Annotated in this window: 59 protein-coding genes and 1 tRNA gene; 41 read left to right on the forward strand and 19 right to left on the reverse strand. The window is 60.7% G+C overall.

From position 1 onward, the window contains the following. Together AACU78_RS10835 and AACU78_RS10840 are read right to left on the reverse strand one after the other, a co-directional pair. A partial coding sequence (locus tag AACU78_RS10835; protein WP_106580560.1) for an ROK family protein occupies positions 1-898 on the reverse strand: 898 nt, incomplete at its 3' end. 8 nt (positions 899-906) lie between these two features. Beyond that, positions 907-2,310: an APC family permease gene (locus AACU78_RS10840; RefSeq protein WP_106580510.1), complete on the reverse strand. Its 1,404-nt coding sequence runs from the start codon at positions 2,308-2,310 to the stop codon at positions 907-909. Positions 2,311-2,519: 209 nt separating this feature from the next. Between AACU78_RS10840 and AACU78_RS10845 the strand changes: the two genes are divergently transcribed. The 5 genes from AACU78_RS10845 to pcp all read left to right on the forward strand — a co-directional run bounded on the left by AACU78_RS10845 (position 2,520) and on the right by pcp (position 6,751). Next, the gene (locus tag AACU78_RS10845) at positions 2,520-3,722 is read left to right on the forward strand and encodes an ROK family transcriptional regulator (RefSeq protein ID WP_106580511.1); all 1,203 of its coding nucleotides are present in this window, start codon (positions 2,520-2,522) and stop codon (positions 3,720-3,722) included. A gap of 45 nt (positions 3,723-3,767) precedes the next feature. Continuing rightward, positions 3,768-4,193: a GNAT family N-acetyltransferase gene (locus tag AACU78_RS10850; RefSeq protein WP_106580512.1), complete on the forward strand. Its 426-nt coding sequence runs from the start codon at positions 3,768-3,770 to the stop codon at positions 4,191-4,193. Positions 4,194-4,434: 241 nt separating this feature from the next. Then, positions 4,435-5,151 carry a DUF969 domain-containing protein gene (locus AACU78_RS10855; RefSeq protein WP_106580513.1) on the forward strand — a complete coding sequence of 239 codons (717 nt, stop codon included), beginning with the start codon at positions 4,435-4,437 and terminating at the stop codon, positions 5,149-5,151. Next, on the forward strand, positions 5,148-6,098 hold the full coding sequence (locus tag AACU78_RS10860) for a DUF979 domain-containing protein (RefSeq protein ID WP_106580514.1): 951 nt from the start codon (positions 5,148-5,150) through the stop codon (positions 6,096-6,098). The genes AACU78_RS10855 and AACU78_RS10860 overlap by 4 nt, the downstream gene beginning before the upstream one ends. Positions 6,099-6,106: 8 nt before the next feature. Continuing rightward, complete coding sequence (gene pcp, locus AACU78_RS10865) at positions 6,107-6,751, forward strand: pyroglutamyl-peptidase I (RefSeq protein ID WP_106580515.1); 645 nt, start codon at positions 6,107-6,109, stop codon at positions 6,749-6,751. 284 nt (positions 6,752-7,035) lie between these two features. Here the strand turns inward: pcp and AACU78_RS10870 are convergent, their stop codons facing one another. From AACU78_RS10870 to AACU78_RS10885, 4 genes are all read right to left on the reverse strand, one after another. Then, entirely contained in the window at positions 7,036-8,436 is a 1,401-nt protein-coding gene (locus AACU78_RS10870; RefSeq protein WP_106580516.1) for a heavy metal sensor histidine kinase, read from the reverse strand. Continuing rightward, positions 8,433-9,104 carry a heavy metal response regulator transcription factor gene (locus AACU78_RS10875; RefSeq protein WP_106580517.1) on the reverse strand — a complete coding sequence of 224 codons (672 nt, stop codon included), beginning with the start codon at positions 9,102-9,104 and terminating at the stop codon, positions 8,433-8,435. Before AACU78_RS10875 ends, AACU78_RS10870 begins: the two co-directional genes overlap by 4 nt. Before the next feature lie 42 nt (positions 9,105-9,146). Continuing rightward, the gene (locus AACU78_RS10880) at positions 9,147-9,407 is read right to left on the reverse strand and encodes a DUF2790 domain-containing protein (protein ID WP_106580518.1); all 261 of its coding nucleotides are present in this window, start codon (positions 9,405-9,407) and stop codon (positions 9,147-9,149) included. Between the two features lie 111 nt (positions 9,408-9,518). Further along, on the reverse strand, positions 9,519-10,289 hold the full coding sequence (locus AACU78_RS10885; protein WP_106580519.1) for an alpha/beta fold hydrolase: 771 nt from the start codon (positions 10,287-10,289) through the stop codon (positions 9,519-9,521). A gap of 215 nt (positions 10,290-10,504) precedes the next feature. Between AACU78_RS10885 and AACU78_RS10890 the strand changes: the two genes are divergently transcribed. Beyond that, on the forward strand, positions 10,505-11,182 hold the full coding sequence (locus tag AACU78_RS10890; RefSeq protein ID WP_106580520.1) for an HAD family hydrolase: 678 nt from the start codon (positions 10,505-10,507) through the stop codon (positions 11,180-11,182). Between the two features lie 35 nt (positions 11,183-11,217). Here AACU78_RS10890 and AACU78_RS10895 read toward each other — a convergent pair whose 3' ends face one another. From AACU78_RS10895 to csrA, 3 genes are all read right to left on the reverse strand, one after another. Continuing rightward, complete coding sequence (locus AACU78_RS10895; RefSeq protein ID WP_106580521.1) at positions 11,218-11,514, reverse strand: hypothetical protein; 297 nt, start codon at positions 11,512-11,514, stop codon at positions 11,218-11,220. A gap of 94 nt (positions 11,515-11,608) precedes the next feature. Continuing rightward, positions 11,609-11,872 (reverse strand): hypothetical protein, encoded by a 264-nt coding sequence (locus AACU78_RS10900; RefSeq protein ID WP_106580522.1) that lies wholly within the window; start codon positions 11,870-11,872, stop codon positions 11,609-11,611. 209 nt (positions 11,873-12,081) lie between these two features. Then, positions 12,082-12,276 carry a carbon storage regulator CsrA gene (gene csrA, locus AACU78_RS10905; RefSeq protein ID WP_003192511.1) on the reverse strand — a complete coding sequence of 65 codons (195 nt, stop codon included), beginning with the start codon at positions 12,274-12,276 and terminating at the stop codon, positions 12,082-12,084. A 247-nt stretch (positions 12,277-12,523) separates the two neighbouring features. Here csrA and AACU78_RS10910 point away from each other — a divergent pair, with 247 nt between their 5' ends. Next, positions 12,524-12,904, forward strand: a complete 381-nt coding sequence (locus AACU78_RS10910) for an SPOR domain-containing protein (RefSeq protein WP_106580523.1) — start codon at positions 12,524-12,526, stop codon at positions 12,902-12,904. Between the two features lie 29 nt (positions 12,905-12,933). Here the strand turns inward: AACU78_RS10910 and AACU78_RS10915 are convergent, their stop codons facing one another. The 3 genes from AACU78_RS10915 to AACU78_RS10925 all read right to left on the reverse strand — a co-directional run bounded on the left by AACU78_RS10915 (position 12,934) and on the right by AACU78_RS10925 (position 15,124). Then, positions 12,934-13,623 carry an endonuclease gene (locus tag AACU78_RS10915; RefSeq protein WP_106580524.1) on the reverse strand — a complete coding sequence of 230 codons (690 nt, stop codon included), beginning with the start codon at positions 13,621-13,623 and terminating at the stop codon, positions 12,934-12,936. A 4-nt stretch (positions 13,624-13,627) separates the two neighbouring features. Continuing rightward, entirely contained in the window at positions 13,628-13,879 is a 252-nt protein-coding gene (locus tag AACU78_RS10920; protein ID WP_106580525.1) for a DUF1654 domain-containing protein, read from the reverse strand. A gap of 156 nt (positions 13,880-14,035) precedes the next feature. Further along, complete coding sequence (locus tag AACU78_RS10925) at positions 14,036-15,124, reverse strand: asparaginase (RefSeq protein WP_106580526.1); 1,089 nt, start codon at positions 15,122-15,124, stop codon at positions 14,036-14,038. 495 nt (positions 15,125-15,619) lie between these two features. Here AACU78_RS10925 and AACU78_RS10930 point away from each other — a divergent pair, with 495 nt between their 5' ends. From AACU78_RS10930 to AACU78_RS10960, 7 genes are read left to right on the forward strand one after another with little or no spacing between them, the layout of a single operon-like run. After that, positions 15,620-16,579, forward strand: a complete 960-nt coding sequence (locus AACU78_RS10930) for a sugar ABC transporter substrate-binding protein (protein ID WP_106580527.1) — start codon at positions 15,620-15,622, stop codon at positions 16,577-16,579. A 57-nt stretch (positions 16,580-16,636) separates the two neighbouring features. Continuing rightward, on the forward strand, positions 16,637-18,190 hold the full coding sequence (locus AACU78_RS10935) for a sugar ABC transporter ATP-binding protein (RefSeq protein WP_106580528.1): 1,554 nt from the start codon (positions 16,637-16,639) through the stop codon (positions 18,188-18,190). Further along, the gene (locus tag AACU78_RS10940; RefSeq protein WP_106580529.1) at positions 18,187-19,164 is read left to right on the forward strand and encodes an ABC transporter permease; all 978 of its coding nucleotides are present in this window, start codon (positions 18,187-18,189) and stop codon (positions 19,162-19,164) included. The genes AACU78_RS10935 and AACU78_RS10940 overlap by 4 nt, the downstream gene beginning before the upstream one ends. Before the next feature lie 3 nt (positions 19,165-19,167). Beyond that, positions 19,168-20,190 carry a LacI family DNA-binding transcriptional regulator gene (locus tag AACU78_RS10945; RefSeq protein WP_106580530.1) on the forward strand — a complete coding sequence of 341 codons (1,023 nt, stop codon included), beginning with the start codon at positions 19,168-19,170 and terminating at the stop codon, positions 20,188-20,190. Positions 20,191-20,213: 23 nt separating this feature from the next. Then, positions 20,214-21,131, forward strand: coding sequence for a ribokinase (gene rbsK / locus AACU78_RS10950; RefSeq protein WP_106580531.1), 918 nt, complete (start codon positions 20,214-20,216; stop codon positions 21,129-21,131). Continuing rightward, positions 21,128-21,532, forward strand: a complete 405-nt coding sequence (gene rbsD, locus AACU78_RS10955; RefSeq protein ID WP_106580532.1) for a D-ribose pyranase — start codon at positions 21,128-21,130, stop codon at positions 21,530-21,532. Before rbsK ends, rbsD begins: the two co-directional genes overlap by 4 nt. Positions 21,533-21,558: 26 nt before the next feature. After that, positions 21,559-22,587 carry a nucleoside hydrolase gene (locus AACU78_RS10960; RefSeq protein ID WP_106580533.1) on the forward strand — a complete coding sequence of 343 codons (1,029 nt, stop codon included), beginning with the start codon at positions 21,559-21,561 and terminating at the stop codon, positions 22,585-22,587. A gap of 33 nt (positions 22,588-22,620) precedes the next feature. Here AACU78_RS10960 and AACU78_RS10965 read toward each other — a convergent pair whose 3' ends face one another. After that, entirely contained in the window at positions 22,621-22,833 is a 213-nt protein-coding gene (locus tag AACU78_RS10965; protein ID WP_106580534.1) for a hypothetical protein, read from the reverse strand. 156 nt (positions 22,834-22,989) lie between these two features. Here AACU78_RS10965 and AACU78_RS10970 point away from each other — a divergent pair, with 156 nt between their 5' ends. Both AACU78_RS10970 and AACU78_RS10975 read left to right on the forward strand, forming a co-directional pair. After that, a complete protein-coding gene (locus AACU78_RS10970; RefSeq protein WP_106580535.1) occupies positions 22,990-23,295 on the forward strand; it encodes a hypothetical protein in 306 nt (101 codons plus the stop codon). A gap of 143 nt (positions 23,296-23,438) precedes the next feature. After that, on the forward strand, positions 23,439-23,759 hold the full coding sequence (locus AACU78_RS10975; RefSeq protein ID WP_106580536.1) for an I78 family peptidase inhibitor: 321 nt from the start codon (positions 23,439-23,441) through the stop codon (positions 23,757-23,759). 74 nt (positions 23,760-23,833) lie between these two features. Here the strand turns inward: AACU78_RS10975 and AACU78_RS10980 are convergent, their stop codons facing one another. Both AACU78_RS10980 and AACU78_RS10985 read right to left on the reverse strand, forming a co-directional pair. Continuing rightward, positions 23,834-24,046 (reverse strand): cold-shock protein, encoded by a 213-nt coding sequence (locus tag AACU78_RS10980; protein WP_003234260.1) that lies wholly within the window; start codon positions 24,044-24,046, stop codon positions 23,834-23,836. Positions 24,047-24,338: 292 nt separating this feature from the next. After that, the gene (locus tag AACU78_RS10985) at positions 24,339-24,650 is read right to left on the reverse strand and encodes a hypothetical protein (protein ID WP_106580537.1); all 312 of its coding nucleotides are present in this window, start codon (positions 24,648-24,650) and stop codon (positions 24,339-24,341) included. A gap of 369 nt (positions 24,651-25,019) precedes the next feature. Here AACU78_RS10985 and thrS point away from each other — a divergent pair, with 369 nt between their 5' ends. The 9 genes from thrS (at position 25,020) to AACU78_RS11030 (ending at position 32,476) form a co-directional block, all read left to right on the forward strand. After that, positions 25,020-26,942 (forward strand): threonine--tRNA ligase, encoded by a 1,923-nt coding sequence (thrS, locus tag AACU78_RS10990; RefSeq protein ID WP_106580538.1) that lies wholly within the window; start codon positions 25,020-25,022, stop codon positions 26,940-26,942. Beyond that, positions 26,942-27,493 carry a translation initiation factor IF-3 gene (gene infC / locus AACU78_RS10995; RefSeq protein WP_015884933.1) on the forward strand — a complete coding sequence of 184 codons (552 nt, stop codon included), beginning with the start codon at positions 26,942-26,944 and terminating at the stop codon, positions 27,491-27,493. Before thrS ends, infC begins: the two co-directional genes overlap by 1 nt. Before the next feature lie 60 nt (positions 27,494-27,553). After that, positions 27,554-27,748: a 50S ribosomal protein L35 gene (gene rpmI / locus AACU78_RS11000; protein WP_002553160.1), complete on the forward strand. Its 195-nt coding sequence runs from the start codon at positions 27,554-27,556 to the stop codon at positions 27,746-27,748. A gap of 30 nt (positions 27,749-27,778) precedes the next feature. Further along, positions 27,779-28,135 carry a 50S ribosomal protein L20 gene (gene rplT / locus AACU78_RS11005; protein WP_053257052.1) on the forward strand — a complete coding sequence of 119 codons (357 nt, stop codon included), beginning with the start codon at positions 27,779-27,781 and terminating at the stop codon, positions 28,133-28,135. 109 nt (positions 28,136-28,244) lie between these two features. Continuing rightward, complete coding sequence (pheS, locus tag AACU78_RS11010) at positions 28,245-29,261, forward strand: phenylalanine--tRNA ligase subunit alpha (protein ID WP_003192486.1); 1,017 nt, start codon at positions 28,245-28,247, stop codon at positions 29,259-29,261. 26 nt (positions 29,262-29,287) lie between these two features. Then, positions 29,288-31,666 (forward strand): phenylalanine--tRNA ligase subunit beta, encoded by a 2,379-nt coding sequence (gene pheT, locus AACU78_RS11015; protein ID WP_106580539.1) that lies wholly within the window; start codon positions 29,288-29,290, stop codon positions 31,664-31,666. A gap of 3 nt (positions 31,667-31,669) precedes the next feature. Further along, positions 31,670-31,972: an integration host factor subunit alpha gene (ihfA, locus tag AACU78_RS11020; RefSeq protein WP_002553164.1), complete on the forward strand. Its 303-nt coding sequence runs from the start codon at positions 31,670-31,672 to the stop codon at positions 31,970-31,972. Beyond that, positions 31,953-32,309: a MerR family transcriptional regulator gene (locus AACU78_RS11025; protein WP_003174972.1), complete on the forward strand. Its 357-nt coding sequence runs from the start codon at positions 31,953-31,955 to the stop codon at positions 32,307-32,309. Before ihfA ends, AACU78_RS11025 begins: the two co-directional genes overlap by 20 nt. Before the next feature lie 90 nt (positions 32,310-32,399). Next, a tRNA-Pro gene (locus tag AACU78_RS11030) sits at positions 32,400-32,476 on the forward strand. Positions 32,477-32,555: 79 nt separating this feature from the next. On the opposite strand, the gene AACU78_RS11035 is transcribed toward AACU78_RS11030, so the two are convergent. Beyond that, positions 32,556-33,182 carry a CatB-related O-acetyltransferase gene (locus AACU78_RS11035; RefSeq protein WP_106580540.1) on the reverse strand — a complete coding sequence of 209 codons (627 nt, stop codon included), beginning with the start codon at positions 33,180-33,182 and terminating at the stop codon, positions 32,556-32,558. Between the two features lie 418 nt (positions 33,183-33,600). Here AACU78_RS11035 and AACU78_RS11040 point away from each other — a divergent pair, with 418 nt between their 5' ends. The 5 genes from AACU78_RS11040 (at position 33,601) to fecE (ending at position 39,996) form a co-directional block, all read left to right on the forward strand. Further along, the gene (locus tag AACU78_RS11040) at positions 33,601-36,006 is read left to right on the forward strand and encodes a TonB-dependent receptor (protein WP_106580541.1); all 2,406 of its coding nucleotides are present in this window, start codon (positions 33,601-33,603) and stop codon (positions 36,004-36,006) included. Positions 36,007-36,328: 322 nt separating this feature from the next. After that, complete coding sequence (locus tag AACU78_RS11045; protein WP_371924210.1) at positions 36,329-37,243, forward strand: Fe(3+) dicitrate ABC transporter substrate-binding protein FecB; 915 nt, start codon at positions 36,329-36,331, stop codon at positions 37,241-37,243. Between the two features lie 2 nt (positions 37,244-37,245). After that, positions 37,246-38,235 (forward strand): iron-dicitrate ABC transporter permease FecC, encoded by a 990-nt coding sequence (gene fecC / locus AACU78_RS11050; protein ID WP_106580543.1) that lies wholly within the window; start codon positions 37,246-37,248, stop codon positions 38,233-38,235. Beyond that, positions 38,232-39,200 (forward strand): FecCD family ABC transporter permease, encoded by a 969-nt coding sequence (locus AACU78_RS11055; RefSeq protein WP_106580544.1) that lies wholly within the window; start codon positions 38,232-38,234, stop codon positions 39,198-39,200. Before fecC ends, AACU78_RS11055 begins: the two co-directional genes overlap by 4 nt. 4 nt (positions 39,201-39,204) lie before the next feature. Further along, positions 39,205-39,996 (forward strand): Fe(3+) dicitrate ABC transporter ATP-binding protein FecE, encoded by a 792-nt coding sequence (gene fecE / locus AACU78_RS11060; protein ID WP_106580545.1) that lies wholly within the window; start codon positions 39,205-39,207, stop codon positions 39,994-39,996. A 271-nt stretch (positions 39,997-40,267) separates the two neighbouring features. On the opposite strand, the gene AACU78_RS11065 is transcribed toward fecE, so the two are convergent. Genes AACU78_RS11065 through AACU78_RS11075 form a run of 3 tightly spaced genes read right to left on the reverse strand, consistent with a single transcriptional unit; the run spans position 40,268 to position 44,723 of the window. Then, complete coding sequence (locus tag AACU78_RS11065) at positions 40,268-41,200, reverse strand: sulfonate ABC transporter substrate-binding protein (protein WP_106580546.1); 933 nt, start codon at positions 41,198-41,200, stop codon at positions 40,268-40,270. Beyond that, the gene (locus AACU78_RS11070; RefSeq protein ID WP_106580547.1) at positions 41,197-42,528 is read right to left on the reverse strand and encodes an LLM class flavin-dependent oxidoreductase; all 1,332 of its coding nucleotides are present in this window, start codon (positions 42,526-42,528) and stop codon (positions 41,197-41,199) included. Before AACU78_RS11070 ends, AACU78_RS11065 begins: the two co-directional genes overlap by 4 nt. Before the next feature lie 2 nt (positions 42,529-42,530). Beyond that, the gene (locus AACU78_RS11075) at positions 42,531-44,723 is read right to left on the reverse strand and encodes a TonB-dependent receptor (RefSeq protein WP_106580548.1); all 2,193 of its coding nucleotides are present in this window, start codon (positions 44,721-44,723) and stop codon (positions 42,531-42,533) included. A 205-nt stretch (positions 44,724-44,928) separates the two neighbouring features. On the opposite strand from AACU78_RS11075, the gene AACU78_RS11080 reads away from it, so the two are divergent. The 11 genes from AACU78_RS11080 to AACU78_RS11130 form a co-directional block, all read left to right on the forward strand. Beyond that, on the forward strand, positions 44,929-45,969 hold the full coding sequence (locus tag AACU78_RS11080) for a LacI family DNA-binding transcriptional regulator (protein WP_106580549.1): 1,041 nt from the start codon (positions 44,929-44,931) through the stop codon (positions 45,967-45,969). A 263-nt stretch (positions 45,970-46,232) separates the two neighbouring features. After that, positions 46,233-47,930: a type II secretion system ATPase GspE gene (gene gspE / locus AACU78_RS11085; RefSeq protein WP_106580550.1), complete on the forward strand. Its 1,698-nt coding sequence runs from the start codon at positions 46,233-46,235 to the stop codon at positions 47,928-47,930. Next, positions 47,927-49,123 carry a type II secretion system inner membrane protein GspF gene (gene gspF / locus AACU78_RS11090; protein ID WP_106580551.1) on the forward strand — a complete coding sequence of 399 codons (1,197 nt, stop codon included), beginning with the start codon at positions 47,927-47,929 and terminating at the stop codon, positions 49,121-49,123. The genes gspE and gspF overlap by 4 nt, the downstream gene beginning before the upstream one ends. A 20-nt stretch (positions 49,124-49,143) precedes the next feature. Next, entirely contained in the window at positions 49,144-49,569 is a 426-nt protein-coding gene (gene gspG, locus AACU78_RS11095) for a type II secretion system major pseudopilin GspG (protein WP_106580552.1), read from the forward strand. Positions 49,570-49,576: 7 nt separating this feature from the next. Beyond that, a complete protein-coding gene (locus AACU78_RS11100) occupies positions 49,577-50,002 on the forward strand; it encodes a prepilin-type N-terminal cleavage/methylation domain-containing protein (RefSeq protein ID WP_106580553.1) in 426 nt (141 codons plus the stop codon). Then, the gene (locus AACU78_RS11105) at positions 49,999-50,331 is read left to right on the forward strand and encodes a type II secretion system protein (protein ID WP_106580554.1); all 333 of its coding nucleotides are present in this window, start codon (positions 49,999-50,001) and stop codon (positions 50,329-50,331) included. Before AACU78_RS11100 ends, AACU78_RS11105 begins: the two co-directional genes overlap by 4 nt. After that, positions 50,328-50,936 carry a prepilin-type N-terminal cleavage/methylation domain-containing protein gene (locus AACU78_RS11110; RefSeq protein ID WP_106580555.1) on the forward strand — a complete coding sequence of 203 codons (609 nt, stop codon included), beginning with the start codon at positions 50,328-50,330 and terminating at the stop codon, positions 50,934-50,936. Before AACU78_RS11105 ends, AACU78_RS11110 begins: the two co-directional genes overlap by 4 nt. Then, complete coding sequence (locus AACU78_RS11115) at positions 50,933-51,634, forward strand: general secretion pathway protein GspK (RefSeq protein ID WP_106580556.1); 702 nt, start codon at positions 50,933-50,935, stop codon at positions 51,632-51,634. The genes AACU78_RS11110 and AACU78_RS11115 overlap by 4 nt, the downstream gene beginning before the upstream one ends. After that, positions 51,631-52,623 carry a type II secretion system protein GspL gene (locus tag AACU78_RS11120; RefSeq protein WP_106580557.1) on the forward strand — a complete coding sequence of 331 codons (993 nt, stop codon included), beginning with the start codon at positions 51,631-51,633 and terminating at the stop codon, positions 52,621-52,623. Before AACU78_RS11115 ends, AACU78_RS11120 begins: the two co-directional genes overlap by 4 nt. Beyond that, on the forward strand, positions 52,598-53,197 hold the full coding sequence (gene gspM / locus AACU78_RS11125; protein WP_106580558.1) for a type II secretion system protein GspM: 600 nt from the start codon (positions 52,598-52,600) through the stop codon (positions 53,195-53,197). The genes AACU78_RS11120 and gspM overlap by 26 nt, the downstream gene beginning before the upstream one ends. Next, the coding region (locus AACU78_RS11130) for a general secretion pathway protein GspN (RefSeq protein WP_106580559.1) at positions 53,194-53,689 on the forward strand (496 nt) is incomplete at its 3' end. The genes gspM and AACU78_RS11130, both read left to right, overlap by 4 nt.

The raw sequence follows: 53,689 nt of genomic DNA on the forward strand, positions 1-53,689 counted from the left end.
GGGCGAAGTGCGCAGCGGCGAGGGTGGGTGGGAAGGGCACCGCGCGCTGGATCAGCGTTTCGATCAACGGCGCCAACAGCGCCGCCTGGCGGTAGAGGCCGCCGCCAATCACGATACGCTCGACGTCCAGCGCCACGGCGAGGTTGGCGATGTGCACCGTACAAGCGGCGATGCGCAGCGCCAAGGCCTTGCGCACGGCGGGGTCAGCGCTGGTAAACAGGTCCTGGGCGTGATGCCCGTGTCCCAGCATTTCACCCGCCAGCTGGCTGAGGGCATTGCCGGAGAACAGCTCCTCCAGCGGTGCGTTGCCGCTCTGATAGGTCGCCCATTGATCAGGGTGCTCAGGGTTCAGAAACGGCGACAGCAGGTAGCCGATTTCCATGGCTGCGCCGTTATGCCCACGGATCAACCTGCCATTGGCGATGGCTGCAGCGGAGAGCCCGGTACCGAGGTTCAGGTAGATCGCGTTATCAATACCCGCCAGCGAACCCCAGCGCACTTCGGCCAGGGCGCCGGCCTTGACGTCGTTATCGAGGCGCACGGGGACGTTGCCGAATGCTTGGGCAATCGACGATTGCAGGTCGAGCCCTTCGAACCCCGGTGTGTTGGGCGCCATCAGCAACGTCGGGCCGCGCACCACACCGGGGAATACCGCCGCCACGCTCAACACCGGGGCGTTGCCCCATTCGGTCACACAATCGCGCGCGGCCGCGAGGATGCGATGCAGGGCGGGCGTGCCGGACAAACCGTCGGCATGGGTGGCGAGAATCCGCGTGTTCATGCGCTGGCGGGCGGTGTCGTAGCAGGCGACCTGAGTCTTGGTGCCGCCCACGTCAATCGCCAGCAGCAAGCCTTGCCGGGGCGCCGTAGCGCCCGTTGATCTGACTGATTCATGCATTGCGTTAATCACTTGTTAAAGGGCCATAGTCGCTGAACACGCGCCCAGAACAGATAAGCCACGCTGCCGGCCAGCACCCAGACCAGCGACCATTGGATCGGGTAGGCGCCGGGCGCGTTGTGGTTGGACGCCATGTAGATATACACCCAGCCCAGCAGCGCGATGAGCGCAGGCACCGGGTAGAGCCACATTTTGTAAGGCCGGGCCAGGTGCGGTTTGGTTTTGCGCAGCACCAGCAACGAGACGATCTGCGCCACTGACTGCACCAGGATCATCACCGTGGTCAGCAGTTGAATCAGGGTATTCAAATCGGTCAGTCGCCCGATCATGAAGCCCACGGAAGTCAGCGCGCCCATGCTCAAGATGCCCCAGGTAGGAAACTCATGCTTGGGATGGGTCTTGCTGAAGGCGTTGAAGAACACGTTGTCCTTGGCGGCTTCGAAGGGCACGCGGGAGCCGCCGAGCAAACCGGCAAATACCGAGGCGACTGCGGTGATCAGTATCAGCACGGTGACGATCCCGGCGGCCGTACTGCCCCAGGTTTCGCTGAGTACCACCGAGGCTACCGACTTGTAGGCGGCGGATTCGGGGTCGAGCATGCGGTGCCAGTCGACCACGCCCAATACGCCGACTTGCATCACCAGGTAGATGACCAGGATGCCGACGATCGACAGAATGATCGACTTGGGAATCACCCGGCCCGGTTGTTCGACTTCACCGGCCAGGTACGCCGAGGTGTTGTAACCCAGGTAGTCATAGATGCCGATGGTCAACCCGCCGGCCATGCCAAACCAGAAACCGCTGTCGGCCAGATTGAACGCGCCTTCGGGGAAGGTGAACGCCAGGTCGGCGTGGAAATTGGACAGTGCGGCGGCAATCAGCGCGCCGATGCTGATCAGCATGATCACCCACAACACGATGCTTAACTTGGCAATGGACTCGATCTTGCGCCACAGCATCACGATGATTAGCCAGATCACCACCAGGCCGATCAGGTTGCCGGCGGTCTGGCTCATGTCGGGCCAAAACCAGGTCAGGTATTGCACAAATCCGATGATGCCGGTGGACATGATCAGCGGAATGAACAGCATCGCCGTCCAGACGAACAGAAACGGCAGCAGCTTGCCGGTTCGTTTGCCGAACGCCTCACGCAGATAAACATAAGTGCCGCCGGCACCTGGCAATGACGCACCGAGTTCGGCCCAGACCAGCCCGTCACACAGGGCCAGCAGGGCGCCAAGGATCCAGCCCAGGTAGGCCTGGGGGCCACCCATGATTACGATCATCGCCGGGATGGTGATAAAGGGGCCCACGCCGCACATCTGGCTCATGTTCAGGGTGATGGCGGGGAATAGACCGATTTTGCGTTTGCTGTTGGGTAAATCCGGGTCAACGGGTGTCAGCGTGCTCATGGGGACGACCTCTTGTTCGAGTGACAGGCGCGTGAGGGCAGAGTGCAAAGGGGGCTGCTTGCCATCGAGGGTGCTGTCGACCCGTCATTATTGTTATGGGGCGTAACCGGCATTCGCAGTGGGTGCGAGAGACCGAGGCGCTTAGAAAACCACAGCAAGAGTATTAATTCAACTTGATTTAATTAATCGGCTGCGCGGATTATCCGCCCATGAAAACGCCTCAGAACAAACGCACGCTCACCACCGGCACGAATGCCGAACACGCCCGGTTGCACAACCGTCGGGTGATTCTCGAGGCCATCCGCCAGAACGGCCGGCTGACCCGCGCCGACCTCACGCGGCTCACCTCGCTGACCGCGCAGACCATTTCCAATATCGTCACCGAGTTGCACGAAGAAGGCGTCCTGCTGGCTCATGCGGCCGAGAAGGGTGGGCGAGGCCAACCGCCGGTGCCGTTGTCGCTGAACCCCGACGGTGGTTATTCCATCGGCTTTCATATCGAACAGCACCGCATCATCGGCGTGCTGCTTGATCTGCTTGGGCAGACGGTGGCTCAAGTCACGCTGACCGTCAGCTACCCAACGTTCGAGCAGGCATTGCCGTTGGTGCTGGACGCGGTGAAAGGTTTTCGGCAGCAGAGGCCGGCCGGGCGCTTCCTGGGTGTGGGCATTGCCCTGCCGGGCCCTTTCAGTGTCGAAGGCATGACGGCGGTCGGGCCGACGGCGATGTCCGGCTGGGACGAGCCGGATATCGCTGAGCGCTTGCAGGGGGAAACCGGCCTGGCGGTACTGATAGAAAACGATGCCACGGCGGCGACCATGGGTGAGCGCCTGTATGGCATCGCCAGCGAGCTGACGAATTTTGTGCACCTGTTTATCGGCAGCGGTCTTGGTGCCGGTTTGTACCTGGATAACCGCCTGTATTCCGGCCACTGGCACAATGCTGGTGAGATCGGGCACATGACGGTGATTCCAGGTGGCAAGGCGTGTTCCTGCGGTAACCAAGGGTGCCTGGAGCGCTACATCTCGATTGCCGCACTGTTGGAACACCTGGGCCTGCCGGCCGAGCACGACCTTTGCGCGTGGGACGCCAACGATCAGGCGCTGGACGCAAACGTAGAGGTCTGGCTGGCGGAAGCGGCGCCGGCATTGCGCCAGGCGATCAACATCCTGGAGTCGGTGCTTGACCCGCAGACCATCCTGATCAGCGGCTTTTTGCCTGAGGCCATCCTTGCCCGCCTGATAGCCCGCCTTGAGCCATTGAGCCGTTCCGTCAGTAGCCGTGCTGATCGCCGGTACCCGCGCATTCAAATGGGGGCCGCAGGGCAGGACGCAGTGGCATTGGGGGCGGCAGCCTTGATGATCCTGGCGGAGATCAGCCCGGATTACGAGGCGCTGCTCAAGCCGCAGTAAGGCTGCATACTGGCCGCCGACTCAATTCATACCAGGGAGCACGTTATGGAAGTGGCAATGGAAGTGTCGTTCGACGTAACGGCGCAGGAGCGTGAGGCCATCCTCAAACCGCTGAGGGCTTACAACCTTGGTCACACGGGCAACATGGCGTTCGAAACCGTCGGGATTTTGTTGCGAGACCCCGCCACGCAAGACGTTGTCGGTGGCCTTTATGGAAAAATTTCCTACGGGTGGTTGTTCATTGAGCTGTTGAGCATCCCGGATCAGATGCGTACCCAAGGTACCGGCACGCGTTTGATGCGCGCCGCCGAAGACCTAGCCCGTGAACGGCAATGTGTTGGCATTTGGCTGGACACCTTCAGCTTTCAGGCACCGGGGTTTTATCGAAAGCTGGGCTTCAGTGAATTTGGCCATATCGCTGATTACCCGGCGGGTCACCAGCGGCATTTTTTCCAGAAGCGCCTGGGCTGAATCTTCGTACGGCGCCGGCTCGCCCGGCGCCAATCACCCACAAAATTTATTGGTTTGCAGCAACAATTTTTCTTGTTGGACACCTCCCGCCCCCAGGCAGCAAAGTTGCCGCCACTGACGCTCGACCTATCGGGTCAACAATAAAAACCGCGCCGGGCTGCATGCCACTTTCATGCTGTGAACCCTTGGTTCACATCCTGCTGTAATGGCGCCGCAGCGCGCATTCAAGGACCTCTCCGTCATGCAAACTGTTGTGAACCTATGGCCGTTGATCGGCGTACTTGTCATCGTGGTTGGCTTCGTCTTGCGCTTCAATCCGCTGTTGGTGGTTACCGCCGCCGCCATCGCCACCGGGCTGGCAGCCCACTTCCCGCTGGAAAAAATCCTCGCCAGCATGGGCGAAGGTTTCCTTCAGACCCGCGCGCTGCAACTGATCCTGTTATTGCCCCTGGCTGTCATTGGCCTGCTGGAGCGCCATGGCCTGCGCTTGCATGCACAAAACTGGATCGCGCGTTTCGAGCGAGCCACAGTCGGGCGCCTGTTGATCATCTACCTGTTTGTGCGCGAGTCCACCGCCGCCATGGGCCTGACCAGCCTGGGCGGGCATCCGCAAATGGTGCGGCCGCTGCTGGCGCCCATGGCCGAAGGGGCGGCGGAGAAACGCTACGGCAAGCTGCCGGACAGGTTGCGCCACAAAGTGCTGGCCATGTGTGCGGCAACCGATAACGTCGGGCTGTTTTTCGGTGAAGACATCTTTGTCGCCTTTGGTGCGATCGCGCTGATGCACACCTTCCTGTTGGGTTCGGGGATTGATGTGGAGCCACTGCACATTGCCGTGTGGGGCATCCCGACGGCGATTTGCGCCTTTATCATCCATGCGATTCGCCTGCACCGGTTTGATCGCAGGCTTACGCGCGACATGACGCCCGCCGCCACGCCGGTGGAGGCTGCACAATGATCATCTCCATTGAGTACCTGTACTGGCTTGCCGGTGTGCTATTGCTGATAACTGCGGGAATGATCCTGCTGGATCGCACCCATCCCAAACGCTGGTCAACCGCGCTGTTCTGGCTCTTGTTTGCTGTGCCGTTCCTGGTGGGGGAGCGCTTGCCGTCGGTAGTCATTGGTGTTGGCGTGGTGGTGATGGCGCTGATCGCAGGCTTGGGTGGCGTCGGCCGCGGCAAGCCCGCCGAACTGCATGACAAGGCCTCCCGCGCGAGTGCCGGGCGCCTGGGGCATAAACTGTTTATTCCCGCGCTGGCCATTCCCCTGACCACCGTGATTGGCTCGGTGTTGCTCAAACACACCGAGATCGGCGGCGTACCGCTGCTGGACCCGAAAAACACCACCTTTGTATCCTTGGGTATCGGCTGCCTGATCGCCCTCGGTCTGGCTTGCTGGCTGACCCGCGACACACCGGTGCAAGCCTTGCGTGAATCCCGACGCCTGACCGAGGCCCTCGGCTGGGCCATGGTGTTGCCGCAGATGCTTGCAATGCTGGGGCTATTGTTTAATGAAGCCGGGGTGGGCACGGCCGTTGCGCATGTCACCACTACCTACATCAACCTCGATTTCAAGTGGGTGGCGGTGATGGTCTACGTGTTGGGCATGGCGCTGTTCACGGTGATCATGGGGAATGGCTTTGCGGCGTTTCCGGTGATGACCGGCGGTGTCGGCGTACCGGTGTTGGTGGGCGTGTATGGCGGCAACCCGGCGGTGATGGCGGCGATCGGCATGTTCTCCGGTTATTGCGGTACGTTGATGACGCCCATGGCTGCCAACTTCAATATCGTCCCGGCGGCGTTGCTGGAGTTGCCAGACAAAAACGCGGTGATCAAGGCTCAACTGCCGACTGCGTTGATGATGCTGGTGGTCAATATCGTGCTGCTCTACCTGTTGATGTGAGGCCGAAAATGCAAACTGTGTTGCTGACGGGCTTCGAGCCCTTTGACCAGGACCGGATCAACCCGTCCTGGGAGGCGTCGCGCCAGTTGGACGGCGTGCGACTGAGCGAAGACGTGCACATTGTCGCGCGTCGACTGCCCTGTGCGTTTGCCACGGCGGGGGCGTGCCTGACGCGATTGATCGCTGAATTTGACCCGGTGATGGTGATTGCCACGGGACTCGCCCCCGGTCGTAGCGATTTCTCCATGGAGCGGGTGGCGATCAACGTGAACGACGCACGCATCCCTGACAATTTGGGCGCACAACCGGTCGATACCCCAGTGGTGATTGGAGGGCCGGCCGCCTACTTCACGACCTTGCCGATCAAAGCGATGGTCAAGGCAGTGCGCGAGGCCGGGATCGCGGCGTCGGTTTCACAGACGGCGGGGACCTTTGTGTGTAATCAGGTGTTTTACCTGTTGCAGCATGCCTTAGCCGGCACGGCGATACGCAGTGGCTTTATCCACGTACCCCCCAGCCTGCCGGAGCAGGTTTCTGGTGCGGCGCAGCCTTCGATGGCGCTGGTGACAATGGTTGAAGGTTTGCGGGTTGCGCTACAGACGGCGTGGGACACGCCGGTGGATATCGTGCAAACCGGTGGGCAGGTCAGCTGACCTGCCCTGTTTGAAATGGCGATCAGCTTCTCTTTCATGTCAGCCAGCCCTTTTTTCCAGTAAACCCAAGCGTTTTTCCAAACCAGAATCTCCGTTATTACCTGCACCGGCTCTGCCCTGAGTCAGCGTGCTCGCGCCGCCTGATTGATGCGGTTTGTTCACCAAAGCGTGACACCTGTTTTGAATGATCCGAGAGTGCGCTCCGGGCGAGAGTAGAGGCAGATGGGGATGGCTGCGACCTACAAAACTGTGCAAAATAACAGCAGCCTTCTGGCACGCACTGCTCAGTGTTCCCGCCTCGGAAAAATCAGCTCAAAACATGTCAATGCGCCTTCACTGGTGACGCTGTAGCGGCCGTTATGCAGCTGCATGATGGTGGCGACGATCGATAAACCCAGCCCGTTGGACTGGGTCGAGCGCTCCCGCGATTCGTCCACCCGATAAAACCGTTCGAACAGCCTGGGCAGGTGTTCGGCAGGGATGGTCTCTCCCTGATTGATGACGCTCAGCCGGATGCCTTCGGCGTTTGGCGTGGCTTGAATCACCAGCTCCGAACCGGGTGCACCGTATTTGATGGCATTGGCACACAGATTTGCCAGCGCCCGGCGCAGCAGCATCGGTTCAGCCCAGATCACGCCTTCGCCCTGCGCGAGGATGCTGATATTCACATCGCTCGCCAATCCTTCGAAGTAATCAGCCATGCGTTGCACCTCATCCGCCGCATTGAGCTCCTGGCGCTGGCGCAAGGCGCTGGCCGGATCGGTGCGGGCGAGAAACAGCATGTTGTCGAGCATCCGTGCCAGGCGTTCGAGCTCTTCGACATTGGAGGCCAGCAATTGCTGATAGCTTTCGATGCTGCGGCTCTGCTGGAGCGCGACCTGGGTTTCGCCCAGCAGGTTGTTGATCGGCGTGCGCAGTTCGTGGGCCATGTCGGTGGACACCTGGCCCAGTTGCACAAAGCCCTTGGCCAGTCGCTCGAGCATGGTGTTGAAAGAGTCGATCATCGGCAGAAGTTCTTTCGGTGCACCGTGGCTGTCGAGTCGTTCGGCAAGGTTGCCCACGCCGATGCCTTGGGCGTGTTTGGCCAGGCGCCTCAGCGGCAGCAGGCCTCGGTACACCAGCAGGTAACCGACCAGGGCGAGGATGATTGCCGCGATGCTGGCCAGGATAAATACGCTCAGGCGATAGCTGGCAAGCATGGCGGTGCGTTCGGTCATCAAACGTCCCGTGGTGACTTGCAGGCTTCCCAAGTCTCCGGAATCAATCGAGGCGGCCACGGTGGCGAAGGGTACGCCGTTCACACCAGGTAAGTGGTGCACGTCGGAAAAGCCCAGCTCATGGTCCTTTGGCACGGGCGTGACGTTCGGCATTTCGATGTTGCCCGGGTTGACCAGCAGTAGCGGCTTCTGCCCCGGCGCCGCGATACTCAGCACCGACTCGCTGTTGCCCAGCATGTTCTGGAACAGTTCCGGCTTGGTCTTGATCAGGTCCAGGGTGTTGCTGTCATTGAGCAGGTTGCGCAACTGGTCGGCGCGATAGATCAGCGCGGCATCGTCACGCTTGATCAGTTCACGCTCAAGCTCGCGGTACAGCGCTACGCCCAGGGTGGCCAGCAGGGCAAAAGCGAGCAGGGCGAAGATCAGCGCCAGGCGCAGGGTCAGCGAGTAGTGGCGGCGGCTGTTCATGGCTGGGTGTCGAAGCGGTAGCCAATGCCCCGCACGCTGTGGATTAACTTGAGCTGGAACGGGTCGTCGATTTTCAGGCGCAGGCGCCTCACGGCGACGTCGACCACATTGGTGTCGCTGTCGAAGTTCATGTCCCAGACGCGCGAGGCGATCATTGAACGTGACAGCACCTGGTCCTGATGGGTCGCGAACAGGTGCAACAGGGCGAACTCTTTATTGGTCAGGGTAATGCGCGTGCCGGCGCGGGTGACACGGCGTTTGAGCACGTCGATTTGCAGGTCGGCGATGTGCAGCTGTTCTTCTTCGCGGCTCGGGCCACGGCGGGTCAAGGTGCGCAAACGCGCGACCAGTTCGGCGAAGGAGAACGGTTTGATCAAGTAATCGTCGGCACCCAGTTCCAGGCCCTTGATGCGGTCGGCAATGTCATCGCGGGCGGTGAGAAACAGTACCGGCGTGTCGGCCTCCTTGCGCAGGCGGCGCAGCACTTCCCAACCGTCCATTTTCGGCATCATCACATCCAGCACGATCACGTCGAATGACGTTTCCAGCGCCTGGTGCAACCCGTCCACACCGTCACGGGCGAGGCTCACGGAGTAACCCAGTTCCTGCAGCCCATTGAGCAGGTAGTTGCCGGCCTTGGGTTCGTCTTCGACTACGAGGATATGCATGGGAAGTGCCCTGGTTCTGTGCGTGGCGCAAGTGTAGCCCGATCAATTGTCACTGGCGCAACCGATGCCCTGTACTTGGTAGTCCAGCACATGTTCGCGACCCTGGTGGTCGAGGTAATCGAGGCGAGCGGGGACGATGCCGCACTGCCCGTAGGTGTCGGTGCTCGACAGCACTTTGTCGACGTCCAGGTGCACGAAGAAGCCGGTCTTGTCGTGGATCACGTTGGGGGCGGAAGGGGTGGCGGCAGCAAATGCAGAACCGGTGGCAAGGAGTGCGGCGAAGCCCAGAATAAACAGTTTCATGGCAGTAGTTCTCTTAAAGGGTCGGCTGCCGGGATTGGCAGTGAGTTCACAGTAACCAGGCGCCCCAAACAGCCAACCAACAGGATCATGACAAGTTCGTAATCAACGGATTCAAGGCTGGCGACCGGACGCTTCGAGGATCAGGTCAGTGATTTCCTTGGCGTGGGACACCAGCGACAAGTGGCTCGAAGGCAGCTCGATGGTGGTGGCGTTCATGCGCTTGGCGAGGAAGCGCTCCAGGTCCGGGTTGATGGTCTGGTCATTGCTCGACACGGCGTACCAGGACGGTTTGGTGTGCCAGGCGGCATTCACGGTGCGACCACTGAACAGCGTTTTGGTGATCGGTTGTTGTACGGCGTACAGCTCCAGTGCCTTGGCGCGGGGCACGTCGGCGGCAAAATACTTGAGGAAAGCGTCCTGGTTCAGGGTCAGGTAACCGTCGTGCTCTTCAACGCCGGCTCGCACCGGCATGCTCGGGTATTTGGCAGAGAGCGCGACGAAGTCTTCATTGGCGTCCGGCGCGCGGGCTGCCACATACACCAGGGAGCTGACCTTGGAGTTCGCGCCGGCGTCGCTGACCACGGTGCCTGCGTAGGAATGGCCGACCAGTACGGTAGGACCGTCCTGTTGATCGAGTACGCGGTTGGTGGCGGCGACGTCATCGGCCACCGAGGTCAGCGGGTTCTGTACGGCGGTGACATGCAGGCCGGCGGCCTGAAGACGGGTGATCACCTCGGACCAGCTTGAGCCGTCCGCCCAGGAGCCGTGCACCAGGACCACGTTGTTGGCTTTGATCGGTGCGACGGTGCCGGCCATGGCGGTAGCGGTGCCCAGCATCAACAAGCTGGCGGCGATCAGGCAGAGTGTGCTTGCAGGTTTCATCGTGCGGCCCTTCATCAGTGTGCAGGTGTGTCACCCGGTGTGGGTGACTGACGACTCCACTGTATGAAGTGAGGGTGCTGACAAGACTTACAGCTTCATTACAAGCTTGTAATGCAAAGGGGGAGGGCAGTGCTCTGCAGCGTTTACAAGTGTTGACGTGATCCGTAGATTGCATCGGGGTCAGCATTTGTTACCGATAAAAAGGAAATCCCACAGTGTCTATTCAAGGTCCAGCCGCCTTTACCCAGCGTTACCGCGCCTTTTTATTCGACATGGATGGCACCTTGCTCAACTCCATCGCCGCCGCCGAACGGGTGTGGAGTATCTGGGCTGAACGCCACGGCCTGGACGTGGCGGCCTTTCTGAGCACCATTCACGGTGCACGAGCCATTGATACGATTACCCGGCAGGCATTGCCAGGCGTGGACGCTGAAGTTGAAGCGCAGTGGATAACCGAGGCGGAAATCAACGATGTCGAGGGTGTCGTCGCGATTCCGGGCGCGGTCGAGTTTCTGAACAGTTTGCCCGGCGATCAGTGGGCGCTGGTCACGTCTGCACCCAGGGAGTTGGCGATGCGCCGCCTGCAAGCGGCGGGCATTGCGCCGCCGGCAGTGCTGGTGACGGCTGAGGATGTCGCCAGCGGCAAGCCGGATCCAGCTTGTTATGTGCTGGGTGCGCAACGTCTGGGCGTACCGGTGCAGGACTGCCTGGTGTTCGAGGATGCGACGGTGGGGATTCGCGCCGCGGAGGCGGCGGGGGCTGACGTGGTAGTCGTGACTTCGACGCACTTGCAGCCGATGGCCACGGTACATACGTCGATTGAGGGGTATGAGCAGGTGCGCGTGCATCGTAACGATGACGGTTTGCTGCGTTTATCGATCGCCGTGGCTTGATACGCGAAAGCCAACCGCGTTATGGCCAAGGTTTATCAGCTGTCAGGTCTGTTCGGCCTTACGCTGTTTTCCGGTAGGGCGTGCAGTCGGCTGCTGCGAAGGCCCTGCCGGGACATCACCATTTCCCTGAGGATTTCGTTCGCCAGCCGGGCTATCGCTTCTGCGCCGCGATAGTGCGCGCGGACGATGCCGGTGATTGCAAAGTGGTCGGTTTCAGGGCCGCTGAGAACAGCCGACAATGTGCCGTCAGCGTGCAGTGTGCAGGCGATTGTGTAACTGGGCAGGCGGGCGGCCAGCGCAGTTTCGATTTCGGATTTACTCAGGGTATCCATCTGTTTCAGCCCTTAATACTGACCTTGCAAGCCCAAGCATAGGTCTTGACACGACACTGTAAATACCGGTGATCTGATTGCCCGCAAGGAGGCGTCATCGTGCAGTTTTGTGGTGCGTTCGTTGGGCCGCGCGTTGGCATAACTTGCGCAGAATTGCCTTCTGAATAGGCTTGAGGCAGAACGCAAACAGGTAAGCGCATAGAAACAGCGCCAGATCAGGCCAGGAGCTGCCACTGGAGGCGCTGGTACTTTCAATTTCGTATCTCAGGCCATAACCCACCGTCACGAAGACCAGCCCTATCAGCAGGACGATCCACCAGGACTTGGAAACTAGGGGCTTGGGGGCGGTAGGCCTCATCGACGTGCTCCTGAATGCACTCGGACGGCAGGATAATAGTCAGAAGATTCGGCTGTGGATTACGCAACAAGTTCCAGTCGTCAAGACAGTTTCATCTTGGGGCGAAGCGCGAGGCGCAAAGCGAGCTGTTCACGCAAGAGAGGCGAGCAGGCTTGAAGGGTCTTCGCCAGCCGTTACAGTGAACGAAAGGGCTGGCTACTGAGAGTGCGTCAAGGAGTCTGGTTTTTGTCCGGAGCCGTCAGGCCAGCCTGGATGCGCTGGTAAATCTCCTCGCGATGCACGGCAACGTCCTTGGGTGCGTTGATGCCGATTCGTACTTGCTGGCCGCTGACGCCCAGAATGGTGATCGTGATGTCATCACCGATGTTTATGCTTTCACCGACTTTGCGGGTGAGTATAAGCATGGACTTCTCCTTGATTACTTTTAAGGACACATGTTTCAGACAGGGCAGATGTCGGATGTGTGTAGCTTACTGCTAAGCGCTTCCCTGTGACTGCCTCTTTTAGGACGCATAGAGGCGACATTAATTCCCATGGCGGCATCATACAGGTCTGCGATACATCATTCGCATTGTTTAAGCCAACGTTTATGACGGCCAGAATAGACAGTGAATGATAAAGTTGCCTCTTTATCCTCAAAGGAGCAGGGCAGTGCGTAAAGTAGCGATGGCAATTGCGGTGTTGGCATTGGCCGGTTGCGGTGAAGGCAAACCTGTCGAAGCGCCCAAGGCCAAGCCTGCCGTGATTGAAAGCCAGCCAGACACCGGCGCGATTGCCGCTCAGGAATGGGACGTGCGGGTTGGCCCGCCAGACCATAAGCTCCAGGCAATCACTGACTTGACCGCCTGGTTGCTGGAACATGGGTTTAGCTTTTATATCGTGAAAACAGACGGCAAGGACGATGTCTTGCTGGGGCCGTTCGCCAGTAAGGCCGAAGCCGAAGCCAAGCAAGCGCAGCTGACCGAAAAACTGGCGCGCGCCAAGAAAAATGACACCGAGTCGCAGGTGATTGAACACAAGGTTGCGCAGTAACCAAAAGCGGGCGGGAGCCTCTCCCGCCTTCAACCACAGGCTTTGAGGTTAACCGGGCCGACAAATTCGTTGCCCCGACCCATCACGCAGGCCACGGTCTGGTTGCGCTGGCGTTCCCAGGTTTGTACCGGGTAAGTCTTGTTCCAGGCTTCATACAGTTGGCGGTCCTGTTTCGACAGGCGCAAGCCATATTGTTTGCTCATGTAAAAGTAGGTTCGGGCAATCATTCCGCGAATGGACGGGCGTGGCATGACCTTTTCTGCCTTGAAGTCCACTTGGGTCAAACAGGAACCGTACTGTCCGGTCTGCACCGGCAGCCAACCGAAACTGAAGTTATTGCGGTCACCATTGACCTCCCCGATGCTCGGCACCAGGTTGTGCAAGTCGGCTTCTGCACGCTTGAACACATCATCGCGGCGCGTACAGTTCTTGCGTCCACCGTTCTGCCAGCATTGGCGCTGATGTCCAATCTGCCAGGCTGGAACGATATGCTCCCACTCGATGCGTGCGGCACGGTTGGCATTTTTGCGTGGGATGTACCCGCAGGCTTTCAAATCCACCCGATTGCCGGTGTATTTACAGCCGCAGTAAAACTCTGTGGATTGTGGGGCATAGAGCTTCCAGGCGACTTTCTTGGCCTCGCTGAAGGTTCGAGGCGCCTGGGCGTTGGCGGTAATGGCAAAAAACAGACAACACAAAGCAGTAAAGCGAACACTCATTGAATCAATCTTCCTTCGGCACAACCCAGAAAATCTGCACGCCACCGTCGTCCCGATAAGCGAGGGTGACGTTGTCGTTCTCAGCAATTTCTTCCAGCAAGCGCGCCCATTCATCTTCCGGCTCTTCCGGTAAACGGAAGATCAAGGCTGCCTTGGCTTTCTGAGCATTGGTCGAATTGATGATTTTTTGCACGCGAACGGCCAAGCGTGCGTAAGCATCAGGCGGAGTTGGGGCTGCGGAAGAAGACTTTGCCACGGAGCATTCCTTAGTTTGCTGTATGTGCATACAGTATTTAACTATAAGGAATTTCGCAACTGCTTAAAACTCAGGACATTCGCGGGGAAGTTGTAGCGGGGAAGTCTCAAGGGAAAGTGGAGGCGAGTAAACCCGCCTCCACAGTGTTACCAGATATCAATATTCCCAGAACATCCGTTGCAGCTCTTTGCTGTCCTGGGTCTTGGTCAACGCAACCATCGCCAGGATCCGCGCTTTCTGCGGGTTCAGGTCATGGGCAACCACCCAGTCGTACTTGTCGTCAGGCTGTTCGGCGTTACGCAGCACGAAACCGCCAGCATTCACGTGGGACGAGCGAATGATTTGTACGCCTTGTTTGCGCAGTTCCTGCAGGGCAGGGACGACCTTGGAAGACACCGAACCATTGCCAGTGCCGGCATGGATGATGGCTTTGGCGCCAGCCTGAGCCAGGGCCTTGACGGCGGTGTCGCTCACATTGCCGTAGCCATAAGCGATTTCAACGTCCGGCAGGCTTTTGATGGTCTTGATATCGAATTCAGAATCCAGGGTGTGGCGCTTGGCCGGCAGGCGGAACCAGTAGGATTTGCCTTCGACCACCATGCCCAACGGGCCCCATGGGCTCTTGAACGCTTCGGTCTTGATATTGATCATCTTGCTGACGTCACGACCCGACTGAATTTCATCGTTCATGGTGACCAGCACGCCCTTGCCGCGTGCATCCTTGCTGCCGGCGACGGCGACGGCGTTGTACAGGTTGAGCATGCCGTCCGCCGACATGGCGGTGCCTGGACGCATCGAGCCGACCACCACGATTGGCTTGTCGGTTTTTTCCACCAGGTTCAGGAAGTAGGCGGTTTCTTCGAGGGTGTCGGTACCGTGCGTAATCACGATGCCGTCGACGTCCTTGCTGTCGGCCAGTTCGGCAACACGGCGACCCAGTTGCAGCAGGTTTTCATTGTTGATGCTTTCGGACGCAATTTGCATCACTTGCTCGCCGCGCACATTGGCAATCTGGCTAAGCTCAGGAACACCAGCGATCAATTGCTCGATGCCCACCTTGGCCGCCTGATAAGTGGCGCTGTTGGCAGCGCTGGCGCCAGCGCCGGCAATAGTGCCGCCGGTGGCAAGAATCACCACATTGGACAGTTTGGTCTTGGTTTCAACTTCCTTTGCCTGAGCGGCAACGGGGAACAGCAGCAGAAGGGCGAGTGCGCCCGGAACAAAAGACTTCAGTGCAGATTTCATTATTTTTCTCTCTGGTTTTTGATGAGTGCGGTCGCAGGTTCATCTAGAACACCCGGGCGGTTCTGAACGCCGCGAGGTGCCAGGAAAGAGCAGGATTTGTACCAAGCTGATTGTGTTCGTGTTTATAAATTAAGGCATTGATTTAAAACAGTATTCATAGATATTTCAGATGACGTGAAAGCTCGTTCGTCCGGCTTTCCGAACGGGAAGGCAGTACCGTGTTCGGTTGCCCGAAAGCCATGAGGGTTTATCGACGGGTTGCGTATGACATTAGAGTCACAGGCTGTCGTTTTTAGAGAACGGCCGGGCGAGGGCGATGTTTAATCGTATCCACCCAATAGCGTAATGGCAGGTAGCAGTGGGCTTGGATGAAAGGCGTTTTTCACCCGTTGACAAATCTCGACAAGGTTCTCATAGTTTGGCTAACGCAAACGTTTGCGAGACGGTCTGCCGTGCAAGCGTTGCTCACAATAATCATAAGATCGGAGTGAACCCATGAAGCTGCCATTTGCTGGACGTCTTCTTGCTGTCGCTGTGCTTGCCGCTGCATCCGCTGCGCTACCTCTTTCCTCTGCCTTTGCTGATGACGCCGCCACCAAACCCAAGGTCGGCCTGGTGATGAAATCCCTCGCCAATGAATTCTTCGTCACCATGCAGGATGGCGCCAAGTCCTATCAGAAAGACCATGCTGCCGACTTCGACATGATCACCAACGGTATCAAGAACGAAACCGATACCAGCGCGCAGATCGATATCGTCAACCAAATGATTCTCGCCAAAGTCAACGCCATCGTAATCGCCCCGGCTGACTCCAAGGCGTTGGTCACCGTGTTGAAGAAAGCTTCCGATGCGGGCATCAAGGTCGTCAACATCGACAACCGCCTTGATCCGGAGGTATTGAAAAGCAAAAACCTCGATATTCCGTTCGTAGGCCCGGATAACCGTAAAGGCTCCAAGCTGGTTGGTGACTACCTGGCCAAGCAACTGGCCGCGGGTGATAAGGTCGGCATCATCGAAGGTGTCCCGACCACCACCAACGCGCAGCAGCGCACCGCAGGCTACAAGGACGCGATGGACGCTGCCGGCATGAAGATTGTCTCCACTCAGTCGGGCAACTGGGAAATCGACCAGGGTCAGAAAGTCGCCTCCGCCATGTTGAGCGAATACCCGGACCTCAAGGCACTGTTGGCGGGTAACGACAACATGGCCTTGGGCGCTGTCTCTGCCGTACGCGCTGCGGGCAAAGCCGGCAAAGTGCTGGTCGTAGGCTACGACAACATCGAAGCCATCAAACCAATGCTGCAAGATGGCCGTGTGCTCGCGACCGCTGACCAGGCTGCCGCCCAGCAAGCCGTGTTCGGTATCCAGAACGCGCTCAAGCTGGTCAAGGGTGAGAAAGTCGATGCCAAAGACGGCGTGATCGAAACCCCGGTCGAACTCGTCCTCAAGAAGTAATCCTGGCAGCACCCAACAGCGCCCGCTCGTCCTGAGTGGGCGCCTGGAGATTTTCCTATGTCATCTTCCGCCCCGAACGCTGTCCTCTCGGTCAGCGGTATCGGCAAGACCTATGCCCAACCGGTTCTGTCCGACATCACCCTGACGCTCAACCGCGGGGAAGTGCTGGCGCTGACCGGTGAGAACGGCGCGGGTAAAAGTACCCTGTCGAAAATTATCGGCGGGCTGGTCACGCCGACCACCGGGCACATGCAGTTCAATGGTCAGGACTACCGTCCCGGCAGCCGCACCCAGGCTGAAGAGCTGGGCGTGCGCATGGTCATGCAGGAGCTCAACCTGCTGCCCACACTGACCGTGGCCGAAAACCTGTTCTTGGATAACCTGCCCAGCAAGTGTGGATGGATCAGCCGCAAACAGCTGCGCAAAGCCGCGATCGAAGCCATGGCTCAGGTCGGCCTGGATGCGATCGACCCGGATACCCTGGTTGGCACCCTGGGCATTGGCCATCAACAGATGGTCGAAATCGCCCGCAACCTGATCGGCGACTGCCACGTACTGATCCTTGATGAACCCACGGCGATGCTGACCGCGCGTGAAGTCGAAATGCTCTTTGAACAAATCACCCGCCTGCAGGCTCGGGGCGTGGCGATCATTTATATTTCACACCGGCTCGAAGAGCTGGCCCGTGTTGCCCAGCGTATTGCGGTATTGCGCGACGGCAAACTGGTCTGCGTCGAGCCGATGGCCAACTACAACAGTGAGCAACTGGTCACCCTGATGGTCGGTCGCGAGCTGGGTGAAAAAATTGACCTGGGCCCGCGCACTATCGGCGGCCCGGCCTTGACCGTGAAAGGGCTGACCCGCTCGGACAAGGTGCGTGATGTGTCTTTTGAAGTGCGCGCCGGTGAGATCTATGGCATCTCCGGCCTGATCGGCGCCGGCCGCACTGAGCTGCTGCGCCTGATCTTCGGCGCGGACCTGGCGGACAGCGGCACCGTCGCTCTGGGATCGCCGGCCAACGTGGTGAGCATTCGCTCCCCGGTAGATGCGGTCGGCCATGGCATTGCCCTGATCACCGAAGACCGCAAGGGTGAAGGCCTGCTGTTGACCCAGTCGATCAGCGCCAACATCGCCTTGGGCAACATGCCGGAAATTTCCGGCGGCGGCGTGGTGAACAGCCGCGATGAAACCGCCTTGGCCAAGCGCCAGATCGACGCCATGCGCATCCGCAGCTCCAGTCCGGCGCAGTTGGTGTCCGAGCTATCGGGCGGTAACCAGCAGAAAGTCGTGATCGGCCGTTGGCTGGAGCGCGATTGCGCGGTGATGCTGTTCGATGAGCCGACCCGAGGCATCGACGTCGGTGCCAAGTTCGACATTTATGCCTTGCTCGGCGAATTGACGCGCCAGGGCAAAGCGCTGGTGGTGGTGTCCAGCGACCTGCGGGAGCTGATGCTGATCTGTGACCGCATCGGTGTGCTGTCCGCCGGGCGCCTGATCGAAACCTTCGAGCGCGACAGCTGGACCCAGGACGAATTGCTCGCCGCCGCCTTTGCCGGCTATCAAAAACGTGACGCGCTGCTCAACGACGCAGTGCTTAGGGATACCCCATGAAAACCACACATTCCCCGGGTAAAACCGGCGGCAACTTCTACGGCCTGGGCACTTACCTGGGCCTGGCCGGTGCCTTGCTGGCGATGATTGCGCTGTTCTCAGTGTTGAGCGATCACTTCCTGTCCTACGACACCTTCAGCACCCTGGCCAACCAGATACCGGACTTGATGGTACTGGCGGTGGGCATGACCTTCATCCTGATTATCGGTGGCATCGACCTGTCGGTTGGCTCGGTGCTGGCATTGGCCGCGTCGGCGGTCAGCGTGGCGATTCTCGGCTGGGGCTGGAGCGTGCTGCCGGCAGCGTTGCTGGGCATGGGCTGTGCGGCAGTGGCTGGCACCATCACCGGCTCGATCACCGTGGCCTGGCGAATCCCATCGTTTATTGTGTCCCTCGGCGTGCTGGAAATGGCGCGTGGCGTGGCGTACCAAATGACCGGCTCGCGTACCGCGTATATCGGTGATTCGTTTGCCTGGCTGTCGAACCCGGTTGCCTTCGGGATTTCGCCGTCGTTCATCATTGCCTTGCTGGTGATCATTGCCGCTCAGTTGGTGTTGACGCGCACGGTATTTGGTCGCTACCTGATCGGCATCGGCACCAACGAAGAGGCCGTGCGCCTGGCCGGGATTAATCCCAAACCCTACAAAATCCTGGTGTTCAGCCTGATGGGGCTGTTGGCCGGTGTGGCGGCACTGTTCCAGATTTCGCGCCTGGAAGCGGCGGACCCGAATGCCGGCTCCGGCCTGGAGCTGCAGGTGATCGCCGCTGTGGTGATCGGCGGCACCAGTTTGATGGGCGGGCGCGGTTCGGTTATCAGCACCTTTTTCGGTGTGTTGATCATTTCGGTACTGGCCGCAGGCCTCGCGCAGATCGGCGCTACGGAGCCCACCAAACGCATCATCACCGGTGCGGTGATCGTGATTGCCGTGGTCCTCGACACTTACCGCAGCCAGCGCGCCAGTCGGCGAGGCTGAGCCATGGCAACGATCAAGGATGTGGCAGCGCTTGCGGGTATTTCCTACACCACTGTGTCACACGTGGTGAACAAGACGCGGCCGGTGAGTGAGCCTGTGCGGATCAAGGTCGAAGCGGCGATCAAGCAGCTCGACTATGTGCCCAGTGCGGTCGCGCGATCGCTTAAGGCCAAGACCACCGCCACCATCGGCCTGTTGGTGCCGAACAGCCTCAACCCGTATTTTGCCGAGTTGGCCCGCGGGATCGAGGATTACTGCGAGCGTAATGGTTATTGCGTGATCCTCTGTAACTCCGACGACAACGCTGAAAAACAGCGCAGCTACTTGCGCGTTTTGCTCGAAAAGCGCGTCGACGGCTTGATCGTGACCTCGGTGGGAGGCGACGACAGTGGCCTCGCCGCTGGCTTGAGCGCGGTGCGCACACCTATGGTGATCGTCGACCGTGCGCTGGATGGTATCGATGTCGATCTGGTGCGCATCGACCACGAGGAGGGCGCCTACCTGGCGACCCGGCACTTGCTTGAACTGGGTCATCGCGACATCGCCTGCATTGGCGGCCCCGGCCACACCCGCGTGGCGCAAATGCGTCTGGCGGGGTATCACCGGGCGCTGCGTGAGGCGGGTGTGCAAGTGGCGGTCAATCGCACTCAAGAGAGCGACTTCACCAGCACCGGCGGGTATGCCGCAGCCGTGCAGTTGCTGGCGGACAATCCACCGAGCGCGATCTTCGCCAGTAACGATATGATCGGTTTCGGCGTGTTGCGTGCTGCGGCAGAGCGCAATATTCGCGTGCCCGGCGATTTGTCGGTGATTGGTTTCGATGACATTCAAATGGGCCGTTACGTTTACCCGGCGCTGACCACGGTCGGGCAGTCGATCGTGCAACTGGGCGAAACGGCGGCCGAGCTTTTGCTGCTAAGAATTGCAACCCCCCAACTGCCGATCGATCAACGTATCGTGACGCCGAGTATTGTTTTGCGTGAGTCAACGGCGCCGGTCGCCGGTGTGTTCGCCCAATACCGCTGAACCGAATTGATGAGTACTGATGTATGCCAGCAAAAGTAGTGGTAATAGGCAGCTTGAACATGGACCTGGTCACCCGCGCCAGTCGGTTGCCGCGTGCCGGTGAAACCCTGATCGGCCAAACGTTCTCTACCGTCCCCGGCGGCAAGGGCGCCAACCAGGCGGTGGCTGCTGCGCGTCTGGGCGCTGATGTGGCGATGATTGGCTGTGTCGGCACTGATGCCTACGGCGCTCAATTGCGTGATGCGCTGGTGGTGGAAGGCATTGATTGCCAGGCCGTAAGCACGGTAGACGGTTCCAGTGGCGTGGCCTTGATTGTGGTGGATGACAGTAGCCAGAACGCAATTGTAATCGTGGCCGGCGGTAACGGTGCGCTGACGCCAGCCTCGTTACAACAGGCTGACGCAGTGTTGCAGGCCGCCGACGTCATCGTCTGCCAGCTGGAATCGCCGATGGACACGGTGGGCCAGGCGCTCAAGCGCGGACGTGAGCTGGGCAAGACGGTGATCCTCAATCCGGCACCCGCCAGCGGCCCTTTGCCGGCCGAATGGTACGCCTCGATTGACTACCTGATTCCCAATGAAAGTGAAGCCGCCGCCTTAAGCGGCGTAACGGTCGACTCTCTTGACAGTGCCAAAGTCGCTGCGACGCAGTTGATCAAGGCAGGCGCGGGCAAGGTCATCATCACCCTCGGTGCCCAGGGCGCATTGTTTGCCGATGGCCACGGCTTTGAGCATCTGGTGGCGCCCAAGGTCAAGGCGGTGGACACCACGGCGGCGGGCGACACCTTTGTCGGTGGGTTTGCCGCCGCGCTCGCCAATGGCAAGAGCGAAGCCGAGGCCATCCGCTTTGGTCAGGTGGCCGCAGCACTGTCTGTGACTCGCGCCGGTGCGCAACCCTCTATTCCCAAGCTGCATGACGTTCAAGGTTTTGTGCCCTCATGAAAAAGACACCGCTGCTCAATATTGCCCTGTCGCGTGTGATTGCGTCTCTCGGTCACGGTGACGTCCTGGTGATCGGCGATGCCGGCTTGCCCGTGCCGCCGGGTGTCGAGCTGATCGACCTGGCGCTGACCCAAGGTATTCCTGACTTCATCAGCACCCTGCGCATTGTGCTCAGCGAGATGCAGGTGGAAAGCCACGTGCTGGCCGAAGAAATCCTGCTCAAGCAACCGCCTGCACTCACAGAGCTCAACACCCTGACCGAGCAGGCAGCCCTGGGCGAGCGACGCCTGGTCAGCCACGAAGAGTTCAAGCAACTGAGCCGCAAGGCTCGCGCCGTCGTGCGCACCGGCGAGTGCCAGCCTTATTGCAATATCGCGCTGGTCTCCGGCGTAACCTTCTAGAGTTTTCCTACGACAAGGAGTGTTTCATGCAACGTGGTCTTCCATCCCTGAAAAACCTGTTTCGGAGTGTCCTGCTTTTGTCCGCGCTCACAGCAGCCAGCGCCCACGCGGCGGAAAAAATCGACCTGATCATCGATACCGACCCGGGTGCTGATGATGTAGTGGCCTTGCTGTTTGCAATGGCCTCTCCACAGGAATTGAATATTCGTGCGCTGACCACCGTCGCCGGTAACGTGCGCCTCGACAAAACCTCCCGCAATGCGCGCCTGGCCCGCGAATGGGCAGGGCGCGAGGATATCCCGGTGTACGCAGGGGCGCCAAAACCGATGCTGCGCACACCGATCTACGCCGAGAATATTCACGGTAAAGAGGGTATTTCGGGCGTCACCGTGCACGAGCCGAAAAAAGGCCTGGCCGAAGGCAACGCCGTTGATTACCTGATCAAGACCCTGAGCACCGCCAAGCCCCACAGCATTACCATCGCCATGCTCGGCCCTCAGACCAACCTGGCGCTGGCGTTGACCCAGGCTCCGGAAATCACCCAAGGCATCAAGGAAGTGGTGGTGATGGGCGGTGCACATTTCAATGGCGGCAATATCACGCCGGTGGCCGAATTCAACCTGTTTGCCGACCCTATTGCGGCTGAGGTGGTGCTCAAAAGCGGCGTCAAGTTGACTTACCTGCCACTGGACGTAACCCACAAGGTTTTGACCAGTGAGGCACGCCTCAAGCAAATCGCCGATATCAACAACAACGCGAGCAAGGTTGTCGGCGATATTCTGAATGAATACGTCAAAGGCGATATGGAGCACTACGGCATTCCAGGCGGCCCGGTTCACGATGCTACCGTTATTGCCTACCTGCTCAAACCTGAGCTGTTCAGCGGCCGTGAAGTCAATGTGGTGGTAGACAGCCGTGAAGGCCCGACCTTCGGCCAGACCATCGTCGATTGGTACGACGGCCTGAAGCAGCCGAAAAATGCCTTTTGGGTCGAGAACGGCGATGCTCAGGGCTTCTTCGATCTGCTGACCGAGCGTCTGGCGCGTCTGAAGTAATGTGTATGCCGGTCGGCGTTCGCCGGCCGGTTCTTATTCGCGCTCGGGGTTGTGTGCGCCCATGTGATCGGCCGGGTATTTTTCGAATACTTGACCGATGAAGGCCTGTGCAGCCCGAGTGCCGAGTTCCTTGACCAGCAGGTCGATTCCGATGATTGCCAACTCCTCCGGGCTTCCGGGGCTGTAGGAACTTTGTCCTTGGGGCCACTTGGCTTTGATGTCGGCTTGGAGGGTAACAGTGGTCATGGGGGTCTCGCGGAGTTGAAGTACTGGGCAGTGCGCTAAAACGCGGCTCTTACCGGCGCAGTTAACCATTTTTGGGCAGCGTTTGGCACTGCTACTTAGGCATGAGGCATGTGCTGTGCGACACTGTGCCTCTGTTTAATTGCCGGGGAACGCCAGGTGCAGATCGATTTGAACAACCCCGAGAACCTGACGCTGGAAGCTGTTCGTCAGTTGCTGGCCAGCGCCAGCGATGACGAGCATACCCAGTTGCGTGTGACCAAGGCCGGGATTGCCTACATTTCGTCAGGCGTGGTGGGCGGTACTGATATCGCCGGCTTGCTGTTTCGCCTTGAGACCTGGGCCAAAGGCTCCGGTTATGTCGGTAACGTGGCGGCCAGTGATGAAGTCTGGGTCATGCAGATATTCAACGCGCTCAAGCAGAATTGGCCGAACCCGCCGTTCGACTACATCGACATCTACTGAATACATTCATATCTGGTGACGATTGACCGAGCGAATGCTCGGCCTGAGTCAGGCAGACTTGCCCGCGGGCGATTCACGTCTTGAAACCAATCCCCCAGATCGCTGTCGCACGATCTCTGTCCATTTTTATCATAGGAGGCTTCATGCCTTGGAAGCTCGCATCATTCGGTACTTTGTTGGCAGCATTCGCGTTGGCGGGTTGCAGCACCCCGGGTACCTCTGAGCCAGCCAAAGACGCCGCCGTGGCCGATGCCGGTCATAGCCGCTGTGAGGCTAAGGCCGCCGAGTTCGCGATCGGCCAGAAAGCCTCGCCCCAATTGCTGGAACAGGCGCGTACACGTGCCGGTGCGCAGAACGCACGTATCCTCAAGCCTAATGACATGATCACCCTGGAATACCGTTCCGACCGCCTGAACCTGAACACCGATGACAATCTGGTGATCACGCGAGTCAACTGCGGCTAAGAACTTCGCGGCTTTTGTAGCGCCCATAAAAAACCCCGTCACATGGACGGGGTTTTTTTTAGCTCAGCGGAGAATTACTCGCCGCGAACCTGTGCAGCTTGCATACCCTTTTGGCCTTTCTCAGCCACGAAGGAAACGGTTTGGCCTTCTTTCAGGCTTTTGAAACCGTCGCTTTCGATAGCTTTGAAGTGTACGAACAGGTCGTCACCGCCACCTTGAGGAGTGATGAAGCCGAAGCCTTTTTCATCGTTGAACCATTTAACGGTGCCGGTTTGGCGATTAGACATGGTGTATCTCCAAGAAACATATATTTTCAGTAGTGCTGTGCTGCTCAGGCCAACTGGGCACACTTGGCTATCATAGTCGAAATGTTCGACTTGGGAGCCCCCCCAAGGCATTGTTTGCTAATCAATAGCGTTGCATTTACTGCCTGGGCTGGCTGAAAGCCCCGATCTACGGGGCTTTGGTGCGAAATATCAGCTGTTAAAAAAAGCCGTAAAAGCTGCGTAATTTGTGCGAAATGGCAATTTTCGGGCTGTTTTTTCAGCGCGACGGCCGTCTGATCAGTGATCGTTCTGATTATTTCTTCACGACCTTGCAGGACGAAATAGCCGCGACAGCTTTGTTCTTAAGCGCCGGATCTGCGTTCTGGTTGGTCATGAGCTCCTTGATCTCAGCAGTGCTCAATTCGGCGTTGATCTTGTCAGCGCCACATTCGCAATGGTCTTTGGCAGTTTTGGCGTCCACGCTTTGCTGGGCTGCCGAGCTGCAATCTTTGATGAAGTTGTCGCGAGCGCCGGTTGGCCAGTTCGATGGGGCGGCTGCCTGGGCGCCGAGCGACAGGAAGGCCAGGGAAGCAGCGAGAGCGAGGGTCGAGGTGAAACGCATCATGTGGATGCTCCTTTGGGTCGAGGACGAACAGCGATTCTCGGTGTGTTTGAGGCATGGCGTACAGCTCAAGTTCACTTTTGCACCTATAAAGCCTGGAATTTGTCTTTTCAGAAAGGCGGCGCCAGCGCTATGACCGTTCATCTGTGCTAGCATCCTCGGCCTGGCTATTTACAGGCGTGCCAAATTGCCGCCTTGCCATGTTCTTTTTAGCTCACTCCAGTCACTCTGGTTCGATTATCGGTTGGCCGAAAGGCTCCTGCCGCTGTAAGGCAGGCGTTCATCATTGAACGGCCTGGTGTTGGATCTTGTACTGGCTCATCCCAACCCACGTGACCTTTGGTAGGGGTCACCACTAGGAGAGGAGGCGCCATGCCAACTATTACTCTTCCCGACGGCAGTCAACGTTCATTCGATCATTCGGTATCTGTAGCCGAAGTCGCCGCTTCCATCGGTGCAGGCCTTGCCAAGGCCACCGTTGCCGGCAAAGTCGACGGCAAACTGGTTGACGCCAGCGACCTGATCACCAGCGACGCCAGCCTGCAAATCATCACGCCCAAGGATCAAGAGGGGCTGGAGATCATTCGCCACTCTTGCGCGCACCTGATTGGCCATGCGGTCAAACAGCTGTACCCCACCGCAAAAATGGTGATCGGTCCGGTCATCGATGAAGGCTTCTATTACGATATCGCCTACGAGCGTCCCTTTACTCCGGACGACCTGGCCGCTATCGAGGCGCGCATGCATGCGCTGATCGAAAAAGATTACGACGTAATCAAGAAGGTCACGCCGCGCGCCGAAGTGATCGACGTGTTCGCCGCGCGTGGTGAAGACTACAAGCTGCGTCTGGTGGAAGACATGCCGGACGAGCAGGCGATGGGCCTGTACTACCACGAAGAATACGTCGACATGTGCCGTGGCCCGCACGTGCCGAATACGCGCTTCCTCAAGTCGTTCAAGCTGACCAAGCTGTCCGGCGCCTACTGGCGCGGCGACGCGAAGAACGAGCAACTGCAGCGCATCTACGGCACTGCCTGGGCTGACAAAAAGCAGCTGGCGGCCTACATCCAGCGCATTGAAGAAGCCGAAAAACGTGACCATCGCAAGATCGGCAAGCGCTTGAACCTGTTCCACCTCCAGGAAGAAGCGCCAGGGATGGTGTTCTGGCACCCGAACGGCTGGACCCTGTACCAGGTGCTTGAGCAGTACATGCGCAAGGTTCAGCGCGAAAACGGCTACCTGGAGATCAAGACTCCGCAGGTCGTTGACCGCAGCCTGTGGGAAAAGTCCGGGCACTGGGCCAACTACGCCGACAACATGTTCACCACTCAGTCGGAAAACCGCGACTACGCCATCAAGCCGATGAACTGCCCATGCCACGTGCAGGTGTTCAACCAGGGCTTGAAGAGCTACCGCGAGTTGCCGATGCGTCTGGCCGAGTTTGGTGCCTGCCACCGTAACGAGCCGTCGGGTGCGTTGCACGGCATTATGCGCGTGCGCGGTTTCACTCAGGACGACGCCCACATCTTCTGCACCGAAGAGCAGATGCAGGCTGAATCCGCCGCGTTCATCAAGCTGACCATGGACGTTTATCGCGATTTCGGCTTCACCGAAGTCGAAATGAAGTTGTCCACTCGTCCGGAAAAACGCGTCGGCTCCGACGAGCTGTGGGATCGCGCCGAAGCTGCACTGGCCGCCGCCCTAGACAGCGCGGGCCTTGCGTACGATCTGCAGCCGGGTGAGGGCGCCTTCTACGGTCCGAAAATCGAGTTCTCGCTGAAAGATTGTCTTGGTCGTGTCTGGCAATGTGGTACTTTGCAGCTCGATTTTAACCTGCCGATCCGTTTGGGAGCCGAATACGTCTCCGAAGACAACAGCCGCAAACACCCGGTTATGTTGCACCGAGCGATCCTTGGCTCGTTCGAACGGTTTGTCGGAATCCTGATCGAGCACTACGAGGGTGCGTTCCCTGCGTGGCTGGCTCCGACTCAGGCAGTGATCATGAATATCACTGATAAACAGGCAGATTTTGCAGCTGAAGTTGAAAAAACTCTCAACGAAAGCGGATTTCGTGCCAAGTCCGACTTGAGAAATGAAAAGATCGGCTTTAAAATCCGCGAGCATACTTTGCTCAAGGTTCCCTATCTTTTGGTTATCGGAGATCGGGAAGTCGAGATGCAGACTGTCGCTGTGCGTACTCGTGAAGGTGCTGACCTGGGCTCGATGCCCGTCGCCCAGTTCGCTGAGTTCCTCGCGCAAGCGGTTTCCCGGCGTGGTCGCCCAGATTCGGAGTAATTATTATTAAGCGTGAAATGAGACAAGATAAACGAGCTGCACCGAAAGCCCCGATCAACGAGAATATCTCGGCACGCGAGGTTCGGTTAATTGGCGCTGACGGCGAGCAGATTGGCATCGTCTCGATTGATGAAGCGCTTCGTATTGCTGAAGAGTCCAAATTGGACCTGGTGGAAATCTCCGCCGATGCAATCCCACCCGTTTGCCGGGTGATGGACTACGGCAAGTCGATCTTCGAGAAGAAGAAGCAGGTTGCCGCAGCGAAGAAGAACCAGAAGCAGATTCAAGTAAAAGAAATCAAGTTTCGTCCAGGGACGGAGGAAGGGGATTACCAGGTAAAACTGCGCAACCTGGTACGTTTCCTGAGTGATGGGGACAGGGCCAAGGTATCCTTGCGATTCCGCGGCCGTGAGATGGCCCACCAGGAGCTGGGGATGGAACTCCTCAAGCGGGTTGAAGCTGACCTGCTGGAGTACGGTTCCGTCGAGCAGCATCCTAAGATGGAAGGACGCCAGCTGATTATGGTCATCGCCCCGAAAAAGAAGAAGTAATCAACAGGGCACGGCAGGCCTTCTGATTATGTTTATCAACTGAATGCGGAGTATCCGAACATGCCAAAGATGAAGACTAAAAGTGGTGCTGCTAAGCGGTTTCTGAAAACTGCTAACGGTATCAAGCACAAGCACGCTTTCAAGAGCCACATCCTGACCAAAATGTCGACCAAGCGTAAGCGTCAACTGCGCGGTAGCAGCTTGCTGCATCCGTCTGACGTGGCAAAAGTCGAGCGCATGCTGCGCCTTCGTTAATTTTTGGATCAAGACTAGAGGAAGTAACTCATGGCTCGTGTAAAGCGTGGCGTCATTGCCCGTAAACGTCACAAAAAAATTCTGAAACTCGCTAAAGGCTACTACGGCGCACGCTCGCGCGTATTCCGTGTTGCCAAGCAAGCGGTAATCAAGGCAGGCCAATACGCCTACCGTGACCGTCGTCAGAAAAAACGTCAGTTCCGCGCTCTGTGGATCGCTCGTATCAATGCTGGTGCTCGTGTTAACGGTCTGTCCTACAGCCGTTTCATCGCTGGCCTGAAAAAAGCGTCCATCGAAATCGACCGTAAGGTTCTGGCTGAACTGGCCGTGAACGATAAAGCGGTGTTTGCTGCGATTGTCGAGAAAGCTAAAGCCACCTTGGCTTAAGTACCCCCGACAGTCACCGTGGGCTACTCCTGTAGCCCACGGTGGTAAACGTCATAAATAGGGGAAGAGCCTTCAAGCTCTTCCCCTATTTTGTATCTGGAGTCTGTACATGGAAAACCTGGACGCGCTCGTCGCTCAAGCCCTTGAGGCTGTGCAAAGCGCTGAAGATGTAAATGCCCTGGAGCAAATCCGGGTTCACTACCTTGGCAAGAAAGGTGAATTGACTCAGGTGATGAAGACCCTGGGGAATTTGCCGGCTGAAGAGCGTCCGCAAGTCGGTGCGCTGATCAACGTTGCCAAGGAGCGTGTCACAGAGGTTCTCAATGCGCGCAAGGCGTCGCTCGAGGAGGCCGACCTTGCGGCCAAACTCGCCGCCGAGTCCATTGACGTGACCCTGCCTGGCCGTGGTCAGGCCTCGGGCGGTCTGCACCCGATCACCCGAACTCTGGAACGTATCGAGCAGTTCTTTACCCACATCGGCTACGGCATTGCCGAAGGCCCTGAGGTCGAAGACGACTATCACAACTTCGAGGCGCTCAACATCCCAGGCCATCACCCGGCCCGGTCGATGCACGACACCTTCTATTTCAACGCAAACATGCTGTTGCGCACCCATACCTCGCCGGTCCAGGTCCGCACCATGGAAGCGAACAAGCCGCCGATCCGCATCGTCTGCCCAGGCCGTGTGTACCGTAGCGACTCGGATATCACCCACTCGCCGATGTTCCACCAGGTCGAAGGCCTGCTGGTTGATCGCGACATCAATTTTGCCGACCTCAAAGGCACCATCGAAGAATTCCTGCGGGTGTTCTTCGAGAAAGAGCTGGCGGTGCGTTTCCGTCCTTCGTTCTTCCCGTTCACCGAGCCGTCCGCTGAAGTCGATATGGAATGCGTGATGTGCAGCGGCAAAGGCTGCCGCGTCTGCAAGCAGACCGGCTGGCTGGAAGTGATGGGCTGCGGCATGGTTCACCCTAACGTGCTGCGCATGTCCGGGATCGACCCGGAAGAGTTCTCGGGCTTTGCCTTCGGCATGGGCGTTGAGCGTCTGGCCATGCTGCGTTACGGCGTGAACGACTTGCGTCTGTTCTTCGACAACGACTTGCGGTTCCTCGCGCAATTTCGCTAGTCGTAACGAATCTTTAGGAGAGCAGGATGAAATTCAGTGAACAATGGCTGCGTGGCTGGGTAAGCCCGCAGGTAGATCGCGACGAGCTGGTTGCTCGTCTGTCGATGGCCGGCCTTGAGGTCGACAGCGTAACGCCGGCCGCCGGTGTTTTCAGTGGCGTGGTCGTAGGCGAGGTGCTGAGCACCGAGCAGCACCCGGATGCCGACAAATTGCGCGTGTGTCAGGTCAGCAATGGCACCGAAACCTTCCAGGTCGTATGCGGAGCGCCAAACGTGCGCCTGGGCCTGAAGATTCCGTTTGCCATGATCGGCGCCGAACTGCCCGGCGACTTCAAGATCAAGAAAGCCAAGCTGCGTGGCGTTGAATCCAACGGCATGCTCTGCTCCCAGGCTGAACTGCAAGTGGGCGAGGGCAACGACGGCCTGATGGAACTGCCGGCCGACGCGCCAGTAGGCCAGGACATTCGTGTCTACCTGGAGCTCGAAGACGCCAGCATTGAGGTCGACCTGACCCCGAACCGCGGCGATTGCCTGTCCCTCGCTGGCCTGGCCCGCGAAGTAGGTGCGTTGTACAACGCACCGGTAACCCGTCCTGTGGTTGCCGCAGTAGCTGCCGTGCACGAGGAAGTACGCCCGATCGAAGTGCTGGCGCCAAACGCTTGCCCACGCTACCTCGGCCGTGTGATCCGCAACGTCGACCTGTCCAAGCCAACCCCGCTGTGGATGGTTGAGCGCTTGCGCCGCGCCGACGTACGCAGCATTGACGCTGCCGTCGACATCACCAACTACGTGATGTTGGAGCTGGGCCAACCGCTGCACGCGTTCGATCTCGCCGAAATCAATGGCGGCATCCGCGTACGCATGGCCGAAGAAGGCGAGAAGCTCGTCTTGCTCGACGGCCAGGAAGTCAGCCTGCGCGCTGATACCCTGGTCATCGCCGACCATTCCCGGGCCCTGGCGATTGCCGGCGTGATGGGTGGCGAGCACAGCGGTGTGTCCGCGACCACTCGCGATATTTTCCTCGAAAGCGCGTTCTTTGATCAGATCGCCATCGCCGGCAAGGCCCGTTCCTACGGCCTGCACACCGATGCCTCGCATCGCTACGAGCGTGGCGTGGACTGGAAGCTGGCCCGTGAAGCCATGGAGCGCGCCACTGGCCTGCTGCTGGAAATCACCGGCGGCGAAGCTGGCCCGATCACCGAAACCGTGAGTGAGCAGCACCTGCCGTCCGTTGCTCCGATCACCCTGCGCGCCAAGAGCGTCGAGCAAATGCTCGGCCTGGTGATTGAGCCGGCTCAAATCGAGCAGCTGCTGTCGGCTCTCGGCCTGAGCATTACCGCGGGCGGGGAAGGGCAGTGGCACGTTGAAGTGCCAAGCCATCGCTTCGATATCAGCCTGGAAGTTGACCTGATCGAAGAACTGGCCCGGCTGTATGGCTACAACCGCCTGCCGGTTCGCTACCCGCAAGCACGCCTGGCGCCGCAGCCTAAAGCTGAGGCCCGTGCGCACTTGCCGGAGTTGCGTCGCCTGCTGGTCGCCCGTGGCTACCAGGAAGCGGTGACCTACAGCTTCATCGACCCTAAACAGTTCGAGTTGTTCAACCCTGGCGTCGAGCCACTGCTGTTGGCCAACCCGATCTCGAACGACATGGCGGCCATGCGTTCGTCGTTGTGGCCGGGCTTGGTAAAGGCACTGTCCCACAACCTGAACCGTCAGCAAGACCGCGTGCGCATGTTCGAAAGCGGCCTGCGTTTTGTCGGCCAACTCGACGGCCTGAAACAAGAACCGATGCTGGCTGGCGTGGTGTGCGGCAGCCGCCTGCCTGAGGGCTGGGCCCAAGGCCGCGACGCCGTGGACTTCTTCGACGTCAAGGCTGACGTGGAAGCGGTATTGGGCTTTGCTGGCGCGCTCGACGATTTCACGTTCGTGCCGGGCAGCCACCCAGCGTTGCATCCGGGCCAGACTGCGCGTATCGAACGCGAAGGGCGCCTGGTGGGCTACGTAGGCGCCATCCACCCGGAGTTGTCGAAAACCCTCGGTCTGGACCGTCCGGTGTTCGTTTTTGAGCTAGTCTTGGCGGAAGTCGCGTCGGGCAAGATGCCTAAATTCAGCGAGTTGTCGCGCTTCCCTGAAGTGCGTCGTGACCTGGCCCTGATCGCCGATCGCGAAGTCGCCGCCACTGCCGTTCTGGATGTAATCCGTGAAAATGCAGGGGAATGGCTGACAGACCTCAGGCTATTTGACGTCTATCAGGGTAAAGGCATTGATCCGCATAGAAAAAGCCTTGCAGTTGGCTTGACCTGGCAGCATCCATCGCGCACTCTTAATGACGATGAGGTGAATACCACGACACAAAATATCCTCACCTCGCTCGAACAAAGGTTGAACGCCACGTTAAGGAAGTGACGTATGGGGGCTTTGACGAAAGCTGAGATGGCGGAACGTCTGTACGAAGAGCTGGGTCTGAACAAACGCGAAGCCAAGGAATTGGTCGAGCTGTTTTTTGAAGAAATCAGGCACGCTCTGGAAGACAACGAACAGGTCAAATTGTCCGGTTTCGGCAATTTTGACCTGCGGGACAAACGCCAGCGGCCTGGCCGCAATCCAAAAACGGGAGAAGAAATCCCGATCACGGCTCGCCGTGTGGTCACCTTTCGTCCAGGGCAGAAGTTGAAGGCCCGAGTTGAGGCTTATGCTGGAACCAAGTCATAACGACGAACTACCCGTCATCCCAGGCAAACGCTACTTCACCATTGGTGAAGTCAGCGAGCTTTGTGCGGTCAAGCCGCACGTACTGCGCTATTGGGAGCAGGAGTTTCCTCAACTCAACCCCGTCAAACGCACCGGGAACCGTCGGTATTATCAGCGCCAGGATGTGCTGATGATCCGACAGATCCGTGCGTTGCTGTACGACCAGGGGTTCACCATCAGTGGCGCGCGCCAGCGCATGTCCGGTGATGAAGCCAAAGACGACACCACCCAATACAAGCAACTGATCCGCCAGATGATCTCCGAACTCGAAGATGTGCTGGTGGTTTTGAAGAAATAACGTCGGCTTTTAAAATACTTCCACATTTCAAAAGCTTGCGGTATATTCCGGATCGCTTCGTAGCGAAGCGAACCCAGTAACACGCCTAGTCGGGGCGTAGCGCAGTCCGGTAGCGCACTAGCATGGGGTGCTAGGGGTCGAGTGTTCGAATCACTCCGTCCCGACCATATTCTTGATCAAGCCCAACCTGAAAAGGTTGGGCTTTTTCATGCGCGCCAGTTGTGAATGGCTGCCTGTCGGCATGCGTCAGGCGCCGGTGGCGCGCTGCTTGAGGTAATCCACAAACGGGTCGATATCCGTGCTGCAGAGCAAATGAGCGATCGCGCGCACCTCGGTTTCCGGCCATTCCCACCAGGCGGACTGTTCGAGGATCTGGCGGGTGGGCTCATCGAAGCGCCAGCGGATATGTTTGGCGGGGTTGCCGCCCACGATGGCGTAAGGGGCAACGTCCTTGGTCACAATCGAGCCCGCCGCGACGACCGCGCCATTGCCGATGGTGACGCCGGACAGAATCTTCGCGTGCGAGCTGATCCAGCAATCATTGCCAATGATCACGTCACCCTTGCTGCCACCAAAATCAGTGATGTGCGCGAGGCTTTTAACCTTGGCCGGGAAGGGATAGCAGCTGAGCCAATCAGTGCGATGGTGGCCGCCGAGATACACTTCGACGTTGCCGGCAATGGACGTGTAAGCGCCTACGCGCAAGGTCGTACCTTCATGCCAGTCGTGAACCTTCAGGTCTCCGTAGGTGCCGATGCCAAAGCTGTAGTCGGGGTAACGGTTGCGCAGTTTTTGCGTCGAACGCTCCAGGGGGGAGAGCGCGCGTAATGCCTTGCGCGCTTGGTGTTCGCGCCATTTACGCAATAGTTTCATGCGTCGAGCCTTCTTGCAGAGGTTGAAATCAGGCCGCCATCCTGAGCAATGGGTGGCTTCTATGCAAGACGAAAATACCCAGGGTATTTGCCGGGATAACCCTGACACGTAAGCGTTTAACCGCCAGGCACCGCCAACAGCGACAGTCCCATCACTGCGCCACCGGCGACGTGAATGTCGTGCTGACACTGAATGTCGCCAGCCTGCAGAAATAACAGGCGCTGGCCCGCCGGGTCTTCGCCGCGCACCCCAACCTGAAGTGGTTCAAGGCTCTGATGACGCTGGACCGGGTCAAGCTGGGGCCGGAAGTTCCGGTCAGTTGAGCGCTTTATTGCCTGAAAAAATAGCCGAAGCCTGTCCCTTTTTTTCACCTCGCCTGTCACTCATGGCAAGTGAATCAAATCGAGAGCTTCCGCCAATGCCCGCCGTCCCACCTTTGCGCCTGCGCCCGTTATTGAACTTGAGCTTGATGCTGAGCCTCAGTGCCAGCCCATTATTCGTCCCGATCAGCTACGCCGAAGACAGCAGTGCTCGGCGCAGCTACCAGGTGCCGGCCGGCAGCCTGAGCGCGGCGTTGACCCGTTTTGCCGGGCTGTCGGGGGTCAATCTGTCGGTAGATCCTGCGTTGGTCAGCGGTCGCAGCAGCAGCGGCCTGGCCGGCGAATATGGCGTGGAGGAGGGCTTTGCTTACTTGTTGCAAGGCTCCGGCCTGCAGTTGCAACCGATGGGTGAGCAGGCATACAGGCTGGTGCCGGCGCCCGACGGCAGCAGCCTGCAATTGGCGCCGACTTCAATCATCGGCAGCACCGGGCAGGAGGGCGGCGATACCTACGCCGGCGGCCAAGTGGCGCGTCGTGGCTCGCAGGGCTTGCTCGGTTCGCGGGACTTCATGGAAACGCCGTTCAGCATGACCACCTACACCGAGGAAGCGGTGAAGAACCAGCAGGCCCGCACCCTCGGCGACCTGATCGCCAGCGACCCTTCAGTGCGCGCCACCAACCCGGCCGGTGGACGCTATGAGCAGTTCACCATTCGCGGATTCAGTCTGTTCAACAGTGATGTGGCCTACAACGGCCTGTACGGCGTGTTGCCGACGTACACCATCGACATGGAAATGGCCGAGCGCGTCGATATCCTCAAGGGCCCGAGCCAGTTGATCAACGGCATCTCACCGCGCGGCAGCGTCGGCGGCGGAATCAACGTGGTGCCCAAGCGTGCCACCGACAAGGACATCAATTCGTTTACCGGCACCTGGGCCTCCGACAGCCAGGCTGGCGGCGCGGTGGACATAGGCCGGCGCTTTGGTGAGGACAACAAATTCGGCATCCGTTTCAACGGCGTGAAGCAGTCCGGCGACACCGAATGGGATCACCAGAGCGTCGACCGTGAGATGGCCGTTCTGGGCCTGGATTTTCGTGGCGAACGCCTGCGCCTTTCTACCGACATCGGTCACACCGAGCGTGACACCGATGCCCCTCAGGAGCGTGTGCAGATCGGCCCCAATGCCCGCGTGCCGAGTGCCAGCGATGTGCGCCGCAACTACGCGCAACCCTGGAGCAAGGCCAGCACCGATGACACGTTCGGTACCGTCAACGGCGAGTTCGACCTCACTGATAGCGTGATGCTCTACGGCGGTGTCGGCGCGCGTAAAAGTAATCACGATTTCCTGCGCCACGCCGTGTCCGTCACCAACAATGCCGGGGATTTCAGCGTGCAGCCGCGTGATTTTACCCGCGACGAAAACGTGCGCACCGCCACGGCGGGCATGCGCGGCTGGTTCCACACCGGCCCCGTCAGCCATGAGCTCAACCTGGCTGCCAGCTACTTCTATATGGACTTTGAAAACGGCGGGGCGCGCTACGCGGCGGCGCCAAGTAACCTCTATGATCCGGTGCAAACCCCGACCCCCTCGCGGCCGACGCGCTTTGATTCCAAGGTCTACACAGAGAATAAGTTCAGCGGTGTCGCGCTGTCCGACACCCTGGGTTTCTTCGACGACCGATTGCTGCTGACCCTTGGCGCGCGCTGGCAGCGGGTGAAGGTGGATGACTGGACCGACAACGTCAAAGGTGACACCGCCTATGACGAGGAAAAAATCTCGCCGTCGGGTGGCATCCTCTTCAAGGCCACCGACACGTTGTCGCTGTATGCCAACTACATGGAAGGCCTGAGCCAAGGCAAAATCGCACCTTCTACCTCGATCAACGAAGACGAAATCTTCCCGCCGTTCATCAGCCGGCAGGTCGAAGTCGGTGCCAAATACGACGCGGGCGCCTTTGCTGTTACCGCCGCCGTGTTCCGCATCAAACAGCCAGCCTATGAAACCAACGCGACCACGCGGGTGTTCGGCCCCAACGGCAAACGCCAGAACGACGGGGTGGAGCTGAGTGTGTTTGGCGAGCCGCTCAAGGGCTTTCGCCTGCTCGGTGGCGTGATGTACATCGACAGCGAGCTGACCCATACCACCAATGGCACTTACGACGGCAACCGCGCACCGGCCACGCCCAAGTACAACGTGAACCTGGGGGCGGAATGGGATGTGCCGACGCTCGAGGGTTTGACCCTGACCAGCCGGGGCATTTACTCCAGCTCGCAGTACCTGGATCAGTCCAATGTGAAAGAAATTGACGCCTGGAACCGTATCGACGTCGGTGCGCGTTATGCCTTCAAGGTGGATGACAAACACATCACTTTGCGCGCCAATATCGAGAACGTCGCCGATAAACGCTACTGGAGCTCGGCCGGGGCCTCGGATGACAGCGAACCGGGATTGACCCTGTCGACGCCGCGCACGTACTTGCTCTCGGCCACCGTCGACTTCTAACTGCGCAATTTGAGGGCGAACGGGCTTGATGTGGCGAGCGGGCTTGCCCCGCGTTGGGCTGCGAAGCGGCCCCAAAACCTGACAATGCGTTCTGACTGAAAAAACTGCGGTGACTGTATAGGGGCTGCTGCGCAGCCCAACGCGGGGCAAGCCCGCTCGCCACAGCCGCCCAACTGCCCACAGGATGTGTACAGCGCCTGTAAATGAAAAAGCGTTAATAAGAATGTTTTTTGATTGCATCGCCCTGATATGGAATAGTACCCGCCGTTTTCCCCAGCCTGTCCAGCCGGGGTGTTCCAACGCCGAGGTCCCTGTCATGCGAATGTTGCGCTCCATCCCGACCCTTGCCGCCTGCCTCCTGGCGTTCTCATCCAGTGTGTTAAGCGCCGCGCCCATCGACCTCAATGATGGCCAGCACGCAGTGCACTTGCCGGATGCGCCCAAGCGCGTGGTGGTGCTGGAGTTTTCCTTTCTCGACAGCCTCGCCGCCGTTGACGTTACGCCCGTAGGCGCTGCCGATGATGGCGACGCCAACCGAGTGTTGCCGCGCGTGCGCCAGGCCATCGGCCAATGGACATCCGTGGGCCTGCGCTCGCAGCCGAGCATCGAGGAAATCGCCCGGCTCAAGCCGGACCTGATCGTCGCCGATCTCAATCGTCACCAGGCGCTGTACAGCGACCTGTCGAGCATCGCGCCAACCTTGCTGTTGCCTTCGCGCGGTGAGGATTACGAAGGCAGCCTCAAATCCGCCGAGCTGATCGGCAAGGCCCTGGGCAAAAGCCCGCAGATGGAGGCGCGTATCGCGCAGAACCGCGAGCATTTGCAAGCGATTGCCAAGCAGATACCCGCCGGTGCCAGCGTGCTGTTTGGCGTCGCCCGGGAAGACAGCTTTTCCGTGCACGGCCCGGACTCCTACGCCGGCAGCGTACTGCAGGCCATCGGCCTGAAAGTCCCGTCGGTGCGCGCCGAAGCCGCCCCCACCGAGTTTGTCAGCCTGGAGCAATTGCTCGCGCTGGACCCGGGCTGGTTGCTGGTCGGCCACTACCGCCGCCCAAGCATCGTCGACACCTGGAGCAAGCAGCCGCTGTGGCAAGTGCTCGGTGCGGTGCGTAACCACCATGTGGCCGAAGTCGACGGCGACAGCTGGGCGCGCAATCGCGGTGTGTTGGCCTCGGAGCAAATCGCCGAAGACGCCCTGGCAATTCTCAAAGGCGGCAAAGCCGTACTGAGCCAATAAGCATGGGCCGAAGTCTCGCGGCAGCGAGTATCGTGCTGCTGGGCGCTTTAGTGTTCTGGCTCTCTTTGTACAGCTGGTCACCGTTCACCATCACGGCGGCGGATGCCTGGAATGGCTTGGTTCATCAGGGCAGCGTGGGCGGCAATATGGCCTATATCGTCGCCCAGTTGCGGGTGCCGCGAGCGGTATGCGCGGCATTGGTCGGGGCCTGCCTGGGCCTGGCCGGTGCGCTGATGCAGGGGATTACCCGCAACCGTCTGGCATCGCCGTCGCTGTTTGGCGTAACGGCGGGTGCGGCGCTCGGGTTGGCATTGTTCTCGACCGGCTTGGTCGCGCCACCCTTTGCCGGCGGCGCATTGTTGATGACCTGCGTGGGCGGCGCATTGGCCTGGGTCACCGTATTCAGTCTGGGCGGTGCGTGGTCGCCAACCACTGCTCAAGGTCGGCTGGTATTGGCCGGCGTGGCCGTGGCGGCGCTGTGCGCAGCATTGACCCGGCTCACGGTGATTCTGGTCGAGGCTCAGGCACAGAGCGTGCTGAACTGGCTGGCCGGTTCCCTGGCCAACGTCGGCGCGGCACAGGTGCAATTACTCTGGCCTTGCACTTTGATCGGCGGCCTGTGGGCGCTGTGGTGCGCGCCGCGCCTGAACCTGATCAACCTGGGCGAAGACGCTGCACGCTCGCTGGGCGTGGGCATCGCCAGCCTGCGTCTGCAGGTATTTTTCGCCAGCCTGTTGCTGGTGGGGGCCAGCGTCTGCGCCGTCGGCCCCATCGGTTTTGTCGGGCTGATCGCGCCGAATATCATTCGGCAATTTCTCGGCAATGACTACCGCTGGCTGATCCCGCTGAGTGCGGCCCTGGGCGCGGTGATCGTACTCGGCGCCGACCTGCTCAGCCGCGCCGTGGCCTTTCCGGTGGAGACCCCGGCGGGTGTGGTGACCGCGCTGATCGGTGCGCCGTTCTTCCTCTTTCTTGCCAGGCGCGCGCTATGAGCCAACCCCGATTGCGCCTATGGCTGCTGCTCGGCATGTTGCTGGTGGCGACCGGTGTCAGCCTCAGTGCCGGCACGGTGTGGCTCACGCCGGAAACGGTGCTGGACCGCCTGTTGGCCCACAACGCCCTCGACTTCGAAGTGTGGAACCATCGCCTGCCACGCAGCCTGATCGCCATCCTCGCCGGCTGCGCGTTCGGCCTGGCCGGGGCGATCGTCCAGGGTGTGATTCGCAACCCGCTGGCCTCGCCGGAAATCCTCGGCGTCACTCAGGGCGCCGGGCTGGCACTCACGGTGGCGATCATCGGCTGGCCGCACATGCCGATTGCCTGGCTGCCTCTGGTGGCCTGCCTCGGCGGTGCCGGCGGCGCCTTGCTGCTCGCGCTGTACAACACCGGCGTGAGTTTTTCCGGGGTGCGTTTCGCGCTGTCGGGCGTGGCGATTGCGGTCACGTTGTCCAGCGTGACCGAGTTTCTGATCCTCTCCCATCCGCTGGATATCAACACCGCCTTGCTCGCATTGACCGGCAGTTTGTGGAGCCGCAACTGGCACCACGTGGCGCTGGTGCTGCCGTTTCTGCTGCTGATTCCGTTGGGCCTGTGCCTGGCCAAACCGCTGAACCTGATCGCCCTGGGTGACGAAGCCGCCCACAGCCTGGGCACCGCACTGACCCGCACGCGTTGGTTGGCGATGGCGTGCGCGGTGGTCCTGACCAGCCTGGGCGTGGGGGTGATCGGGCCAATTGGGTTTATCGGCCTGGTCGCGCCGCACATGGCGCGGCGGCTGGTCGGCGGGCATCACCTGTATGTGCTGCCGGCGGCGATGCTGATCGGCGCGCTGTTGCTGGTGCTGGCCGACACCCTCGGGCGCACACTGATCGCGCCCAGCGAAATCCCCGCAGGGGTTCTGACGGCGGTGATCGGCGCGCCGTACTTTCTTTGGTTGCTGGCACGGTTCAAGGGCTGATGACATGAGCATTTTAAAAGCACATCAACTCGACATCGGCTACGGCGCCACGCGCATCGTGCAGGGGTTGTCGTTCGCGCCGCCACCGGGGTGTGTCACTGCGTTGATCGGGCCCAATGGCTGCGGCAAGTCCACCTTGCTCAAGGCCTTCGCGCGCATCCTCAAGCCAACCCAGGGCGAGTTGACGTTGGGGGATCACGCCTACGCCAGCCTGTCCGCCCGCCAACTGGCACAACAGATCGCATTTTTGCCCCAGGTGCTGCCGGTGCCGGAGGGCGTCAGCGTGCGCCAACTGATCGCTTACGGCCGCAGCCCGCACAACTCGCTGTGGGGGCGCCTGAGCGGCAACGACCAGGCCCACGTGACACAAGCCATGCAGCACCTGGAACTCGACGCCCTGGCCGACCGCGCCCTGGCGGACTTGTCCGGAGGCCAGCGCCAACGCGCGTGGCTGGCCATGGTGCTGGCGCAGAACGCACCGGTGGTGCTGCTCGACGAACCCACCACCTACCTCGACATCAGTCACCAGGTCGAACTGCTCGACCTGATGGGCGAACTGGCCGCCGAAGGCAAGACCGTGATCACCGTGCTCCACGACATCAACCAGGCCTGCCGCTATGCCGACCACCTGGCGGTGATGCACGGCGGCAAACTGGTCGCGCACGGCGCGCCCGCCCAAGTCATCAGCGCCGAACTGATGCGTCAAGTATTCGATGTGCAGGTGCAGATCATGCGCGAGCCGGTGGCCGGCACACCGATGTGCCTCGTGGAAAAAAGCACCCGAAATCAAGCCTGACGTCATTCAAAGTGTGAGAGTTGGCGTGCCTGCGAAAGCGGTGGGTCAGTGCTAAGTAGGTTGGCTGATCCACCGCTATCGCACACACGCCATCTCCCACAGGTTGACCGTGTTTAGCCTGCTACTGACCGCCTTGCCCGGATGACTTGATGTGAAATGCAGCCAAAAAACTGTGGGAGCGGGCTTGCTCGCGAATGCGGTGGGTCAGTCACCTGATGTGTTGGCTGACACGCGCTGTTCGCGAGCTATCCCGCTCCCGCACGGCTGGGCCTCAGTTGGCTTGAGCGCTCCACACGGCTTTCTTCACTTCAATGGCCTTGGGCAACAAACGGTTCTGACAAAACAGATCCGCCGTCGCCTGCTGTGCCTGCACAATCGTATCGTCAATCGGCAGGATCGGCGAAGGCGGGCGGTTATCCATATAGCGGGCAATCACCTCGGCAGGCAGGCCCATAAAGGCGGTCAATACCTTCAAGCTGTCTTCACGCTGGCTGCGGGTGAGCGCTTCAGCGGCACTGAGTTCACCCAGCAGCGCATGGATAAACGCGCCGTTCGCCTGCGCATACTCACGCCGCGCGGTGTACATCGGCCCCGACAAACCCAGGCCCTCGCCGTTGGCCAGCAGATGGCTCGGGCTCTGGCTCAACGCCAATGACGAATAGGGTTCCCAGATCGCCCAGGCGTCCACGCTGCCTTGCTCGAACGCCGCGCGGGCGTCGGCCGGGGGCAAGTACACCGGTTGAATATCCTGATAGCGCAGGCCGGCTTTATTCAAGGCGCGCAGGATCAGGTTGTGGGCGCTGGAGCCCTTCTGGAACGCCACTTTCTTGCCCTTGAGGTCGGCAACCGAGTGCAGCGGGCTGTCGTTGCGCACCAGGATTGTTTCGGCGGTTGGCTTGGGCGGTTCGGCGCCGATGTAGACCAGGTCGGCACCGGCCGCTTGTGCGAACAGCGGCGGGATATCGCCGGTAGAGCCTACATCCAGTGCGCCCACGTTCAGCGCTTCGAGCATCTGAGGGCCGGCGGGGAATTCGACCCATTTCACCGCGGTATGAGCAAAGCGTTTTTCCAGCAAACCATGTTCCTTGGCGAGTACCAGGGCGATAGAGCCTTTCTGATAGCCGATGCGCAGGGTGGCGGGGTCGGCCGCCAGCGCGGTGTGGGTGACGGCCAGCAGAGTCAGCAACAGCAAAGGGATTTTCATGCCTGAGCCGCCTTGAAACGATTCGCCGGGCGGACTAAACCGAGGTGTTCCCTGAGTGTGCTGCCGGTGTATTCGGTCCGGAACAGGCCGCGCCGCTGCAGCTCGGGCACCACCCATTGGGCAAAATCCTCAAGCCCTCCCGGCAAATGCGGCACCAGGATATTGAAACCATCGGCCGCACCGTTTTCGAACCAGCGTTGCAGCTCATCGGCAATCTGCAGCGGCGTGCCGATCAGGCTGTAATGCCCGCGACCACCGGCAATCCGCCGGCCCAGTTGTGCCAGCGTCAGTTGCTCCTGGCTCGCCAGGTCACTGAGCAATTGCTGGCGGCTGCGTTGCCCACTGTCGGTCAATGGCAGTGACGGCAACGGCCCGTCCAACGGGTATTTGGACAGGTCGAAATTACCCAGCATCCGCCCCAGCAAGGCCACGCCCACCTCGGGCTCGACCAACGCCTGGAACGCCTCGAATTTCGCCTGTGCCTCAGCCTCGGTTGGCCCCACCACCACAAACACGCCGGGCATGATTTTCAGCGCGTCGGCCTCACGCCCATAGCCGCCCAGGCGCCCTTTGAGGTCGGCATAAAACGCCTGCGCACTGGCCAGCGACGTTTGCGCGGTGAACACCACCTCGGCGGTCTGCGCGGCCAGCTCCCGGCCGGCTTCGGAAGAACCCGCCTGCACGACCACCGGCTGGCCCTGCGGCGAGCGGGCCACGTTCAACGGACCCTTGACCCGGAAATGCTCGCCGACGTGGTCCAGCACATGCAATTTCGCCGGGTCATAGTAGTGGCCGCTGGCTTTGTTGCGCACAAAAGCGTCGTCTTCCCAGCTGTCCCACAGCCCGGTCACCACCTGATGAAATTCCCGCGCCCGGCTGTAACGCTCGCGATGGTCCAGGTGTTCGTCGCGGCCAAAATTCTGCGCCTCGGCGGCATTGTCCGAGGTCACCAGGTTCCAGCCCGCGCGACCGCCGGACAGGTGATCCAGCGAGGCGAATTTGCGGGCCACGTGGTAGGGCTCGTTGTAGCTGGTGGTCGCCGTGGCGATCAGACCGATATGCGCCGTTACCGCACTCAACGCCGAGAGCAACGTCAGCGGCTCGAAGTGATCCGAACGCGCCATCTGGCTGGCGATCTCACCCGTGGCGGCGGCAATGCTGTCGGCCACAAACAGCGCGTCGAACTTGGCCGCCTCGGCGATCTGCGCCAGGCGTTTGTACTGGGCGAAATCCAGCCCGGCGTTGGCCGGCACTTCCGGGTGGCGCCAGGCGGCGACGTGGTGCCCGGTGGCCATGAGAAAGGCGCCGAGTTTCAATTGACGGCTCATGCTTAAAAATCCTTGCGCAGTTGCACGCCGAAGTAACGTTCATCGTCACGGGGCACGGCGCGGTAGATGTAGTTACCGCCGCTGGCCAGCAGCGGCGAGTAGGACTTGTCGGCGAGGTTCTTGGCCAGCAGCGCCACGCGCCAGCCATTGCTGTAGTCGGCCAGGGCCACGCTGGCGTTCCAGATGCCATAGGCGCCTTGTTTGGTGTCGACGTTCTGGCTGATGTCGTACTGCACTTCGCTCTGCCAGCTGTAGTCGGTGCCCAGCTCAACGTCCAGGCCGTTCTCCAGCGGGATGCTGTAGTCGGCGCGCACGTAGCTTTTCCAGTCCGGGCTGAACGGCAGCGGTTTGCCATTCACGTTGCACGTTGCCGCCGCACCGGCGGGGCAGGCGAATTCGTCAATACGCGCACGGGTGTAAGCCAGGGCCCCGGACAGCTTGAGTTGCTGGCTGGCCTGCAAGGCGTAATCGAGTTCGACACCTTCAGTGCTGACGCTGCCGGCGTTGATCAGGCGCGTCACGACTTGGCCTGCGACCGTGTCGAAAAAGTTGGCCTGGTAGTTGTCGTAGTCGCTGTGGAAGACCGCAAGGTTGGTGGTCAGGCGATTGTTCCAGCTGGTGGCCTTGATCCCGGCTTCCCAGGTGTTGGAGGTTTCCGGCTTGAGCGCGTTGGTGTCGCGCGGCTGCATATTGAAAAACACGTTGTACGCCGGGCCTTTGTAGCCACGTGAGTAGGTCAGGTAGCTGGTGATGCTGTCGCTGATGTCGTATTGCACGCCCAGCCGCCCGGACCAGCCGTCCTCGTCTACCGAACCGGCACTGCGGGTGGAAGGTTGAATGCCACTCACCGTGGTAGCGGAGGTGGAAACGCGGCGGTGATCGTATTTCAGGTCGTCGTGGGTATACCGCAGGCCGGCGATGCCGCGAAAGCGTGAGGTGAAAATCAGCGTGGTTTCACCGAATGCCGCGTAGCTGTCGCTGGTGGTGCTGTAGTCGGCAATGCCGCGGTCGGTGCGCGTCGGGGTGGTCAGCGTGCGCTGGTAGGTCTCTTCGTCCTTGCCTTGCATGTAGAACAGGCCACCGACGTACTCCAGGAATTCACCCTTGGGCGAGGCCAGGCGCAGTTCCTGGGAGTACTGGTCGAAGGCCAGCTCGCCCTTGTCGGCGGTGCCGGGGAAGGCGGCGGTTACGGTGCTTAGGCGGTCGCCATCCTGGTATTGGGTGTTGTCCCAGCCGCGCCAGGCGGTGATCGAGGTCAGGGTGTAGTCGCCCAGGTTCCAGTCCAGCTGCGCCGATAACCCTTTATTGGTGTCTTCGACATGGCTGCGCGTGTCGGTGTTGATATTGCGGTTGTCGCTGGACGCACGCACCGGGCTCAACGCATTGGCAAACGCGGGTGTCAGCGACTTGCTCACCACGCCGTTCGGGCCGTCATCGTGGGCCTGCATATAGTCGGCGATCAAGGTCAGTTTCACCTCATCACTGGGGGTGAATTCCAGCTTGCCGCGAATACCTTTGTGGTTGTAGCCGTTGACCTCCTGGCCGTTGTTTTTGTTATCCACATTACCGTCGTAACTGCCGAACAGCGTGCTGATCGAGCCCTTGAGCACGTCCGGCACCAGGCTGCCGCCAATGCCGAAACGCGTGCGGCTTTCATTGCCGCTGTAATACGACTGATCGATATAGCCGTGGGTCTCGGCGGTGGGTGCCTTGCTGGTGATGTTCAGTACGCCGGCCGAGGCGTTCTTGCCGAACAGGGTGCCTTGCGGGCCGCGCAGCACTTCGATGCGCTCAAGGTCCAGCAGGTCGAGGGTGGCCTGGCCCGGACGCGCATAGACCACGCCGTCGATCACGGTGGCCACGGTCGGTTCAACGCCTGGGGAGGTGGAAATGGTGCCCACGCCGCGCACGAACAACGAGGTGTCCTTGTTCGACGCGCCGGTGCGAAAGTTCAGCGACGGCACTTGCTGCACGATGCTCGCCACGCCGTTGCGGTTGTCGCGCTCCAGTTGCTCGCCATCGAGCACCGAAACCGCCACCGGGACTTTTTGCAGCGACTCTTCACGCCGCGTCGCGGTGACCGTGACGGATTTGAGCGTAGGCTCCTGCGTATCGGCGGCAAATACGCCCGGCGCGGGGAGGGCGGTCAGCCCGGCGAGCAACAATAAATGAGTGTGACGTGGAAAGTTGTGCATGCTGTGCCCGCTCGAAAAATGCCCTGAATCGCTGCGGTTCTGCGACCGTCAGCGCCTGTGTCGTGTCTTGGGCATTCGCTCGAGCGAGTAGCAGACAAAGCGCTTTGTTAGCGCTAACATCGGCATTATTGGTAGGTCTGGTTTAGAGCGTCAAATACTAAAAAATTAGTCCTATATGCCTTTTTGTGTTTAACAGGATTGCCTTTTGAGCGAAGAAAAACCGCGCAAACGCCGTGGCGCCGGGCGCGTCACTCTTAATACCGTGGCGCGCCAGGCCGGGGTGTCGGCGATCACCGTGTCGCGCTATTTCAATCAGCCAGAGCAGGTCTCGCCAGAGCGCCGGGAGCGGATCGCAGCGGTGGTGGCCGAGTTGGGTTATGTGCCCAATCTGGTGGCCGGCGGGTTGGCCTCGGCGCGCGGTCGCATCGTGGCCATGGTGATTCCCAACATCTCCGGGCCGATCTTCGCCAACACCATTCAGGGCTTCAGTGACACGCTGAGCCGCCATGGTTATCAGCTGCTATTGGCGTCCAGTTACTTCAGCGCCGACCAGGAAGAAAGCGCGGTGCGCGCGTTTCTCGGGTGGTCGCCGGCGGCGTTGGTACTGACCAGTCGTTTTCACAGCGCGGGCACTGAAAAGATGATCGCTGAGGCAGACATTCCGGTGGTGGAAACCTGGGATTACGTGCCCGCGCGCGAACCCTTGCAGATTGGCTTCTCCCATTACCAGGTGGGCGTCCGCGCTGCGCGCTACCTGCATGCCAAAGGGTATCGGCGTATCGCCTTCGTGCAGAACAGTGCGCCCGGCGACTTCAGCGCGCTGGAGCGGCGCGACGGTTATGCCGCCACTGTCACCGAACTGGGTATGCAGCCTTGGGTGTATGCTCCGGAGGCGGACCTGGCGCCTTTCGAAGCCGGCAAGCAGGCAATGCAGGTGCTGATGAGCCACGCCACGCCGCCGGATGCGATTTTCTTCGCCAACGATAACCTCGCCGCCGGTGGTTTGCTGGCGGGCCAGCGTGCCGGATTGAACATCCCGCAAGACTGCGCCGTGCTCGGTTTTGGTGATTACCCCTTTGCCGAAATGCTTTTGCCGAGTCTGAGCACGATAAAACCGCCGGCCCTGGAAATCGGAATATTAGCCGCCACGCGGGTACTTGAAAGTTTGGGTGTTCTACCGGTGGAGGATGAAGTTGTGCGATTGAATCTTCTGGAGTGTCGCTTGATTGAACGTGAGAGCACTTGAATAACTAGCGAAGTGGCTAATTGCAACTAGCCCAATTCTGTTGATTCACTCAAAGGCTCTAAATCAAGGGCTGTGCCGGAAATCCGGGACAGCCAATGTGTATTCTTTTCAGTTTGTTTCCAGCCATCAGGAACTAGATTTACAACTTTCAGTCGATTAACCCGGTTAACCCCGACTGCGGCGTGGCGAACTAATGGCACTTCTCCGGTATTGGCCAGTAGTTCCAAATAGCCATACTTTCTCGCAACTAGACACCCCACACTATGTCGTCAATGCCCACCGATGCCTGCACTCTGCAGATCCCGCACACCGACCACGTGTGCGCGTGGCTGATGCGGCACGCCGGGCTGAAAACGGTCGACCTGGAGCGCGCCCGGCGTCTGTCTACGGACGCCGGCGACCTGCTCGGGCTGCTTGCGCGTCTGGGGCTGGTCTCCGAAATCGAGCTGGCCCGCGCCTGGGCGGACCTGCTTGGCGCGCCGCTGTTACTGGCCGATGCCGCGCCGCCGCTGCTCGACCCGTTGCCCGCCCTCACTGAACGCTTTATGCGCCACTACCAAGTGGTGCCCATGGGCTGGGCCCAAGGTGGCCTGCGCGTATTGGCGGCCAACCCGGCGCACCTCTATCCCTTTCAAGCCCTGGCCTACGCCTGCCAGGTGCCGGTGTGGCTGGCCATCGGCCCGCGCACTGAAGTCGACACGCTGATCGAGCGTTACTACGGCCAGGGCCGGTCCGCCATGGGCACCCTGATCGAAAACCTCGATGAGCAGGGCGGGGCGCTGGAAGATATCGAACACCTCAAGGACATGGCCTCCGAAGCGCCGGTGATTCGCCTGGTCAACCTGATCCTGCAGCGTGCGGTGGAACAGCGCGCGTCGGATATCCACATCGAACCCTTCGAAAACCAGCTCAAGGTGCGTTACCGCATCGACGGTGTGCTGCACGACGCCGAAGCGCCACCCGCCAGTTCGTCGGCGGCGGTGATCTCACGGGTCAAGATCATGGCGCGCCTGGACATCGCCGAACGGCGCCTGCCCCAGGACGGGCGGATCATGCTGCGTGTGCAGGGCAAGGCGCTGGACCTGCGCGTGTCCACGGTGCCTACCAGCTTCGGCGAATCGGTGGTGATGCGCTTGCTCGACCGGCAAACCGTGCAGTTCGACTTCCAAAGCCTGGGCTTTGACGGCCAGCGCCTGGCGGCGTTTCTCGACCTGCTTGAACGCCCGCACGGGATCCTGCTGGTCACCGGGCCCACCGGCTCGGGCAAAACCACCACGCTCTACACCGCGTTGTCGCGGCTCAACACCGCTGAACGCAAGATCATCACCGTCGAAGACCCGGTGGAATACCAGCTCGAAGGCATCAATCAGATCCAGGTCAAACCCGCCATTGGCCTGGACTTCGCCGGCGCGCTGCGCTCCATCGTGCGCCAGGACCCGGACGTGATCATGGTCGGCGAAATCCGCGACCTGGAGACCTGCCGCATCGCCATCCAGTCCTCGCTCACCGGTCACCTTGTGCTCTCCACCCTGCACACCAACAGCGCCGCCGCGAGCATCACGCGCTTGCTGGACATGGGCGTGGAAAGCTACCTGATCGCCTCGACGGTCAGCGGCATTCTCGCCCAGCGCCTGGTACGGCGCCTGGACCCGGCGACCCGCGTGGCATTTGAAGCCGCGCCGGAACTGATCGAAGAACATGGCCTGGATCGCTTGACCGACCAGCGCCCGATCCTGCTCTACAAGGGCAGTTATCGCGGTCGCAGTGCAATCACCGAATTGCTGGTGATGAACGACGAACTGCGCAGCCTGTTGATGCGCCACGCCGACGCCGCCACGCTGGAGCAGGCTGCGCGCCGCGCCGGTCTGCGCACCTTGCATGAAGAAGGCCTGCGCCAGGCGCTGGCGGGCGTCACCTCGCTGGAAGAAGTGCTGCGCGTCACCCGTGGAGAGGGCGCGTGACCCTGTTCAGGTTTCGCGCGCTGGACAGCCAGGGCGTGGCCCACAACGGCACGCTGCAAGCCCAGGACCAGGCGGCGGCCATCGCCGTCCTGCACAAACGCGGTTTACTGCTGTTGCACATCGAAGTGGCCGGCAGCCCGCTGCTGCGCACTGCGCGCGGGCCGTTGAAGGGCGCGGCCCTGGTGAGCTTTACCCAGCAACTGGCCACGTTGCTCGGCGCCGGCCAGCCGCTTGAGCGTTCGCTGGGCCTGCTGCTCAGGCAACCCGGCCAACCCCAGGTGCGGGCGCTGATCGAGCGTATCCGCGACCACGTCAAGGCGGGCAAGCCGTTATCCGCCGCACTGGAGGAGGAGGGCGACACGTTCTCGGCGCTGTACTTGAGCATGGTGCGCGCCGGTGAGGCCGGTGGCGCGCTGGAAAGCACCTTGCACCAGTTGGGCGACTATCTGGAACGCAGCCAATTGCTGCGCGGCGACGTCATCAATGCGCTGATCTACCCGGCGTTCCTGGTGGTCGGTGTGGTGGGTTCGCTGGCGCTGTTGCTGGCGTACGTGGTGCCGCAATTCGTGCCGATTTTCCAGGACCTCGGCGTGCCGATTCCGCTGATCACCGAGGTCATTCTTGCGCTTGGCCAGTTCCTCGGCGCTTATGGCTTGTGGGTTCTGGGCGCGCTGGTTGCGGCCATCTGGATCGTGGCGGCACGCCTGCGTGATCCGCTGCGCAGGCAGCGCTATGACCGCCGCCTGCTCGGCATTCGTGTGATCGGCCCGCTGCTGCAACGCGTCGAAGCAGCCCGACTGACGCGCACCCTCGGCACCCTGCTCAGCAACGGCGTGGCCTTGCTGCAGGCACTCGTCATTGCCCGCCAAGTCTGCACCAACCGGGCGCTGCAAGCCCAAGTGGCGGAGGCGGCGGAATCGGTAAAAGGCGGCGGCACCCTCGCCAGCGCGTTCGGCGCGCAACCGCTGCTGCCAGACCTGGCCCTGCAAATGATTGAAGTCGGCGAACAGGCCGGTGAACTGGACAGCATGCTGCTCAAGGTCGCCGAGGTGTTCGACGTCGAAGCCAAACGCGGCATCGACCGCCTGCTCGCCGCGCTGGTGCCGTCGCTGACGGTGGTCATGGCCGTGCTGGTGGCGGTGATCATGCTGGCGATCATGCTGCCGCTGATGAGCCTGACCAGCAATATATGAACCTTCAAGGAGCCACTCCCATGCGACACCTTCAACTCAGATCGACACGCCGCCAAAGCGGCTTCACCCTGCTCGAAATGCTCGCGGTGATCGTGTTGCTGGGCATTGTCGCAACCATTGTGGTGCGCCAGGTCGGCGGCAACGTGGACAAGGGCAGGTACGGCGCAGGCAAGGCGCAACTGGCCGGCCTGAGCATGAAGATCGACAGCTATGCCCTCGACGTCGGCGCACCGCCCAACAGCCTGCAACAGCTGGTGGACAAGCCCGTCAACGCAGCCAGCTGGGCCGGCCCCTACGCCAAGCCATCCGACCTCAAAGACCCGTTTGGCCATGCCTTCGGCTATCGCTACCCGGGCGAGCACGGCGCCTTCGACCTGATTTTCTACGGTCAGGACGGCCAGCCGGGCGGCGATGGTTACAGCGCCGACCTGGGCAACTGGGAATAACCTCGCCATGGCCCAGCGCGGCTTTACCCTGCTGGAAATGCTGGTGGTCATCCTGTTGATCGGCCTCGCCGCCGGGTTGTTGGGGCTGGGCGTGCGCCAGGGTTTGCAGGCGGCGCAAGAGCGCCGTGTGGTCGGGCAGATGGTCGATGCACTGCGAACCACGCGGGCCGGGGCGGTTGTCAGCGGCGCGGTGGCGCGCACTGAGTTCGATCTGCAAAAAATGACCTTCCAGGCACCGGGCCGCGCGCTGCAACGCTGGCCGGCTGAGTTGCACGTGAGCCTGCACACTGCCGAACAGGCCGGCTCGGCTGTCGAGTTTTACCCCGACGGCAGCTCAACCGGCGGCCACCTGTTGTTGGCCAATGGCAGCCGGCGCTGGCGCATTGACGTGGGCTGGCTGACCGGTAGCGTGCAGTCCAGGGCGCTGCCATGAAATACCAGACGGGCTTCACCTTGATTGAAATGCTCGCCGCGCTGACATTGATGGCGGTGTGCGGCACAGTGTTGCTGGTCGCCTTTGGCCAGAGCGCGCGCTCGTTGTCGCAAGTCGCCCACAGCGACCGCCTCACCCATGCGGCGTTGACGGTGCTCGACCAGGAGGCGGCGGGGCCGCTGACTGAGGGGGTCAGTGAAGGTGACCTGCAGGGCATCCACTGGCAACTGACCCAGACCCGACAACAGCCCCACGTGTTTCGCCTCGACCTGACCGTCAGCGAAGGGCCGCACCAGGCTCGTTTCAGTACCTTGAAGGCGCGCCTGTGAAGCGCCGCGAGCAGGGCTTCACCTTGCTGGAAATCCTCGTGGTGCTGAGCCTGCTCGCGGTGTTGCTGGTGCTGGTGGGCGGCGCGTTGCTGGGCGCCAATCGTGCCGTGTCCAAGGCCCAGCGCTACACCACCAGCCTGGATGAGATGCGCGCCGCCCAGCAGTTTTTACGCACGGCGATCAGTGAAGCGCTGCCGCTGGACGTGACCGAAGATGACAGCCAGACCGATGGTTTTTTTGTCGGCATGCCCCAGCGATTGCAGTTTGTGGCGACGCTGCCGGGTGTGCTGGGCGGCGGCATTCAGCGGTTCACGCTGCAAGTGCAAAAACAGGCGTTGCAGGTGTCGTTTTCTCAGCTCGAATCGCACACCAACGTCGCCCGCAGTGAGCCGCAAGTGCTGCTCAAGAACCTCCAGGACGTGCAGTTCAGTTACCGCGGCGTATCGCCTTTGGGCCAAGCCACCGGATGGGTCAGCCAATGGCCGTGGCCCAAGCGTTTGCCCGCTGCGGTGCGCATTGCCGCGCGCGTCGACGGCCCGCTGCCGTGGGTTACCCAGGTGATTGCCCTGCGTCTGAACCTCGCAAGCGGAGCGCTGGAGGAATGAGGCGCCAACGCGGCGCCGCGCTGTTGCTGGTGCTGTGGGCGCTGGCCTTGCTCAGCGTACTGCTCGGCGGCCTGGCCGGTTGGGTGCAGCTGCAAAGCCGCCAGGCCCTGTGGTTGCGCCAGCACACCCAGACCGTGCTGGCTGCCGAAGCCGGCATCGCCCTGGTCATGGCCGATCGACGCTGGATTGCCGACGGCCGTGACATCGCGCTGACCTTCGACGATGCCCAGTTGCACGTCAGCCTGCGCAGCGAGCGCGGCAAGCTTTACCTGATCAACGCCGAGGCCGACGACTTGATGCGCCTGGCCCTGGCCTGCGGCGCCACCCAGGCCCAGGCCGACCAATTGATCAAAGCCTTCGAGGCGCGCCGCAAGCACGGCCTGCCGCCGTTTCGGGTGCTGGAAGAAGTGCGCCAGCTGCCCGGCATGACACAAACCCTGTACAGCCAATTGCTGCCGCAAATCACCCTGTGGAGTGACCTGGATCGACCCGATCCGGCCTTCGCCAGCCCGCTGATGCGCAAGGCGCTGAACTTGCCGCGCCAGAACGCCGAAGGCGCCGACCCGGGTGTGGTGCTGGTGGTCGACAGCCACGCACAGCGTCCCGGCGGCTATCAGGCACGCCTGCAACTCACTGTTTTATTGAGCCCCTCGGAGGACAGCGCGCAACCCTACCGGGTGCTGCGTTGGCAAGAATGAATCGACTGGAACCCATCGCCCGGCACTGGCGTGGCAGCCTGCTGCAACAGGGCTGGCGCCTGTGGCTCGCGGAGTTGCGCGCCTGTGTACCGAAATGGCTGGCCCTGAGCGAGCCGCCTGAGCAGGTCTGCCACTGGCCACTGAGCGAACCGGTCGCACTCGGTAGCGCGCGCCAGGTGCTGATGCTCGCGCCCGATGCGGTGCTGCTGCAAACCGTGCAACTGCCGCTGGCCGCCGCGCGCAACCTGAACGCTGTGGTCGGGTACGAGCTGGATCGCTACACGCCCTTCGAGGCTGACCAGCTGTACTTTGTCGCGCGCCAGGATCAACGCACCGCCACGCACCTGCAAGTCACACTGGTGGCGATCCTGCGCGAACAGCTGGACCAGATCCTCACCGACTGCGCCGCCCTCGGCGTGCACCCTCATCGGGTGGACGTGAACCACCTGGGCATCGACTTGCTCCCGACGCCGCTGCGACCGCGCCAACGCCACTCCGGCAAAGGCCTGCAACGCAGCCTGCCGTGGCTGTGCGGCGCCTTGCTGATTGCGGCGATGTGGCTGTGGCTCAACGACCGCCAGCGCGTGCTCGACGCCATGCACGCCAGCGTGCAGCAGCAAAAAGCCCAGGTCGCCGAGGTGCACGCCCTGCGCCAGCAACTGCTCAATACCCGTGGCGCGGCGCAATACCTGACCCAGCGCAAGCTGGCGCAGCCGCCCTTGGCCGCGTTGCTCAATGACCTCACCACCTGCCTGCCCGCCGACACCTGGCTCGACCAGTTGGACGTCAAGGACGGCGAGATTTCCATCTCTGGGCAAAGCGCCAAGGCCAGCGCGCTGATCACCCGCATCAAGGGTTGCCACAGCCTGGAAAACGCCCAGTTCGAAGGGGTGATTCAACCCGATGCGCGCACCGGCAAGGACCAGTTTGCCTTGCGTGCCCACCTACGCCAGGAGGCCGCCGATGCGCCGACCCCTCACACCCCGTGAACGTCGCGGCGCGGCCTTGTTATTGCTGGCCGTGGTCGTCGGCGCGGCCTACTGGCTGTTGATCGACAGCTGGTTCGCCGGCCCCTTGCGTGACATGGGCGAACAGGCCGAGCAGTTGCGCGAGCAGCAGCAACGCTACGCCGGCGTGGTGCGCCAGGGCGATGCGCTGCGCCAGCAACTTCAACAGGCCCGCCAGGACCCGGCGAGCAGCACCAGCCTGTTGCCGGGCGATGACCCCGACGTGGTGGCCGCCGACCTGATGCAGCGCCTTGCCGACCTGATCAACAGTCACGCCACGCTCGGCGGCGGCTGCAGCCTGACCCAACGCAAGCCCATCACCCCGGAGCAGGACGAGGGCGAGCCGTATCGCCAGGTCAAAGTCAGCCTGACCCTGAACTGCGCCATCGAGCCCTTGGAAGCCGTGCTGCATGAGCTGGAGTACCAGCCGCCGTTTTTGTTTGTGGATGAGCTGCGCATCCGCCGTGGCCAGCAGGCGCCCGCCACCGGTGGGGCGGGAAAACTGCTGGTGCAGCTGTTGGTGCGCGGCTATCTGCAGCCGCAGGTGGCGCGATGATCGGCGCCCTGCGCCCCCTGGAATGGGGCTTGCTCGGCCTGGCCGGGGTACTCGGCGTGCTGATGGCGGTGATCCTCAGCAGCATCGGCGATCAACCGCAGTGGCTGCCCGAACCCGTCGCGCGCGCGCACCCTGCGGTCAGTGCGCGCGTGGCGCCAAGCGTCACGCTCGACAGCCTTGCCGCCACCTGGCAAACGCCGCTGTTCAGCCCTGATCGCAGCCCCGACAGCGTGGTGGGCAAAGCCCGGGTCTCGAGCCTGGCCAACCTGACCCTCAGCGGCATCATGATCACCGGCAACCTGCAACTGGCGATGCTCAAGCAGGCCGACGGCCGTCCGCTGACCGTGCGCGTGGGCCAGACGCTGCCCAACGGCTGGCGCCTGGAACACCTGACGCCGCAATACGCCCGTTTTGCCCTGGATGGCCGCACGCAAACCTTGAACCTCTATGCCAAGCGCCTGCCGCCGCCGTCCCCCCGGCCCCCGATTACTC

The organism is Pseudomonas sp. R9.37 (genome assembly GCF_963878885.1).
Classification (GTDB): Bacteria; Pseudomonadota; Gammaproteobacteria; order Pseudomonadales; family Pseudomonadaceae; genus Aquipseudomonas.

Excerpts from the sequence above, each read along its gene's own strand:
- AACU78_RS10900 (WP_106580522.1), bottom strand. The coding sequence starts at position 11,872 with ATGAGGCCTACCGCCCCCAAGCCCCTAGTTTCCAAGTCCTGGTGGATC.
- AACU78_RS10845 (WP_106580511.1), top strand. The coding sequence starts at position 2,520 with ATGAAAACGCCTCAGAACAAACGCACGCTCACCACCGGCACGAATGCC.
- AACU78_RS11025 (WP_003174972.1), top strand. The coding sequence starts at position 31,953 with ATGCTGGAACCAAGTCATAACGACGAACTACCCGTCATCCCAGGCAAA.
- csrA (WP_003192511.1), bottom strand. The coding sequence starts at position 12,276 with ATGCTTATACTCACCCGCAAAGTCGGTGAAAGCATAAACATCGGTGAT.
- AACU78_RS10895 (WP_106580521.1), bottom strand. The coding sequence starts at position 11,514 with ATGGATACCCTGAGTAAATCCGAAATCGAAACTGCGCTGGCCGCCCGC.
- rpmI (WP_002553160.1), top strand. The coding sequence starts at position 27,554 with ATGCCAAAGATGAAGACTAAAAGTGGTGCTGCTAAGCGGTTTCTGAAA.
- AACU78_RS10980 (WP_003234260.1), bottom strand. The coding sequence starts at position 24,046 with ATGTCTAATCGCCAAACCGGCACCGTTAAATGGTTCAACGATGAAAAA.
- AACU78_RS11075 (WP_106580548.1), bottom strand. The coding sequence starts at position 44,723 with ATGCACAACTTTCCACGTCACACTCATTTATTGTTGCTCGCCGGGCTG.
- AACU78_RS11045 (WP_371924210.1), top strand. The coding sequence starts at position 36,329 with ATGTTGCGCTCCATCCCGACCCTTGCCGCCTGCCTCCTGGCGTTCTCA.
- fecE (WP_106580545.1), top strand. The coding sequence starts at position 39,205 with ATGAGCATTTTAAAAGCACATCAACTCGACATCGGCTACGGCGCCACG.
- AACU78_RS10925 (WP_106580526.1), bottom strand. The coding sequence starts at position 15,124 with ATGAAATCTGCACTGAAGTCTTTTGTTCCGGGCGCACTCGCCCTTCTG.
- thrS (WP_106580538.1), top strand. The coding sequence starts at position 25,020 with ATGCCAACTATTACTCTTCCCGACGGCAGTCAACGTTCATTCGATCAT.
- AACU78_RS11070 (WP_106580547.1), bottom strand. The coding sequence starts at position 42,528 with ATGAGCCGTCAATTGAAACTCGGCGCCTTTCTCATGGCCACCGGGCAC.
- AACU78_RS11105 (WP_106580554.1), top strand. The coding sequence starts at position 49,999 with ATGAAATACCAGACGGGCTTCACCTTGATTGAAATGCTCGCCGCGCTG.
- AACU78_RS10875 (WP_106580517.1), bottom strand. The coding sequence starts at position 9,104 with ATGCATATCCTCGTAGTCGAAGACGAACCCAAGGCCGGCAACTACCTG.
- AACU78_RS10850 (WP_106580512.1), top strand. The coding sequence starts at position 3,768 with ATGGAAGTGGCAATGGAAGTGTCGTTCGACGTAACGGCGCAGGAGCGT.
- AACU78_RS11055 (WP_106580544.1), top strand. The coding sequence starts at position 38,232 with ATGAGCCAACCCCGATTGCGCCTATGGCTGCTGCTCGGCATGTTGCTG.
- ihfA (WP_002553164.1), top strand. The coding sequence starts at position 31,670 with ATGGGGGCTTTGACGAAAGCTGAGATGGCGGAACGTCTGTACGAAGAG.
- gspM (WP_106580558.1), top strand. The coding sequence starts at position 52,598 with ATGCGCCGACCCCTCACACCCCGTGAACGTCGCGGCGCGGCCTTGTTA.
- AACU78_RS10880 (WP_106580518.1), bottom strand. The coding sequence starts at position 9,407 with ATGAAACTGTTTATTCTGGGCTTCGCCGCACTCCTTGCCACCGGTTCT.
- AACU78_RS10840 (WP_106580510.1), bottom strand. The coding sequence starts at position 2,310 with ATGAGCACGCTGACACCCGTTGACCCGGATTTACCCAACAGCAAACGC.
- AACU78_RS10885 (WP_106580519.1), bottom strand. The coding sequence starts at position 10,289 with ATGAAACCTGCAAGCACACTCTGCCTGATCGCCGCCAGCTTGTTGATG.
- AACU78_RS11035 (WP_106580540.1), bottom strand. The coding sequence starts at position 33,182 with ATGAAACTATTGCGTAAATGGCGCGAACACCAAGCGCGCAAGGCATTA.
- gspG (WP_106580552.1), top strand. The coding sequence starts at position 49,144 with ATGCGACACCTTCAACTCAGATCGACACGCCGCCAAAGCGGCTTCACC.
- AACU78_RS10930 (WP_106580527.1), top strand. The coding sequence starts at position 15,620 with ATGAAGCTGCCATTTGCTGGACGTCTTCTTGCTGTCGCTGTGCTTGCC.
- fecC (WP_106580543.1), top strand. The coding sequence starts at position 37,246 with ATGGGCCGAAGTCTCGCGGCAGCGAGTATCGTGCTGCTGGGCGCTTTA.
- AACU78_RS10975 (WP_106580536.1), top strand. The coding sequence starts at position 23,439 with ATGCCTTGGAAGCTCGCATCATTCGGTACTTTGTTGGCAGCATTCGCG.
- rplT (WP_053257052.1), top strand. The coding sequence starts at position 27,779 with ATGGCTCGTGTAAAGCGTGGCGTCATTGCCCGTAAACGTCACAAAAAA.
- gspE (WP_106580550.1), top strand. The coding sequence starts at position 46,233 with ATGTCGTCAATGCCCACCGATGCCTGCACTCTGCAGATCCCGCACACC.
- AACU78_RS10985 (WP_106580537.1), bottom strand. The coding sequence starts at position 24,650 with ATGATGCGTTTCACCTCGACCCTCGCTCTCGCTGCTTCCCTGGCCTTC.
- pcp (WP_106580515.1), top strand. The coding sequence starts at position 6,107 with ATGCAAACTGTGTTGCTGACGGGCTTCGAGCCCTTTGACCAGGACCGG.
- AACU78_RS10915 (WP_106580524.1), bottom strand. The coding sequence starts at position 13,623 with ATGAGTGTTCGCTTTACTGCTTTGTGTTGTCTGTTTTTTGCCATTACC.
- AACU78_RS10945 (WP_106580530.1), top strand. The coding sequence starts at position 19,168 with ATGGCAACGATCAAGGATGTGGCAGCGCTTGCGGGTATTTCCTACACC.
- AACU78_RS10935 (WP_106580528.1), top strand. The coding sequence starts at position 16,637 with ATGTCATCTTCCGCCCCGAACGCTGTCCTCTCGGTCAGCGGTATCGGC.
- pheT (WP_106580539.1), top strand. The coding sequence starts at position 29,288 with ATGAAATTCAGTGAACAATGGCTGCGTGGCTGGGTAAGCCCGCAGGTA.
- AACU78_RS10855 (WP_106580513.1), top strand. The coding sequence starts at position 4,435 with ATGCAAACTGTTGTGAACCTATGGCCGTTGATCGGCGTACTTGTCATC.
- AACU78_RS11115 (WP_106580556.1), top strand. The coding sequence starts at position 50,933 with ATGAGGCGCCAACGCGGCGCCGCGCTGTTGCTGGTGCTGTGGGCGCTG.
- AACU78_RS11065 (WP_106580546.1), bottom strand. The coding sequence starts at position 41,200 with ATGAAAATCCCTTTGCTGTTGCTGACTCTGCTGGCCGTCACCCACACC.
- AACU78_RS10940 (WP_106580529.1), top strand. The coding sequence starts at position 18,187 with ATGAAAACCACACATTCCCCGGGTAAAACCGGCGGCAACTTCTACGGC.
- rbsD (WP_106580532.1), top strand. The coding sequence starts at position 21,128 with ATGAAAAAGACACCGCTGCTCAATATTGCCCTGTCGCGTGTGATTGCG.
- pheS (WP_003192486.1), top strand. The coding sequence starts at position 28,245 with ATGGAAAACCTGGACGCGCTCGTCGCTCAAGCCCTTGAGGCTGTGCAA.
- AACU78_RS10960 (WP_106580533.1), top strand. The coding sequence starts at position 21,559 with ATGCAACGTGGTCTTCCATCCCTGAAAAACCTGTTTCGGAGTGTCCTG.
- AACU78_RS10965 (WP_106580534.1), bottom strand. The coding sequence starts at position 22,833 with ATGACCACTGTTACCCTCCAAGCCGACATCAAAGCCAAGTGGCCCCAA.
- rbsK (WP_106580531.1), top strand. The coding sequence starts at position 20,214 with ATGCCAGCAAAAGTAGTGGTAATAGGCAGCTTGAACATGGACCTGGTC.
- AACU78_RS11100 (WP_106580553.1), top strand. The coding sequence starts at position 49,577 with ATGGCCCAGCGCGGCTTTACCCTGCTGGAAATGCTGGTGGTCATCCTG.
- AACU78_RS11040 (WP_106580541.1), top strand. The coding sequence starts at position 33,601 with ATGCCCGCCGTCCCACCTTTGCGCCTGCGCCCGTTATTGAACTTGAGC.
- AACU78_RS10870 (WP_106580516.1), bottom strand. The coding sequence starts at position 8,436 with ATGAACAGCCGCCGCCACTACTCGCTGACCCTGCGCCTGGCGCTGATC.
- AACU78_RS10860 (WP_106580514.1), top strand. The coding sequence starts at position 5,148 with ATGATCATCTCCATTGAGTACCTGTACTGGCTTGCCGGTGTGCTATTG.
- AACU78_RS11120 (WP_106580557.1), top strand. The coding sequence starts at position 51,631 with ATGAATCGACTGGAACCCATCGCCCGGCACTGGCGTGGCAGCCTGCTG.